The sequence below is a fragment of the Pseudomonas karstica genome, from assembly GCF_009707515.1.
Classification (GTDB): Bacteria; Pseudomonadota; Gammaproteobacteria; order Pseudomonadales; family Pseudomonadaceae; genus Aquipseudomonas; species Aquipseudomonas karstica.
The window spans coordinates 56,083-112,460 of the sequence record NZ_WLYI01000019.1; the positions used below are offsets into that span (position 1 = coordinate 56,083).

General features: G+C 59.0%; 55 protein-coding genes (2 of these 55 only partly in view). 23 read left to right on the top strand and 32 right to left on the bottom strand.

The annotated features are described in order from the left end of the window. On the top strand, positions 1-273 hold the 3' portion of the coding sequence (locus GIR22_RS14980) for a purine-cytosine permease family protein (RefSeq protein ID WP_154744090.1). The gene continues 1,239 nt to the left of window position 1, outside the view; the window shows 273 of its 1,512 coding nt (coding positions 1,240-1,512); its start codon lies off the left edge, out of view; the stop codon is at positions 271-273. A gap of 35 nt (positions 274-308) precedes the next feature. Continuing rightward, positions 309-1,691, top strand: a complete 1,383-nt coding sequence (locus GIR22_RS14985) for a sodium:solute symporter family protein (protein ID WP_154744091.1) — start codon at positions 309-311, stop codon at positions 1,689-1,691. Positions 1,692-2,303: 612 nt separating this feature from the next. On the opposite strand, the gene GIR22_RS26610 is transcribed toward GIR22_RS14985, so the two are convergent. Together GIR22_RS26610 and ptrR are read right to left on the bottom strand one after the other, a co-directional pair. After that, on the bottom strand, positions 2,304-2,426 hold the full coding sequence (locus GIR22_RS26610) for a PA1414 family protein (RefSeq protein ID WP_003210728.1): 123 nt from the start codon (positions 2,424-2,426) through the stop codon (positions 2,304-2,306). Between the two features lie 139 nt (positions 2,427-2,565). After that, positions 2,566-3,459 carry a putrescine utilization regulator PtrR gene (ptrR, locus tag GIR22_RS14990; RefSeq protein ID WP_154744092.1) on the bottom strand — a complete coding sequence of 298 codons (894 nt, stop codon included), beginning with the start codon at positions 3,457-3,459 and terminating at the stop codon, positions 2,566-2,568. A gap of 103 nt (positions 3,460-3,562) precedes the next feature. On the opposite strand from ptrR, the gene GIR22_RS14995 reads away from it, so the two are divergent. After that, positions 3,563-4,729: an MFS transporter gene (locus GIR22_RS14995; RefSeq protein ID WP_154744093.1), complete on the top strand. Its 1,167-nt coding sequence runs from the start codon at positions 3,563-3,565 to the stop codon at positions 4,727-4,729. 77 nt (positions 4,730-4,806) lie between these two features. Here GIR22_RS14995 and GIR22_RS15000 read toward each other — a convergent pair whose 3' ends face one another. Further along, positions 4,807-5,643, bottom strand: coding sequence for a CvfB family protein (locus GIR22_RS15000; RefSeq protein ID WP_154744094.1), 837 nt, complete (start codon positions 5,641-5,643; stop codon positions 4,807-4,809). 335 nt (positions 5,644-5,978) lie between these two features. On the opposite strand from GIR22_RS15000, the gene GIR22_RS15005 reads away from it, so the two are divergent. The 3 genes from GIR22_RS15005 (at position 5,979) to GIR22_RS15015 (ending at position 8,035) form a co-directional block, all read left to right on the top strand. After that, positions 5,979-6,158, top strand: a complete 180-nt coding sequence (locus GIR22_RS15005; protein ID WP_034146402.1) for a hypothetical protein — start codon at positions 5,979-5,981, stop codon at positions 6,156-6,158. Positions 6,159-6,377: 219 nt separating this feature from the next. Then, on the top strand, positions 6,378-7,103 hold the full coding sequence (locus GIR22_RS15010) for a TorF family putative porin (RefSeq protein ID WP_154744095.1): 726 nt from the start codon (positions 6,378-6,380) through the stop codon (positions 7,101-7,103). A gap of 65 nt (positions 7,104-7,168) precedes the next feature. Next, complete coding sequence (locus GIR22_RS15015; RefSeq protein WP_154744096.1) at positions 7,169-8,035, top strand: DUF6279 family lipoprotein; 867 nt, start codon at positions 7,169-7,171, stop codon at positions 8,033-8,035. Between the two features lie 77 nt (positions 8,036-8,112). On the opposite strand, the gene GIR22_RS15020 is transcribed toward GIR22_RS15015, so the two are convergent. Beyond that, positions 8,113-8,505 carry a transcriptional regulator gene (locus tag GIR22_RS15020; protein WP_154744097.1) on the bottom strand — a complete coding sequence of 131 codons (393 nt, stop codon included), beginning with the start codon at positions 8,503-8,505 and terminating at the stop codon, positions 8,113-8,115. Positions 8,506-8,660: 155 nt separating this feature from the next. Here GIR22_RS15020 and GIR22_RS15025 point away from each other — a divergent pair, with 155 nt between their 5' ends. Continuing rightward, complete coding sequence (locus tag GIR22_RS15025; protein WP_154744098.1) at positions 8,661-8,936, top strand: hypothetical protein; 276 nt, start codon at positions 8,661-8,663, stop codon at positions 8,934-8,936. Between the two features lie 45 nt (positions 8,937-8,981). Here the strand turns inward: GIR22_RS15025 and GIR22_RS15030 are convergent, their stop codons facing one another. Further along, a complete protein-coding gene (locus GIR22_RS15030) occupies positions 8,982-10,328 on the bottom strand; it encodes a DEAD/DEAH box helicase (RefSeq protein WP_178122266.1) in 1,347 nt (448 codons plus the stop codon). Between the two features lie 192 nt (positions 10,329-10,520). Between GIR22_RS15030 and GIR22_RS15035 the strand changes: the two genes are divergently transcribed. After that, on the top strand, positions 10,521-11,810 hold the full coding sequence (locus GIR22_RS15035) for a mechanosensitive ion channel family protein (protein ID WP_154744100.1): 1,290 nt from the start codon (positions 10,521-10,523) through the stop codon (positions 11,808-11,810). Between the two features lie 21 nt (positions 11,811-11,831). Here GIR22_RS15035 and GIR22_RS15040 read toward each other — a convergent pair whose 3' ends face one another. The 4 genes from GIR22_RS15040 to GIR22_RS15055 all read right to left on the bottom strand — a co-directional run bounded on the left by GIR22_RS15040 (position 11,832) and on the right by GIR22_RS15055 (position 14,573). Continuing rightward, a complete protein-coding gene (locus GIR22_RS15040; RefSeq protein ID WP_154744101.1) occupies positions 11,832-12,389 on the bottom strand; it encodes an RBBP9/YdeN family alpha/beta hydrolase in 558 nt (185 codons plus the stop codon). Continuing rightward, entirely contained in the window at positions 12,386-13,306 is a 921-nt protein-coding gene (locus GIR22_RS15045; RefSeq protein ID WP_246208367.1) for a carboxylate/amino acid/amine transporter, read from the bottom strand. The genes GIR22_RS15040 and GIR22_RS15045 overlap by 4 nt, the downstream gene beginning before the upstream one ends. Positions 13,307-13,507: 201 nt before the next feature. Beyond that, positions 13,508-14,107, bottom strand: coding sequence for an FMN-dependent NADH-azoreductase (locus GIR22_RS15050; RefSeq protein ID WP_154744102.1), 600 nt, complete (start codon positions 14,105-14,107; stop codon positions 13,508-13,510). A 151-nt stretch (positions 14,108-14,258) separates the two neighbouring features. Next, a complete protein-coding gene (locus tag GIR22_RS15055; RefSeq protein ID WP_154744103.1) occupies positions 14,259-14,573 on the bottom strand; it encodes a 3-phosphoglycerate kinase in 315 nt (104 codons plus the stop codon). Positions 14,574-14,622: 49 nt separating this feature from the next. Here GIR22_RS15055 and GIR22_RS15060 point away from each other — a divergent pair, with 49 nt between their 5' ends. From GIR22_RS15060 to aqpZ, 4 genes are all read left to right on the top strand, one after another. Further along, the gene (locus GIR22_RS15060; protein WP_154744104.1) at positions 14,623-15,546 is read left to right on the top strand and encodes a PA3225 family LysR-type transcriptional regulator; all 924 of its coding nucleotides are present in this window, start codon (positions 14,623-14,625) and stop codon (positions 15,544-15,546) included. A 145-nt stretch (positions 15,547-15,691) separates the two neighbouring features. Then, entirely contained in the window at positions 15,692-16,255 is a 564-nt protein-coding gene (locus GIR22_RS15065; RefSeq protein ID WP_154744105.1) for a peptidylprolyl isomerase, read from the top strand. An 83-nt stretch (positions 16,256-16,338) separates the two neighbouring features. Further along, positions 16,339-18,171, top strand: a complete 1,833-nt coding sequence (locus GIR22_RS15070) for an ABC transporter ATP-binding protein (protein ID WP_154744106.1) — start codon at positions 16,339-16,341, stop codon at positions 18,169-18,171. Between the two features lie 181 nt (positions 18,172-18,352). Next, positions 18,353-19,054 carry an aquaporin Z gene (gene aqpZ, locus GIR22_RS15075; RefSeq protein WP_154744107.1) on the top strand — a complete coding sequence of 234 codons (702 nt, stop codon included), beginning with the start codon at positions 18,353-18,355 and terminating at the stop codon, positions 19,052-19,054. Positions 19,055-19,066: 12 nt separating this feature from the next. Here aqpZ and GIR22_RS15080 read toward each other — a convergent pair whose 3' ends face one another. From GIR22_RS15080 to aceK, 7 genes are all read right to left on the bottom strand, one after another. Further along, positions 19,067-20,191: a GNAT family N-acetyltransferase gene (locus GIR22_RS15080; RefSeq protein WP_154744108.1), complete on the bottom strand. Its 1,125-nt coding sequence runs from the start codon at positions 20,189-20,191 to the stop codon at positions 19,067-19,069. Positions 20,192-20,415: 224 nt separating this feature from the next. After that, positions 20,416-21,750: an OprO/OprP family phosphate-selective porin gene (locus GIR22_RS15085; protein WP_154744109.1), complete on the bottom strand. Its 1,335-nt coding sequence runs from the start codon at positions 21,748-21,750 to the stop codon at positions 20,416-20,418. A 335-nt stretch (positions 21,751-22,085) separates the two neighbouring features. After that, positions 22,086-22,322 carry an anti-sigma factor family protein gene (locus GIR22_RS15090; RefSeq protein WP_154744110.1) on the bottom strand — a complete coding sequence of 79 codons (237 nt, stop codon included), beginning with the start codon at positions 22,320-22,322 and terminating at the stop codon, positions 22,086-22,088. Beyond that, a complete protein-coding gene (locus GIR22_RS15095; RefSeq protein WP_154744111.1) occupies positions 22,316-22,930 on the bottom strand; it encodes an RNA polymerase sigma factor in 615 nt (204 codons plus the stop codon). Before GIR22_RS15095 ends, GIR22_RS15090 begins: the two co-directional genes overlap by 7 nt. A gap of 72 nt (positions 22,931-23,002) precedes the next feature. Next, positions 23,003-24,124, bottom strand: coding sequence for a beta-ketoacyl-ACP synthase III (locus GIR22_RS15100; RefSeq protein WP_178122267.1), 1,122 nt, complete (start codon positions 24,122-24,124; stop codon positions 23,003-23,005). Between the two features lie 224 nt (positions 24,125-24,348). After that, a complete protein-coding gene (hrpA, locus tag GIR22_RS15105; protein WP_154744113.1) occupies positions 24,349-28,260 on the bottom strand; it encodes an ATP-dependent RNA helicase HrpA in 3,912 nt (1,303 codons plus the stop codon). A gap of 124 nt (positions 28,261-28,384) precedes the next feature. After that, on the bottom strand, positions 28,385-30,100 hold the full coding sequence (aceK, locus tag GIR22_RS15110; protein ID WP_154744114.1) for a bifunctional isocitrate dehydrogenase kinase/phosphatase: 1,716 nt from the start codon (positions 30,098-30,100) through the stop codon (positions 28,385-28,387). A 220-nt stretch (positions 30,101-30,320) separates the two neighbouring features. Between aceK and GIR22_RS15115 the strand changes: the two genes are divergently transcribed. Then, positions 30,321-31,214, top strand: a complete 894-nt coding sequence (locus GIR22_RS15115) for an EamA family transporter (RefSeq protein WP_178122268.1) — start codon at positions 30,321-30,323, stop codon at positions 31,212-31,214. A gap of 760 nt (positions 31,215-31,974) precedes the next feature. Here the strand turns inward: GIR22_RS15115 and GIR22_RS15120 are convergent. The 3 genes from GIR22_RS15120 to cysK form a co-directional block, all read right to left on the bottom strand. After that, positions 31,975-32,835, bottom strand: coding sequence for a DMT family transporter (locus GIR22_RS15120; RefSeq protein WP_154744115.1), 861 nt, complete (start codon positions 32,833-32,835; stop codon positions 31,975-31,977). A 455-nt stretch (positions 32,836-33,290) separates the two neighbouring features. After that, on the bottom strand, positions 33,291-34,229 hold the full coding sequence (locus GIR22_RS15125; RefSeq protein ID WP_154744116.1) for an aspartyl/asparaginyl beta-hydroxylase domain-containing protein: 939 nt from the start codon (positions 34,227-34,229) through the stop codon (positions 33,291-33,293). A gap of 194 nt (positions 34,230-34,423) precedes the next feature. Continuing rightward, a complete protein-coding gene (gene cysK / locus GIR22_RS15130; RefSeq protein ID WP_154744117.1) occupies positions 34,424-35,398 on the bottom strand; it encodes a cysteine synthase A in 975 nt (324 codons plus the stop codon). 123 nt (positions 35,399-35,521) lie between these two features. On the opposite strand from cysK, the gene GIR22_RS15135 reads away from it, so the two are divergent. The 3 genes from GIR22_RS15135 to GIR22_RS15145 all read left to right on the top strand — a co-directional run bounded on the left by GIR22_RS15135 (position 35,522) and on the right by GIR22_RS15145 (position 38,882). Then, a complete protein-coding gene (locus GIR22_RS15135) occupies positions 35,522-36,598 on the top strand; it encodes a DUF748 domain-containing protein (protein WP_154744118.1) in 1,077 nt (358 codons plus the stop codon). Positions 36,599-36,847: 249 nt separating this feature from the next. After that, the gene (locus GIR22_RS15140; protein WP_029292347.1) at positions 36,848-37,693 is read left to right on the top strand and encodes an AAA family ATPase; all 846 of its coding nucleotides are present in this window, start codon (positions 36,848-36,850) and stop codon (positions 37,691-37,693) included. A gap of 10 nt (positions 37,694-37,703) precedes the next feature. Then, complete coding sequence (locus GIR22_RS15145) at positions 37,704-38,882, top strand: vWA domain-containing protein (RefSeq protein ID WP_154744119.1); 1,179 nt, start codon at positions 37,704-37,706, stop codon at positions 38,880-38,882. Positions 38,883-38,919: 37 nt separating this feature from the next. Here GIR22_RS15145 and GIR22_RS15150 read toward each other — a convergent pair whose 3' ends face one another. From GIR22_RS15150 to GIR22_RS15160, 3 genes are read right to left on the bottom strand one after another with little or no spacing between them, the layout of a single operon-like run. Further along, positions 38,920-39,837 carry a 5-oxoprolinase subunit C family protein gene (locus tag GIR22_RS15150; RefSeq protein ID WP_154744120.1) on the bottom strand — a complete coding sequence of 306 codons (918 nt, stop codon included), beginning with the start codon at positions 39,835-39,837 and terminating at the stop codon, positions 38,920-38,922. Beyond that, positions 39,834-40,538, bottom strand: a complete 705-nt coding sequence (locus GIR22_RS15155; RefSeq protein WP_154744121.1) for a 5-oxoprolinase subunit B family protein — start codon at positions 40,536-40,538, stop codon at positions 39,834-39,836. The genes GIR22_RS15150 and GIR22_RS15155 overlap by 4 nt, the downstream gene beginning before the upstream one ends. Beyond that, on the bottom strand, positions 40,535-41,275 hold the full coding sequence (locus tag GIR22_RS15160; protein WP_178122269.1) for a 5-oxoprolinase subunit PxpA: 741 nt from the start codon (positions 41,273-41,275) through the stop codon (positions 40,535-40,537). Before GIR22_RS15160 ends, GIR22_RS15155 begins: the two co-directional genes overlap by 4 nt. Before the next feature lie 178 nt (positions 41,276-41,453). Between GIR22_RS15160 and GIR22_RS15165 the strand changes: the two genes are divergently transcribed. After that, positions 41,454-42,383: a LysR family transcriptional regulator gene (locus GIR22_RS15165; RefSeq protein ID WP_154744123.1), complete on the top strand. Its 930-nt coding sequence runs from the start codon at positions 41,454-41,456 to the stop codon at positions 42,381-42,383. 30 nt (positions 42,384-42,413) lie between these two features. Here GIR22_RS15165 and GIR22_RS15170 read toward each other — a convergent pair whose 3' ends face one another. From GIR22_RS15170 to GIR22_RS15180, 3 genes are read right to left on the bottom strand one after another with little or no spacing between them, the layout of a single operon-like run. After that, positions 42,414-42,956 carry a DUF2937 family protein gene (locus GIR22_RS15170; protein WP_154744124.1) on the bottom strand — a complete coding sequence of 181 codons (543 nt, stop codon included), beginning with the start codon at positions 42,954-42,956 and terminating at the stop codon, positions 42,414-42,416. Between the two features lie 11 nt (positions 42,957-42,967). Continuing rightward, complete coding sequence (locus GIR22_RS15175; RefSeq protein WP_154744125.1) at positions 42,968-43,744, bottom strand: class II glutamine amidotransferase; 777 nt, start codon at positions 43,742-43,744, stop codon at positions 42,968-42,970. Between the two features lie 30 nt (positions 43,745-43,774). Next, positions 43,775-44,236, bottom strand: a complete 462-nt coding sequence (locus tag GIR22_RS15180) for an MFS transporter (protein WP_246208370.1) — start codon at positions 44,234-44,236, stop codon at positions 43,775-43,777. 90 nt (positions 44,237-44,326) lie between these two features. Between GIR22_RS15180 and GIR22_RS15185 the strand changes: the two genes are divergently transcribed. Next, positions 44,327-46,381 carry a S9 family peptidase gene (locus GIR22_RS15185; protein WP_154744126.1) on the top strand — a complete coding sequence of 685 codons (2,055 nt, stop codon included), beginning with the start codon at positions 44,327-44,329 and terminating at the stop codon, positions 46,379-46,381. A 75-nt stretch (positions 46,382-46,456) separates the two neighbouring features. On the opposite strand, the gene GIR22_RS15190 is transcribed toward GIR22_RS15185, so the two are convergent. Further along, a complete protein-coding gene (locus GIR22_RS15190; RefSeq protein WP_154744127.1) occupies positions 46,457-46,744 on the bottom strand; it encodes a hypothetical protein in 288 nt (95 codons plus the stop codon). Between the two features lie 81 nt (positions 46,745-46,825). Here GIR22_RS15190 and GIR22_RS15195 point away from each other — a divergent pair, with 81 nt between their 5' ends. Then, positions 46,826-47,512 carry a spermidine synthase gene (locus GIR22_RS15195; protein ID WP_154744128.1) on the top strand — a complete coding sequence of 229 codons (687 nt, stop codon included), beginning with the start codon at positions 46,826-46,828 and terminating at the stop codon, positions 47,510-47,512. 33 nt (positions 47,513-47,545) lie between these two features. On the opposite strand, the gene rarD is transcribed toward GIR22_RS15195, so the two are convergent. Further along, the gene (rarD, locus tag GIR22_RS15200; RefSeq protein WP_178122270.1) at positions 47,546-48,430 is read right to left on the bottom strand and encodes an EamA family transporter RarD; all 885 of its coding nucleotides are present in this window, start codon (positions 48,428-48,430) and stop codon (positions 47,546-47,548) included. Between the two features lie 927 nt (positions 48,431-49,357). Here rarD and GIR22_RS15205 point away from each other — a divergent pair. From GIR22_RS15205 to GIR22_RS15215, 3 genes are all read left to right on the top strand, one after another. Next, positions 49,358-49,732: a YajD family HNH nuclease gene (locus tag GIR22_RS15205; RefSeq protein WP_003210675.1), complete on the top strand. Its 375-nt coding sequence runs from the start codon at positions 49,358-49,360 to the stop codon at positions 49,730-49,732. A gap of 1,108 nt (positions 49,733-50,840) precedes the next feature. Continuing rightward, positions 50,841-51,308: a TrmH family RNA methyltransferase gene (locus tag GIR22_RS15210; RefSeq protein WP_178122271.1), complete on the top strand. Its 468-nt coding sequence runs from the start codon at positions 50,841-50,843 to the stop codon at positions 51,306-51,308. Positions 51,309-51,376: 68 nt separating this feature from the next. Then, positions 51,377-51,727: a YgaP family membrane protein gene (locus GIR22_RS15215; protein WP_154744130.1), complete on the top strand. Its 351-nt coding sequence runs from the start codon at positions 51,377-51,379 to the stop codon at positions 51,725-51,727. A gap of 30 nt (positions 51,728-51,757) precedes the next feature. Here the strand turns inward: GIR22_RS15215 and GIR22_RS15220 are convergent, their stop codons facing one another. Together GIR22_RS15220 and GIR22_RS15225 are read right to left on the bottom strand one after the other, a co-directional pair. Next, on the bottom strand, positions 51,758-52,996 hold the full coding sequence (locus GIR22_RS15220) for a M61 metallopeptidase family protein (RefSeq protein ID WP_154744131.1): 1,239 nt from the start codon (positions 52,994-52,996) through the stop codon (positions 51,758-51,760). 11 nt (positions 52,997-53,007) lie between these two features. After that, positions 53,008-53,457, bottom strand: a complete 450-nt coding sequence (locus tag GIR22_RS15225; RefSeq protein ID WP_154744132.1) for a YcgN family cysteine cluster protein — start codon at positions 53,455-53,457, stop codon at positions 53,008-53,010. Between the two features lie 175 nt (positions 53,458-53,632). Between GIR22_RS15225 and GIR22_RS15230 the strand changes: the two genes are divergently transcribed. Then, entirely contained in the window at positions 53,633-54,226 is a 594-nt protein-coding gene (locus GIR22_RS15230; protein ID WP_154744133.1) for a nitroreductase family protein, read from the top strand. A gap of 32 nt (positions 54,227-54,258) precedes the next feature. Here the strand turns inward: GIR22_RS15230 and GIR22_RS15235 are convergent, their stop codons facing one another. The 3 genes from GIR22_RS15235 to rnd all read right to left on the bottom strand — a co-directional run. After that, entirely contained in the window at positions 54,259-55,191 is a 933-nt protein-coding gene (locus tag GIR22_RS15235) for a D-2-hydroxyacid dehydrogenase (protein WP_154744134.1), read from the bottom strand. Positions 55,192-55,313: 122 nt separating this feature from the next. Continuing rightward, entirely contained in the window at positions 55,314-55,607 is a 294-nt protein-coding gene (locus GIR22_RS15240) for a YcgL domain-containing protein (protein WP_154744135.1), read from the bottom strand. Further along, on the bottom strand, positions 55,604-56,378 hold the 3' portion of the coding sequence (gene rnd / locus GIR22_RS15245; RefSeq protein WP_178122272.1) for a ribonuclease D. Its footprint extends 359 nt past the window's final position; the window shows 775 of its 1,134 coding nt (coding positions 360-1,134); the start codon falls outside the window, past its right edge; it ends in the stop codon at positions 55,604-55,606. Before rnd ends, GIR22_RS15240 begins: the two co-directional genes overlap by 4 nt.

A 56,378-nucleotide genomic window follows, 5' to 3' on the forward strand; every position in this document is an offset into this window, starting at 1 on the left:
CATGGCTGGAACTGGCGCGGCCTGGGGGCCTGGATCCCGAGTGCGCTGGTGGGCCTGTGCTTCGTCAACCTGCCAGGGCAGTTCGTAGGGCCATTGGGTAACCTAGCCGATGGCATCGACATCAGCCTGCCAGTGACCCTTGGCCTCGCCTCGGTGGTGTACCTGACCCTGCTGCGCCTGTTCCCGGAACCGGCGTCGGTCTATGGGCCGAACGATCCCCGCAGCAAACGCACGGATGTGCTCGACAAACCGGCGATGCAACAAGCCGCCTGATAGCCCATAAAAAAGATAATCGGAGACTCGCCGTCATGGCTTTAGATTTATTCGTCGTCCTCATCTACGCCGCCGGCATGCTGGTGCTCGGCTATTACGGCATGCGCCGGGCCAAGACCCACGAAGACTACCTGGTGGCCGGCCGCAACCTGGGCCCGACACTGTACATGGGCACCATGGCCGCCACGGTGCTGGGCGGTGCGTCCACCGTTGGCACCGTGCGCCTGGGCTATGTCCACGGCATTTCCGGCTTCTGGCTGTGTGCCGCATTGGGTGCGGGGATCATTGCGCTGAATCTGTTTTTGGCCAAACCGCTGCTCAAGCTGAAAATTTTCACCGTGACCCAGGTGCTGGAAAAACGCTATAACCCCATGGCCCGCCAAGCCAGCGCGGTGATCATGCTGGCCTACGCATTGATGATCGGCGTGACCTCGGTCCTGGCCATCGGCACCGTGCTGCAAGTGCTGTTCGACCTGCCGTTCTGGCTTTCAGTATTGATGGGCGGCGGCGTGGTCGTGGTCTATTCAACCATTGGCGGCATGTGGTCACTGACCCTGACCGACATCGTGCAATTCGTGATCAAGACCGTCGGCCTGATGTTTGTCCTGCTGCCGATCTGCCTGTACCGCGTCGGCGGCTGGGATGAACTGGTGGCCAAGCTACCCGCGTCGAGCTTCAATTTCACGGAAATTGGCTGGGACACCATCCTCACCTACTTCATGATCTACTTCTTCGGCATCTTGATCGGCCAGGATATCTGGCAACGGGTGTTCACCGTCCGTAACGAAAAGGTCGCCAGGTACGCCGGTACCTTCGCCGGTTTCTACTGCATCCTCTACGGCCTGGCCTGTGCGCTGATCGGCATGGCCGCCCACGTACTGATCCCGGACCTGGACAACGTCAATAACGCCTTCGCCGCGATCGTCAAAGTATCGTTGCCTGACGGGATTCGTGGCCTGGTAATTGCCGCAGCACTTGCCGCGATGATGTCCACCGCCAGCGCCGGCCTGCTCGCTGCGTCCACCGTCTTGACCGAAGACCTGCTGCCACGCCTGCGCGCAGGTAAACAGTCAAGCCTGAGAGTCAACCGCCTGTTCACCCTGCTGACCGGCATCGCCGTACTGGGCATCGCCCTGCTGGTAAACGATGTGATCAGTGCGCTTACCCTGGCTTACAACCTGTTGGTGGGCGGCATGCTGATCCCGCTGATCGGGGCGATCTACTGGAAACGGGCCACCACCTCGGGCGCGATCACTTCCATGACCCTGGGGTTTGTCACTGCGCTGGTGTTCATGATCAAGGACGGACTGGACGCCAACACGCCAATCTATTACAGCCTTGGTGTGGGCCTACTGAGTTTTGTACTGGTGAGCTTGCTATCCCGTCGGCCTGAGACAGCGGCGGTTCGCTCAATCTGAAAGAGTTTCAGGGTGAGGGTTTGCCTCAGTTTCTTCAACGGGTGCGACGTCGGTTGTCGCACCTGTTTTTTTCTTGGCTGGCCTAGTGCTCGGCCCTTACAAATAAATCGTCGCATTCCCCACAAGCAAAATATTGCTCCAGCACCGGGCACTCAATCACTCCGGTGGCTCCCGCCCTCACCTGCCACGTGCACGCCTGCCCCTGATATTTCAACGTACCTTCAAGGTAACAAGGCGCCCACTCGTAGTGATCATGCAACGCACGGCTATCAATAGTTGCAGCACGTTGGAAAAAATCCCGTACATGGTTCTGATCAAGAGGAACGTCTGAAGGGCGGCAGCTTTGAGGTTCCTGGGATTGGAAGCGGGAGATGACGATGTCTTCTACGTTTTTCATGTACGTAGTGTGCGAATGCGAGCACCCAGTGAGCAGAATCAACAGGCCCAGTGGCCAAAGCCTGAAATTCATTTGCACACCGCACTACTGGATTCTTCAAGGAAGTTTTTTGCTTGCAGACGCGCCCTTAAGGGACAGGGATTGCCCCTACCTCAAGAATCACCCGACAGCGCTCGCACGATTAACCCAACCTTCGCGTGAGCGCTTTTCAGGACTTACCTTCGACGCGGCCGACGTTGCTCATCATCGGTGCGGATAGGCACCGGTTGCAGTGGTGGCTCGATCAAGCCGAGTGCGACGCCGAGGTCGTGCAGCCAGTTTTGCAGTTTCTCTTTCATGGTGCCCCCTTTGAGGGTAGTGCCGAGCGGCTGGAATTCTATGGCCGTCTCCTACAGATAATAGCTCTAAGTCTTACGTAATGCTTGCCCGAAACAACAACGAACTATTACTGAATGGATCAAAATCCTGGCGGATCGTTCAAGCAATCGCCCGGGTATCGTGAACTCGCTCCGCCGTGCCCGCTTGTTGCAGGTCAATCCATGCATTGAGGTTAGCGCCGAGCATACCCTTGCGCCACATCAGCCAGGTGGTGGCGCAGGCAAAAGGCTCCGCCAGCGGATGAACAGACACGCTGTCCTTGCCGGGCAGGCTGTCGAGCATCGATTCAGACATCAACGCCACCCCGGAACCGGCGATCACGCAGGCCAGCATGCCCTGGTAAGACTCAATCTCGATGGCCCGCCCCATGGCTACTCGGTCGTGGGAAAACCAGGCCTCCAGCCGCGCACGGTAGGAACAGCTGCGACGAAAGGTAAACACTGAGCGCCCGGCAACGTCTTGGGGGCCATGCACGGGTGGGTGGTCTGCCTCACAAATCAGCAGCAAGCGCTCTTCACACAGGGGCACGCCATCCAGGGTCGCCAAAGCCAGTGGCCCGTCCACCAGCGCTGCGTCCAGGCGCCCGGAGATCAGCCCCTCCAGCAATTCGCCACTGGGCGCCGATTGCACCTGCAGGTTCACCATCGGATAAGCCTTGTGGTAGCGAGCCAACAACTTCGGCAAATGAATCGCCGCCGTGCTGTACATGCTGCCCAGGACAAAATCCCCGGCCGGCTGCCCACCCTGCACGGCACCATGGGCCTCGTCGTGCAAGGCCAGTAGCCGTGCGCTGTAATCGAGCAAGACTTTGCCGGCCGGGGACAATTGCAAGCGCTGGCGCTCACGGACGAACAACTCGACACCCAGTTGTTCTTCCATTTGCTTGAGCCGGGTCGACAAGTTTGACGGCACCCGATGCAGGCGTTCAGCAGCGCGGGTGATGGAGCCTTCCTCGGCCACTGCCTGGAAGATCCGCAATTGACTGAACTCCATACCTTTCTCCAAAACAGAACAAGTTACTCACTATTATTCATTTTTAAAGAAAGTCAATCCATCCTAGCCTAACGGTCACTCGCTACTCGCAGGAAAATTGTCCATGTCACCGCTGATCCGCTTACTCGCCAGCTTTATTGCCTTGATGATGGCGATGGGCATTGGCCGCTTCGCCCTTACCCCACAAATGCCCCATCTTCTCAGTGAAGGACAGATCGACTTGACCGGCGCCGGCCTGATCGCGGCGGCCAATTACCTGGGCTATTTCGTCGGGGCAGTGGATTCGATGTTTGCCCGCAGCCATCACCATGTACGTGGGCGACTGCTCGGGGGGTTGTGGCTGTGTGTGCTACTGACCCTGGCTTCGTTCTGGGCCAATGGATTTTGGTCGCACCTGTTGCTGCGCTTTGGCACTGGCGTCGCCAGTGCCTGGGTATTGGTGATGATCACCAGCTTGAGCCAACCACTGGCCATTGCCGCCGGCCGCCCGCGGTTGGGTGCGCTGGTATTTGCCGGACCGGGACTGGGGATTTTATTGACCGGGCTACTGGCCCTGGGCTCCAACGTACTGGGGCAAGACTCCGCAACCTTGTGGCTGGTATATGGGGTGGTCGCGTTGATGATGCTATTGGCGATCCTGCCGTTTCTGCCGCAGCCGATCCCCAGCAACGTTCCGCCAGCTACAACCCGCGGCGGTACTAATGGCAGCATCACGCACCTGTGTTGGATCTACGTCCTGTATGGCCTGGGCTACATCATTCCAGCAACCTTTCTGTCGCAGATGGCCAGCACACAGTTCAAGGGTGCCTGGCAGGCCGATCTGTTCTGGCCGTGTTTTGGCCTGGCCGCTGCAGTCGGTGTATGGCTGGTAAGCCTGCGTCGCAAGAACCCCAGCACCACGGGCTACTGGTTGATGGCGACATTATGGCTGCAAGCGGCCGGTGTCTTCGCCTGCCTGCTGGGGAATGGTTGGGGCTTGGCGCTGGGTGTCTTGTTATGTGGAACGCCATTTTTGGCCTGCATGCTGTTGGTGATGCAGCGTTTACGCGAAGTCGCGCCCCATGACTACCAACGCAATACAGGATTGCTGACCGCCAGTTTTGCAGTGGGTCAACTGAGCGGTCCGCTGATGGCATCGGTGAGCAACCATCTCAGCGCAAGCCTGCACCCCGCATTGGTGCTGGCGGGCAGCGGCCTGGTATTGGCGGGCGGCCTGTTATTGCGCCGTGCCCGCACTCCCACAGCGTGCTGCTCGCCCGTCAGCCAGTAGCCAGAGTGCCGACAGGCGTACATGCCCACAGCACGCCAGGATCAGGAAACTGGCCGCGAGTGATCAGTAAATCACGCTCAACTCAGTTCAATGCGATCGGCATGGATCACGATTTGACCCTGTTTATAGAGCGCACCAATGGCCTTCTTGAAGTTGCCTTTGCTGACGCCAAACAAACTGCTGATCAACGCCGGATCACTCTTGTCGCTGACCGGCAGGGTGCCGTTATTGTCACGCAACTTGGCCAGGATCTTCGAGTTCAGGCTGGAAGCAGCTTCTTCCCCCACCGGCTGCAGGCTCAGGCTGATATTGCCGTCGGCGCGGATCTCCTTGATAAAGCCTTTCTCTTCCTTGCCCGGACGCAGGAACTTGAACACTTCGTTCTTGTGGATCAGCCCCCAATGCTTGTTGTTGATGATTGCCTTGAAGCCCATGTCGGTGGCTTCGGCAACCAGCAGATCAACTTCCTGGCCGACCTTGTAGTTGGCCGCAGTCTTGTCCAGGTAACGGTCAAGGCGCGCCGTGGCGGTGATACGCTTGGTGTGTTTGTCGAGGTAGACGTGGACCACGCAGTATTCACCGGCAGTCATCTGGCGCTTTTCTTCGGAATACGGCAGCAACAGGTCCTTGGGCAGGCCCCAGTCCAGAAATACGCCAATGCTGTTGACTTCAACCACTTTCAGACTGGCAAATTCACCCACCTGTACTTTTGGTTTTTCGGTGGTGGCAATAAGTTTGTCATCGCTGTCCAGATAAATAAAAACGTTAAGCCAGTCTTCATCTTCACTGGGAATATCTTTGGGGATATAACGATTGGGCAAAAGGATTTCGCCCTCTTGTTCACCATCCAGGTACAAACCAAAGTTAGTGTGTTTAACCACTTGCAAGCTGTTGTAGCGTCCGACTAAAGCCATTTCCAATACCCTCATTGCGTGGCGGCATTCTACCCGAGTTTGGCCGCCGCGCAGCCCCGGCCCCCGCCATCGCCCGGAAAAATCATGGGGTGAGTTGGTCTTTTCCCATCATGCCTCCGCTCGTCTGGTCAGCACGACACATTTCGCCAATGACCCAAGCAGCTTTTCTGCCACCGGTTTCGAGTTAAAACAGCAGGTTAGACGTATATTTCAAACATGAACTTCGGCTTTTCAAAAGAGCGCCACTTATTTCAGAAAGATATTTGCCAAGCAATTGTCAAGCTTTTCATGTACGATGCTTGGCCAAGTTAATTTTCTACAGGTTAGTGGCCGCCATGCGTGTAAAAGCATCCAACAGCAAAGCAAAGCCAGCTCCGGCCGTTGAAACCAGCGAATCGATCAACAGCCAGATTGCTGCTTTCCTCAAGTCCGGTGGCGAAATCCAGCAGATTGCCAAAGGTGTGAGCGGCCAGACTTTCGGCCCGTCCAAGCAGATCACCCTGGGCAAAAAGTAGGCTTGAGCAGCACAGCCTGCGCCTGACACCTGGTCCCTACGCGCTTTGCCTTCCAAGGCGCGAGGACTAGAGCCCGAAACACCTTCTTATCCCCCAAAATTACGCTAATCGACGAACGGGCCTCATCGCCAGGCTTTCGCCGGTATGCTTGCACACGTCTAGATCGGCCCTTTGCCTGATATTTCCCGTTCCTGCTCCTCGCTTTCCACGGAGGGAAGCATGCTCAAGTCCTGCATTTTCCTGGCATGCGCCCTGTCGGCCAGCCCCCTCGCCGAAGCGCAGGTTTTCCAGCGTGAGTTGGGGGACTTTGACCTCAAGCTGGGTACCACCCCCAGCCGCAGCATGGCCCAGGGCCTGGTCAAGCCCACGTCGCCGGGAAGCGGTTCTTTCCATGGTGGCCTGGACCTGACCCACGACAGCGGCCTGTACTTCGGCCAGTGGTCGCCCAGCATGGGGCTTTCATCGACCAGCAACCTTGAAATCGACTCCTATATGGGCCTCAAGCGTTCTTTCGACCAGACCCTGGGTTACGAGTTGGGAATGATTCACTACAGCTATCCGAAGCTGAGCCCCCTCGATAGCCAGGAGCTCTATGGCGGCTTGACCTTGCTGGGCAATCGTTTCGGCGCCGCCTTCAGCAACGACCCGGACCGCCGTAACAGCACCTTGTTTGCCGACCTGGGCGGTACTCAGCCCTTTGGTATCGGCCTCAGCATCAAATACACCACCCATCAATTGGGCAGCCCGGTGACGGTGACCGATGGTGGCTCGATTTCCAGCTTCAGCGATTGGTCGGTGAGATTCTCCCGGCCTTTCAGGGGCATCGACCTGAACCTGATCTACAGCGACTCCAACCTCAGTGGCGAGGATTGCTCGGCGTATTCCGGACACAATTCGCAATGTGATGGCCTGTTGACCTTGAAGGCCGAGCGGTCGTTTTATTGATGGGCTGAACTGTCATCTCCGTGACGGGTTCAAATGATCGACCCCATCTGCGCAAGGACTCGCCCATGCTGCGTCGGCTAAAACTCCTGGTGATCCTGCTGTCCCTGAGCCTGGTGCTTGCCGGCTGCAATCGGGTGGGCCTGGCTTATCGCAACCTCGACGTGATCATCCCCTGGACCCTCAACGACTACCTGGACATGAATGCCGGGCAAAAGAGCTGGTTCAACGACACCCTCAAGGAACACCTGGCCTGGCACTGCACCACCCAACTGCCGGGCTACCTGGATTGGCTCGATCGCCTGCAACAGATGGTCGACAACAATCAGGTGACCGATGACGCCTTGCAAAACCGCACCGTAGAAGCCAGGCAAGCCATCGCCGAAGTGTCCCGGCAAATCACCCCGTCGGCAATCGAGTTGCTGCGCGAATTGGACGATCAGCAGGTCAACGACATGAAGCAGGCACTGGCCAAAGACCTGCGCAAACGCCAGAACGAATACCTCAAGCCACCGTTGCAACAACAGATCAAGGAACGCGGCGAACGCATGATCAAACGCCTGAACACCTGGCTCGGCCCACTGAGCAGCAGCCAACAGAGTCGGGTAATGGCCTGGTCGACTGCCTTGGGCGAGCAGAACCAGCAGTGGATCGGCAACCGAGCTCATTGGCAAGCGCAGTTCATTGCGGCTGTGGAGCAACGCCGAAGCAGCGACTTCCCGCAGCAAATACAGCAACTACTGGTGGATCGTGAAAACCTGTGGACTCCGAACTATAGACAGGCCTACGCCCAGACGGAAACGGCAGCCCGCAGCCTGATCGTCGACCTGATGGCCGAAAGCACCGTACAACAACGGCAGAAACTGGCCAGTAAGATCGACAAGGTACGCAGCGACTTCAAGGCCCTGAAATGCTTGAACAGCACCACGACTTAACCATCCACCCTCGGGCCCGAAGTGCGCCTGCTATCAGCCAGCCGAGCAGCAGACCGTTTCACGACGGGAAGTGGCGCTCAGGCGATCTGCGCCTTGGACGCCACTTCATCGAACGTTGTCGGATCCAGTGCATCTGACTGCTCATCCAGCATCTGGCGCGGGTGATCATTGCCAGGAATGCAGCTGTCAATCAGGCTCAGTAATTGGGAGCCTCGAGCGGTCAGGACGAAATTTTCACCATTGCCACCCTCCTCTTCGGGCCGCGACTCGATAAAGCCACGGTCCAGCAACAGCTTTTCGTATTCGGTGGCGGTGACTTTCAGCTCGTCGAGGTTGCCAGTGGGTTCGCCCGCCGCGGCCTTTTCGGCGGCATGCTGCTCAGCATATTTACGGGGAGCGAAACTGTCACCCGCGCTGTTTTGCACTTCATGCAGCAGACGTTCGATCAAATCCCAATTGTAAGTTGTCATCCTGATTCCTCCTGCAGACGCACGGATAGATGCCCTTCATAGGGTGTGACACGCCGCGTCAGCAGCGGTTCAGCCTTGCGGACAGGCGTCATTACTCTGAACTTTTGCATTGCCCGCGCCCTCAACTGAACATCCCCGCCATGGAGGTCCGAACAATGAAAACCCTGTTAAATATGGCCATCGCCGCCGCCTTGCTTGCCGCCCTGCCCGCCTGGGCGTGCACGCCGGAAGAAGCCACGCAAAAGCGTGAGCAATTGGCCAAGGAAGTGACCAGGCTTACCGAGCAGAACCCAACCAAGGCCAAGGAAATGAACGATGAGTTGCAGAAAATGGACCTGGACACCGAGAGCGCGGAGTTTCCAGACAAATGCCAGTTGATCGATGCCCGGCTCAAGGAACTGAAAGACGCTGCAGCCAACACCCAAAACTAAAATAAAAAAACCGGACAGCGTCCGGTTTTTTTATTGGCTCAAGCCTTACTCAGCCGCAGGAGCTTCTGGCTTGCGACGCTTGAGCGGGGCCATGCCGTCCTTACTGACCAACGACAGGTTGTCGGTCTTCGGCCGGTTGGCGATCTTGCGCTTGGTCGGCGACTTGGCGCCGGTTTTCTTCTTCTCACCCTTGGCGTCGACCTTTTTCTTCTTCACGCCAACCGCCTTGCCCGAAGCCTTGACCTTTTTCGGTCCGCCGTAGGTGCCTTTGACTTCCTTGATGGTACGGCGCTCAAACGATTGCTTCAGGTAGCGCTCGATGCTCGACATCAGGTTCCAGTCACCGTGGCAGATCAGCGAGATCGCCAGGCCATCGTTGCCGGCGCGACCGGTACGACCGATACGGTGCACGTATTCGTCGCCGCTGCGGGGCATGTCGAAGTTGATCACCATGTCCAGGCCATCCACGTCCAGGCCGCGAGCGGCGACGTCGGTGGCGACCAGGATCTTCACGCCCCCTTGCTTGAGACGGTCGATGGCCAGCTTGCGGTCCTTCTGGTCTTTCTCACCGTGCAAGACAAATGCCTTGTACTCCTGCGCCACCAGGCGGCCGTAGATACGGTCGGCCATGGCCCGGGTGTTGGTGAAGACGATGGCCTTCTGATAGGTCTCGTTGGCCAGCAACCAGTTGAGGATCTGCTCTTTATGCACGTTGTGGTCAGCGGTGATGATTTGCTGACGAGTGGTCGAGTTCAGGTCGCTGACGTTGTTGACCTGCAGGTGCTCAGGGTTGTTCAGGACCTTGGCGACCATCTCACGCAGGGTCGAACCACCGGTAGTGGCGGAGAACAGCATGGTCTGCTGGCGATTGGTGCACTCTTCCACCAGGCGCTGAACGTCGTCGGAAAAGCCCATATCGAGCATGCGGTCGGCTTCGTCGAGGACCAGGACTTCAACTTCCTTGAGGTCCAGGTTGCCGGCGTTCAGTTGCTCGATCATCCGGCCTGGGGTACCGATCAGAATGTCTGGCACCTTGCGCAGCATGGCGGCCTGGACCTTGAAGTCTTCACCGCCGGTGATCAGGCCGGACTTGATGAAGGTGAACTGCGCGAAGCGTTCAACTTCCTTCAGGGTCTGCTGGGCCAGCTCGCGGGTTGGCAACAGGATCAGGGTCTTGATGCTGACACGGACTTTCGCCGGGCCAATCAGACGGTTGAGGATCGGCAGGACGAAAGCGGCGGTCTTGCCACTCCCGGTTTGAGCCGTCACCCGCAGGTCACGCCCTTCGAGCGCGAGCGGGATAGCCGCTGCTTGCACAGGCGTTGGCTCGACAAATTTAAGCTCGGCCACGGCTTTGAGCAGGCGTTCGTGCAGGGCGAATTGGGAAAACACGGGTGCTACCTCGAAGAAATACAAAAAAACAGCTGCATAGGGTAACGGTTTCGGGCGCCCAGGCCGAGTTTCTTTACGCGATCACGGCTAATCAGGTGTTTTTTTGTCAGCAGTTTTGTCTAGATGACCAACTTTTGAGTACTTAAATGCTCTAATCGCCCCGTCAGCCCTACAGAAGAATCGTTTTAGCCCATGGATATCAAACAGCTCTGGCTCAATGCCCAAGACCTTTGGGGCACCCTCGATGACCACCCGCTGCTGCATTCAAGCCTGGCGCTGGTGGTGTTGCTGGTGGTGGCCCTGCTGCTCGGGCGGGTAGCACGTTATCTCATCCTCCATGCCGTCAAACTGCTGGGGCGGCAACCGTCGCTGCACTGGCTCAACGACCTGCGGCACAACAAAGTATTCCATCGCCTGGCACAGATGACGCCGCCCCTGGTGATTCAGTTCGGCCTGCACCTGGTACCGAACCTGAACAAGACCAGCACCCTGTTCATCGGTAACGTTGCCCTGGCGTTCACCATTCTGTTCCAGGTCCTGGCCTTGAGCGCCCTGCTCAATGCCCTGCTGGATATCTATGCCCGTACCGAGCACGCCCGTACCCGCTCCATCAAAGGTTATGTGCAACTGGCAAAAATGGTGCTGTTCGTGTTTGGCGCCATCATCATCATTGCCACCCTGATCGACCGCTCGCCGCTGCTGCTGCTCTCAGGCCTGGGCGCCATGTCGGCGGTAATCCTGTTGGTCTACAAGGACACCCTGTTGTCGTTCGTCGCCAGCGTACAGTTGACCAGCAACGACATGCTGCGGGTCGGCGACTGGATCGAAATGCCCCAGGTCGGCGCCAGCGGCGACGTGGTGGACATCACCTTGCACACGGTCAAGGTGCAGAACTTCGACAAGACCATCGTCTCCATTCCCACCTGGCGACTGATGTCCGAGTCGTTCAAGAACTGGCGCGGCATGCAAGCCTCTGGCGGCCGGCGGATCAAGCGCAGTTTGTTCATCGATGCCAACGCCGTACGATTCCTGCGCGACGATGAAGAAGTGCGCATGACCCAGGTCCACCTGCTGACCGACTACATCGGCCGCAAGCAGGCGGAATTGAAAGCCTGGAACGAAGCCCAGGGCCACAGCGCGCAATTGAGCACCAACCGTCGGCGGATGACCAACCTGGGGACCTTCCGTGCCTATGCCCTGGCCTACCTGAAAAGCCACCCGGACATCCAGCCGAACATGACCTGCATGGTCCGCCAGATGCAGGCCACCGCCCAAGGCGTGCCCCTGGAAATTTATTGTTTCACTCGCACCACGGTGTGGGTCGACTATGAGCGGATCCAGGGGGACATCTTCGATTACTTACTGGCGGTGCTGCCAGAGTTTGGCTTGAGCCTGTATCAGCAGCCCAGCGGCAATGACTTGCGGGCCAGCCTGTTTCCGGCGAAGCAGGATTCCAGGGCGGTGGAATTCCTGGAAAACTGATATTGACCGCTGCAAGGCAGGCTATTTGAGCAAAAACTGCGGGTCATCCGTCAGTTTGAACAGCAAGGCGGCCCCCTCGGGCCAGGCGCCATAGCCGGTCTGGCCGTTGATATGACCGGCACTTTGCAACCAGACCAATTCACTGCCCCAGGCCTGACTGAAGGCCTGGGCTCTTTCTTGGGTGACATACGGATCATCGCTGCTCGCCACCACGATTGAGGGGAAAGCCAAGCGTTGCATAGACATCGGTACAAACCCCGTGGTGCCCGATGGATAACTGTCCGCTTCGGTATCGCTCGGCGCCACCAACAACGCGCCCCGCACCTTGTGCGCCTGGGTATATTGCTGTGCCCAACGGGTGACCAAGGTACAGGCCAGGCTATGAGCTACCAGCACCACCTCCCCGTCGACCGCCGCCACTTCCTGATTCAAGCGTTCAACCCAGTCTGTCGCGACCGGTGTTTCCCAGTCCTGTTGCTCCACCCGGTGCAGGCCTGAAAACTGCCGCTCCCACTGTGACTGCCAATGTATTTCCCCCGAATTGAACAGGCCCGGCAAGATCAAAACCCTGACTGTCATTTTTCCACTTCCTTTGAAAAGCTATTGGGCCGCGAAGAACGTAGGTGTGCCGACTTTACGCCAGCCCCGGATTTCATGCCCAACCGGCTGACCCACACCGCCCCCAGAATCACCGAGCCACCCAGGAACAGCCTTCCAAGTGGCTCATGCTGGTTCCAGATCAGCAAGTTGAGCAGCAAGCCCACCGGCACATGCAGATTGTTCATTACCGCCAGGGTGCCACCGTTGACCAGGCATGCGCCTTTATTCCACCAGTACAACCCCAATGCAGTGCTGACCAGGCCAAGAAACACCAGCACGCCCCACTGCAACGGCGCCTCCGGCAAAAAGTTGGCCTTGCCGAACAACAGGAACGTCGGCAACGCTACCGCCAACGCCCCCAAGTAGAAGTAACCAAACCGCCGATAATGCGGCAGATCGCTGGGATGACGCGCCACCAAATGTTTGTAAAGCACCTGCCCGGCGGCATAGGTGAAGTTGGCCAGTTGCAGCAGCAGGAACCCCATGAAGAAATTCGGGGTGATCTGGTCAAAACGGATCACCGCCGCACCTGCTACCGCCACCAGGGCAGCAACTAACGCCCAGGGATTGAAGCGCCGGTTCATGGCATCCTCGATCAGGGTCACATGCAAGGGTGTCAGGATGGTGAACAGCAACACTTCCGGCACTGTCAACACGCGAAAGCTCAGGTACAGGCAGACATAAGTCACGCCAAACTGCAGGGCGCCGATCAACAACATCCCGCGCATGAACGCAGGCTCCACAGAACGCCAGCGGGTCAGCGGGATAAATACCAGCCCCGCCAGGAGCACACGCACCAACACCGCAAAGTAGCTATCAACGTGACCGGCCAGGTATTCGCCGATCAAACTGAAGGAGAATGCCTGGATCAGGGTGACAACCAGTAGATAGCCCATGTTCGCCTCATATCGAATGGGCGGGACCTTAGCGGTTTTCGATCACTTGTGAAACTCAAGGCAAAAAAAACCCGATCTCGCTAAAGCGTCAATCGGGCAGGTGCACTCAGGAGCAAAAAGTGCAAAGGGAGGTTCGATACACGCACTTGAAGGGTTGCGTGGCCTTATATAAACAACGGGCGATTATCTGGCGATTAACAATCAGGCAACCTGTGCCAGCAACGCCTTGGCCTGGTTCAGGCCTTTTTCCTGGAAGTCACCGCCCAGATTCACGCCTTCGGCGTGAATGAAGGTGACATCGTGAATACCGATAAAGCCCATGACCTGGCGCAGGTAAGGTTCCTGATGATCACTGGCGCCGCCGGCATGAATGCCGCCGCGGGCGGTCAGGACAAAAGCACGCTTGTCATTGAGCAGCCCCTGGGGACCAGTGGCGGTGTACTTGAAGGTCACGCCGGCGCGCAGCACATGGTCGAGCCAGGCCTTGAGGGTGCTGGGAATGGCGAAGTTATACATAGGCGCGGCCATCACCAGTACGTCGGCCGCCAGCAGTTCGTCAGTCAATTCATTGGAGCGATCCAGGGATGCCTGCTCGATATCGTTGCGTTGCTCGGCCGGCTTCATCCAGCCTCCCAGCAGATTGGCGTCCAGGTGCGGCACCGGATTAATGGCCACGTCACGCACAGTGATCACGTCGGCCGGATGGGCAACCTGCCATTGGCTGATGAACTGCTGGGTCAGTTGGCGGGAGATTGATTCCTGCTGGCGGGCACTGCTTTCGATGATCAGAACACGGGACATGGCTATGTAGCCTCCATCGGTAAATGCTGTAAGTCGATGGAGTAGAGGTTAAACAGAGCCAATTCGATAAAAAAGCGTAAAAAACTGCTGCAACCCATCTAGAAATTTGTTTATAAGCGGAGTATTGCTATAGCGGTACTCCGCTTTTTTCTTATTTGGGCGCGCACGCCAGGGCTATGCGCATCTTGATAATCGAACGGGTGAACTTAACCGTGGTGTTGGTGCTTTTGCCCGCCGGTACCGTAACAGTACGTCGACGTGGGGATTCCGGGCCATTGGTGAAGACTACCCTGCACACCGCGTCGTTGGTGCCGTAGTTATTGAGTTGGATCGAACTGATGTCGCTGTCCACATCAGAGGCGGTGTAATCCACGCTCACGCCATCGATCTTTTTCGTCACGTCGATCGGATAGGCAAACGCACTCAGCGGCAGCATCGCCAGCAGCACACAACAGAATTTTCTCATTCGGCAGTCTCCAATAAGGACTGTCAGCTTAGGACAAGAGGAGCTCATCTTGAAAGCGCCCCGCGTTACCCTTGATCAATGGCGCACGCTGCAAGCCGTGGTCGACCACGGCGGCTTTGCCCAGGCGGCCGAAGTGCTGCACCGTTCACAGTCTTCGGTGAGCTACACCGTGGCCCGTATGCAAGACCAATTGGGCGTGCCGTTACTGCGCATCGACGGGCGCAAGGCGGTGCTGACCGAAGCCGGCGAAGTGCTGCTGCGGCGCTCTCGGCAACTGGTGAAAAACGCCAGCCAACTGGAAGACCTCGCCCACCACATGGAACAGGGCTGGGAAGCCGAAGTACGGCTGGTGGTCGATGCCGCCTACCCCAATGCACGCCTGGTCCGTGCCCTGACCGCCTTTATGCCACAAAGCCGTGGCTGCCGCGTACGCCTGCGCGAAGAGGTACTGTCCGGCGTCGAGGAACTGCTGATCGATGGCATGGCCGACCTGGCTATCAGCAGCTTCATCATTCCTGGCTACCTGGGCACCGAAATGAGCGAGGTGGAATTTGTCGCCGTAGCCCACCCCGAGCATCCGTTGCATCGACTGAACCGTGAGTTGAGTTTCCAGGACCTGGAAAGCCAGATGCAGGTGGTGATCCGCGACTCCGGTCGCCAGCAACCGCGAGACGTCGGCTGGCTGGGCGCCGAGCAACGCTGGACCGTCGCCAGCCTGGCTACCGCCGCCACCTTCGTCAGCAGCGGCCTGGGCTTTGCCTGGTTGCCACGGCACATGATCGAACGCGAGCTCAAGGAAGGCCTGCTCAAGCAACTTCCCCTGGAGCAAGGCGCCAGCCGCAACCCGACGTTCTATCTGTATTCGAACAAGGACAAACCCCTGGGCCCGGCCACACAGATTCTCGTGGAGTTGCTGCGCACCTTTGACACCGCACCGCTGGACGCCCCCTTTGCCGCACCGCAGCAAGCCTGAGCAGGCGTTCCGCCATGGTCTATTTCAAACATGACGGCTGCCCCCCAGTGGCGCAAAAAGAAATCTATGTAAAACTGCTGCCCGACGCGCAAGCCCGCTCGACGTTCCAAAGACAGTCAAAACCACTACCCAGGATCATTGACCCATGTTGAAAAAAATCGCCTTTTTTGCCGGTTCCGTATTGTTCGCTGCCAACCTGATGGCGGCCGAACCCGCCAAGGCACCTCACGTATTGATCAGCACCACCAACGGCGACATCGAAATCGAACTGGACCCGGTCAAGGCCCCGATCAGTACCAAAAACTTCCTGGCCTATGTCGATAAGGGTTTCTACACCAACACCATTTTTCACCGGGTGATTCCGGGCTTCATGGTGCAGGGCGGCGGTTTCACCCAGCAAATGTCGCAAAAGCCAACCGAAGCACCGGTCAGGAACGAAGCCAGCAATGGCCTGCACAACGTGCGCGGCACATTGTCGATGGCACGTACCTCGAACCCGGACTCGGCCACCAGCCAGTTCTTTATCAACGTAGCCGACAACGCCTTCCTCGATCCTGGTCGTGATGCCGGCTACGCTGTATTCGCCAAAGTGGTCAAGGGCATGGACGTGGTCGACATCATCGTCAACTCGCAAACCACCACCAAGCAAGGCATGCAAAACGTGCCAGTCGATCCTGTCCTGATCAAGTCGGCCAAGCGCATCGACTGAGTTCTACAGGGAGTTTCGCGTAATGCCCACAAGGCACCGCGCGCATTTGAAAAGGAGAGCCCGCTCGGCGGGCGTCAGACCTAATGCTCTATCGTCGTTTTGAACAACTGATCGATATTTTCCGCGACGCCCCCAGCGCGGCTCCTCCCGATAAAGTCCTGCCGTTCTATCTCTATTACCTGCGCCAGGTGTGGCCATGCTTTGCCGCGCTGCTGGTGGTGGGGCTGATCGGCGCGCTGATCGAAGTAGCGCTGTTCAGCTACTTGAGCCGCATCATCGACCTGGCCCAAGGTACGCCGCCGGCCAACTTCTTTCAGATCCACGCCAACGAATTGATCTGGATGGCTGTGGTGGCCTTGTTGCTGCGCCCAATATTCGGCGCACTGCATGACCTATTGGTGCACCAGACCATCAGCCCCAGCATGACCAGCCTGATCCGCTGGCAAAACCACAGTTATGTGCTCAAGCAGAGCCTGAACTTTTTCCAGAACGATTTTGCCGGGCGTATTGCCCAGCGCATCATGCAAACCGGCAACTCCCTGCGGGACTCGGCAGTGGCTGCGGTGGATGCCATCTGGCACGTGGCGATCTACGCCGTCAGCGCCCTGGTGCTGTTCGCCGAGGCCGACTGGCGCCTGATGGTTCCGCTGCTCATCTGGATCGTCGGCTACAGCCTGGCCTTGCGTTACTTCGTGCCGCGGGTGAAGGAACGCTCGGTGATTTCCTCCGAGGCGCGCTCCAAACTGATGGGGCGGATTGTCGACGGCTACACCAACATCACCACCTTGAAGCTGTTCGCCCACACCCATTTCGAGCAGAACTACGCCAAGGAAGCCATCGTCGAGCAGACCGAAAAAACCCAGCTGGCAAGCCGCGTCGTCACCAGCATGGACGTGGTCATCACCACCATGAACGGCCTGCTGATCGTCACCACCACCGGCCTGGCGCTATGGTTGTGGACCCAGTCGATGATTTCCGTCGGCGCCATCGCCCTGGCCACCGGCCTGGTGATTCGCATCGTCAACATGTCCGGCTGGATCATGTGGGTGGTCAATGGCATTTTCGAGAACATCGGCATGGTCCAGGATGGCCTGAAAACCATCGCCCAACCGCTCGCCGTTATCGACCGTGAGAATGCCCCGCGGCTGAACGTACCCCACGGCGAAGTGCGCTTCGAACAAGTGGATTTCCACTACGGGAAAAAAAGCGGAATCATCGGCGGCCTGAACCTGGAGATCAAGGCCGGGGAAAAAATCGGCCTGATCGGCCCGTCCGGCGCGGGCAAATCGACCTTGGTCAACCTGCTGCTGCGCCTGTACGACCTGCAAGGTGGGCGGATCCTGATCGACGGCCAGAACATCGCCGAAGTGGCCCAGGAAAGCTTGCGCGAGCGCATCGGCATGATTACCCAGGACACCTCGTTGTTGCACCGTTCGATCCGCGACAATCTGCTGTACGGCAAGCCCGATGCCACCGACGAAGAGCTCTGGGCCGCAGTGCACAAAGCCCGCGCCGACGAGTTCATCCCGTTGTTGTCGGACTCCGAAGGCCGCACCGGCCTCGATGCCCACGTTGGCGAACGAGGGGTAAAACTCTCCGGCGGCCAACGCCAGCGAATTGCGATTGCCCGCGTACTGCTCAAGGACGCGCCCATCCTGATCATGGACGAAGCCACCTCGGCCCTCGACTCGGAAGTGGAGGCAGCGATCCAGGAAAGCCTGGAATCCCTGATGCAAGGCAAGACCGTGATCGCCATCGCCCACCGGCTCTCAACCATCGCCCGGATGGACCGGTTGGTGGTACTGGAAAAGGGACAGATCGCCGAAAGCGGCAGTCATGCCCAGTTGCTGACTCATCGCGGGCTGTATGCGCGGCTGTGGCAGCACCAGACAGGGGGCTTTGTAGGAATCGACTGACATAAACGCTCAACACAATGCCATCAAATCCAAACAATTCTGACAGTTTTCTCTATCACACTGGTCTTACGCCACAATTCTGCTGTACTGCATTCAGGATCCAGGAGGAGCCTGACGTAAGGTTGCAAGGAAGCATCACCGACCAGTTAATTAGATAGAGCAATCTATTAAGGACGTGTACATGTCTCTGTTCAAACGTTCCGTTACGGAAGGGTTAGGTACGTTTTGGCTGGTGTTGGGCGGCTGCGGGAGTGCGGTGTTGGCCGCAGCGTTCCCCGATGTTGGAATTGGCCTGTTGGGTGTGTCCCTGGCATTCGGGCTCACGGTCCTGACCATGGCCTTTGCTATCGGTCATATCAGCGGTTGTCACCTCAACCCCGCAGTCTCGGTGGGGCTGGTAGTGGGCGGAAGGTTTCCGGCCAAGGAGCTACCGGCATATATCGTGGCTCAGGTCCTCGGAGGCATCGTCGCTGCTGCGCTGCTGTACTTTATTGCCAGCGGCAAACCAGGCTTTGAACTGGCCTCAGGCCTTGCCTCCAATGGCTATGGCGAACATTCACCGGGTGGCTATTCGATGGCGGCCGCGCTGGTCTGTGAGCTGGTAATGACGGCTATGTTTATACTGATCATCCTCGGCGCCACCGACCGCCGTGCCCCGGCTGGACTGGCACCGATTGCCATTGGCCTGGCGTTGACGCTGATCCACCTGATCTCGATCCCTGTCACCAACACCTCGGTCAACCCGGCCCGCAGTACGGGCCCGGCGCTGATTGTCGGCGGCTGGGCGCTCCAGCAGTTGTGGTTGTTCTGGCTGGCGCCGATCCTCGGTGCCGTCATCGGCGCGGTAGTCTACCGCTGGCTGGGCAAGGAAGAGGCTGCCTGAAGCAGCCGCAGGTCAGCCCTGCCGATAAGGCAGGGCTGTTCTCGCGTCCTCGGCATACGCCAGAATACCCACCCGCTCCCTCTCCAGAAAATCAGCGACTGCCGTCTTTAACCCAGGGTGGCGCAGGTAATGCCAGGAATGGGTGATGACCGGCTCGAACCCGCGAATCAGCTTGTGCTCGCCCTGGGCACCGGCATCAAAACGTTGCAGGTCGTGGGCGATGGCGTAATCCATGCCTTGATAGAAGCACGTCTCGAAATGCAGGCGGTCGAACTCCGCCAGGCAGCCCCAGTAACGTCCATAAAAACTGTCGCCGCCGATCAGGCTGAACGCCATGGCCACCGCTCGTGAGCCTTGCTTGGCCAGCACCACGCGAATGGCTTGCGGCATGCGCTCGGCCAGCAGGCTGAAAAAATTCCGGGTCAGGTACGGAGATTGCCGACGCACAGCGTAGGTGTTGGCGTAGCAGGCATAGACAAAATCCCACTGCGCCTCGCTCAGCTCATTGCCTTGCAACCACTCAAAGTCGATGCCCTGCCCCGCCACCTGTTCACGCTCCTTGCGTATTTGCTTGCGCTTGCGCGAACTCAAGGCGTCGAGAAAATCCTGGAAGTCTCGGTAACCGCGGTTCTGCCAATGAAACTGGCAACCCAAGCGCTGTAACCATCCCGGTTGCTGAGCCAGGGCGTCGTTGGCCAGGGCATCAGTGAAGTTGATATGGGCGCTGGAAAGACCTTCGATTTCCAGGTAACCGGGCAAACTCTTGAGCAACTCGAAGCCGTCCGCGGCATTGGCTGCCAGCAGCCGTGGCCCACTGACCGGACTGAAGGGGACGGCCGTCAACAGTTTCGGGTAGTAATCGATGCCTGCACGCTCGCAAGCATCCGCCCAACCATGGTCGAACACGTATTCGCCATAGGAGTGCCATTTACGGTAACTGGGCAACGCGGCGACCAGGCGCCCGCCTTCATAGTGCAGCAGGTGTTCAGGCTGCCAACCAGACTGTGGGCCAAGGCTGGCGCTGTCCTCCAGGGCGCTGAGGAAGGCGTGGCGTAGAAAAGGCTGATCGAGAGGGACCAGGGCGTTCCACTCATCGGCGGCAATTTCGGACAGGTTATTCAAACGTTGTAACGGCATCCGCTTCCCCGACGATGACCACTGATGCAGGAGCGAGCTTGCTCCGGGCGACGTTGCCACGATAGTGGTGGACGATAACGTTCGTATTCTGCCAGAACGCGCGGCCTCAGGTTTCGCCACACTTTGCGCAACCCAAAAAAAAACCCGCCAAACGGCGGGGCAAGTGAACGAGGGGCGCTTTAACGGATGAACGAAGAGCGCTTTGAAGCGGCCTTGCAGGTTGCTTAGAACACGTATTGCACGCGAGCTACAAAGTTGTCACCGCTGTCATCGCCATTGGCGTTCTTGACCTTGTCAGTGCTGACCTTGACGTAGTTGGCCGAAACCCGGACGGACTCGTTGGCGTACCAGTTGACACCGATGGTGTTCAGGCTGGCCTCGGCGTCGCCGGTTTCGCGGGTAGCGCTGTTGCGAACGACGTTCTTGTCGTCAACGCTGATGTTGTCGTAGCGATAGAACACTTCCCACGCGCCGAACTGCTTGTTCTCGGGCTTGATGGTGTCAAACTTGGCACCGTCGAGTTTGTAGACGCGGGACTCGCCGGTCAGGGTGTAAGCCACTTGGCCATAGTAACCAGTGGCTTTCACGTCTTGGTAGGCGCTGCTGTCAGCCTTCATCTTGCGGCTCAGGTATTCAGCCTGCAGGGACAGCGGACCGGTGGCAAAGGCGAATTCGCCGCCGAATACGGTATCGGTGTCGTAAGCGTCGGTGCTGGTCAGGTTGCTGGAATCCAGGCCCACGCCGCCGCCGAAGGTGGCACGGTTGCCATTGGAGCCGGCGTCATTACCGCCCGCAGTCGATACGCCACGAGCGCCGAGGCGAGGACGGATGCGAGAGTCGAAGGCAGTGTCTTTCAGGTCACGTACTGCAACATCCAGACCCACGTGCAAGACGTTGCCGGTTTCATGCATCGGCGCGAAAACGGCACGGCCGTTGAATTGCTTCACGCCTTTGCCGTCCTTGTCGTTGATGTCCTTGGAGGCAACGCTGGCGGACAAGTAAGCCATGTCAGCCACTACCGAGCTGACCTGGATGCCCATACCGTTTTCGTGGGAGTTGGCCCAGTCGGCCAGTTCGTAAGCCGAGTTACGCTCGATGGCAGTGACCCACTTGGAGCTGGTGGCTTTTTCCAGGCCGAAGTCCGCATCGAAACGGCCGACACGGATGGTGACCGGCTTGAAGCCCACATAGGACATGGACGCTTCATCGAAGTAGCCGTCGTCGGAGTTACCGGAGTTGTGAGCGAAATCGTAGCTGAGCTGGTATTTGAAATCCTTGTACAGGGTGCCGCCCAGTTCCAGGTAAGCGCGACGGAAGTAAGTGGCGTCGGCCGACTCACCGTTCTTGGTGTAGAACCCGTCAAATGTGCCGTAATCGGCCTGCAAGCGACCACCCAGCTTAAAGCTGAAGTTTTGGTCGGTAGTAGCAACCTCAAGGCCGCCCTTGGTTTTGACTACGATATCGGCGCCGTCAGTAGTGACAGTACCTGCGAAAGCCTGGGCGGTAACAGCCAGGGCCAGAGCGCTGGCCGCGAAACCGGCGAAGTGCTTACGGATCATCGAAGAATTCCCCTAATTGATGGTCTTGTATATTGGCAAAACACACGGATCATGCCCGCTGGTGTTGGGTGGGGATCTTGGAGATCAGATATTTCAGCCGGGTTGCTGCAATATAAAGATTTTGTTACACGGGAACTTTCTTATAGCGACTGGAAATAAGCTCCACGCCACGCCCCGTAAGCGTCTCACCCAAAAAATCGCTAAAAATGGCAGGTGAAATAAAGTGTAAAAACCCTGTCAGAACTGAAATACTTTTTGCTTAACCGATTTTTTGGCAAAAAAAAGCCCACATCTGCAATCAGCGCGGGCTTGGGTAACATTGTGAAAATTGCCAGTTATGAGGAAGCTCGGAAGCGCTCCGTGGCCAAGCGTTCAGCCAACTCGTCGACACCCGGCACAGGCGGTTCGGGCATGATCCGCAAGGTGGCTTGCAGCAAGCGCATCTGGCGGATAAAGCGCCGGCACCTGGGGCAGAACATCAAGTGATGACGCATCAGCAGACGCTCGCGAAAGGTCAATTGCCCATCGAGATAGTCACTGGAACGTGCCACTTGTTCTTTACAGGTCAACATTCGCCGGTCTCCTCAAAATGCTCAACTGTGGCGAAGACTTTAAGCCGTGCCCGATGTAACAGCACACGAACATTGGAGAGCGAAAGCGTCAGAAGATTACAGATTTCTTCCAATTCCAGTCCCTGGCGTTCGCGCAGCAGCAACACGCTGCTTTGCAACTCGGACAGGCTCAACAACGTGTGCTCCAGGCACTCGCGCAATTCATTCTCGGTAAGCAACGCCTCAGGCGTGTCCTGGTGCCAGGCAAAGGGTGCGATCAGCCAATGGCCATCATCCGGCACAAAACGATCATCACCGATGGTTCCATGGGGTGCCGGCAAGTCATCCAGCAGGACTTCCCGCCGATTCTGCTTGTAACGGCCCTTTGCAGCGTTGGCCGTGATGGTCAGCAGCCAGGTCTTGAGGCTGGAACGCCCCTCGAATTTCCCCAGGCTGCGCACCACCGAGAGCCACGCATCCTGCACCACTTCATCGACGTGGCGCTGGCCAACAATGGCATAAGCGACAGCGCGCATGGCGCTCTGGTAGGTGTTGACCAATTCCTTGTAGGCCATCTGCTCACCCTTGAGCAGTCGTTCAAGCAGGTACGAGTCGTCCGCTGCTGCCATTCAAGACCTCGGTAATAACACTTACATATCAAGATAGGAACAGGCTCAATAAACCATCGCCAGCCAGTTCAATCAGCGCTTGCGCAAAATCACGCTACCAATCGAATAGCCCGCACCAAACGAGCTGAGCACTGCCACGGCACCGCCGGGCAAGTCATCCTGGTAGGTGTGAAACGCAATCACCGATCCGGCCGAACTGGTATTGGCGTAAGTATCGAGAATCACCGGTGCTTCTTCCTCCGTGGCCTCGCGGCCCAGCAGTTTCTTGACGATCAGGTGGTTCATGCTCAGGTTGGCCTGGTGCAGCCAGAAACGTTTTACGTCGGCCACATTCAACTGATTTTCCGCCAGGTGCACACCGATCAATTCGGCGACCATCGGGCAGACATCACGGAAGACTTTGCGGCCCTCTTGCACGAACAACTTGTCCGGCGCACCGACTCCCTCTTGCGCCGCACGGTTGAGGAAACCGAAATTGTTGCGGATGTTATTGGAGAACGTGGTCAGCAACTTGGTGCTGACCACGTCGAACTGATACTTGGAGGTGGCCAGGTCGGCCCGCTCAAGCACCACCGCCGTGGCCGCATCACCGAAGATGAAGTGGCTGTCACGGTCGCGGAAGTTCAGGTGACCGGTACAGACTTCCGGGCTGACCACCAGGATCGCCCGGGCCTGGCCCAGCTGGATGCTGTTGCAGGCGGCCTGGATGCCGAAGGTCGCCGAGGAACAGGCCACGTTCATGTCGAAGCCAAAACCCTGGATGCCCAATGCTTCCTGGACTTCGATGGCAATGGCCGGATAGGCCCGTTGCAGGTTGGAGCAGGCAACGATCACCGCGTCGATGTCGGCGGCAGTCTTGCCGGCACGCTGCAAGGCTTGCTCGGCGGCACCGGCAGCCATCTGGCAGAGGATCGACCACTCGTCGTTGGAACGCTCGGGCAGGCGCGGCGTCATGCGCTGGGGGTCAAGAATGCCAGCCTTGTCCATGACAAACCGGCTCTTGATACCCGAGGCCTTTTCGATAAAAGCGGCGCTGGATTCAGTCAGTGCCTGCACCTCACCGCGCTCGATGGCTGCGGCGTTGTCCAGGTTGAACTGTTGCACGTAAGTATTGAAAGACTGCACCAGCTCTTCGTTGGAGATGCTGTTGGCCGGGGTGTACAGGCCTGTGCCGCTGATGACGACGTTATGCACGGTCGTTCCTCTAAATCTGTTCAGACAGATGGCATTGGTACCGTCGTACCAAGCCGTAAGTAGTTTAACTCCGTCCGGCGGATATCAAACTGGAAACGCTTTATTCCATCGCGCCGTGGCTGCACAGCCTTATGTCGACGATCCCGGCATTTATAAGCGCGAAGTTTGCCATAAAGCCGGGGTTTTAGCGCCATTTGCAAAGCGTCTCCATCCCCGGAGTGTGGTCACGCCTCCACCTGGCTCCACTGCTTGCTTAAACGCTTGTCGGAAATCGGCACCTTGGTACCCAATTGCTGAGCAAACAATGACACTCGGTACTCCTCCAACCACCAGCGATAGAGTTCAAGCTGAGGGTCGCGCTTGCCTTCCTGGGCGTGCTTGTTCAGGCGAGCCTGGTACTGGCTCCATAGCCCGCCCAACTCGGTACTCCAGACTCGGTCCTTCTGTACCTGGCTCGGCAGTTTCTCCAGGCGCAACTCGATGGCCTTGAGAAAACGCGGCAACTCCTTGAACCACTGGGCTGGAGTCTCGCGCACAAAGCCCGGGTACACCAGGTTGCTCAGTTGCTGCTTGATATCATTGAGCGCCACAGCCTGGGCCAGGTCAATCTTGCCTTTGAAGCGTTTTTGCAGACCGTGCCACAGTTTCAGCACCTCAAGGGTCAAACGCGCCAGGCGTTCGGCGTGTTCGGTCCAACTGCCCCGCTTGCGCTCGGCCAGGGCAGCCAGGCCGGCACCATCCCGAGGCAGGCTGTCTTCACCTTCCAGGACACAGCTGTCGAGACTGGCCAACAGAATATCTTCCACCAGAGCATCGATACGCCCCAGCTCGCGGTACATCAGCCCCAACTCGGTCAGGCCCGGCAACTTGCTCCGCAGGAACTTTGCCGGCTCGGCCAGTTGTTGCATCAGCAACCGTTGCAAGGCTCGGCGGTGCTGGAACTCGGCTTCGGCGGCGGTGGAGAAACGCCCTTCCTTGACCGTGCCGTTTTCTTCCACTAACGCCGGGTAGACCGTCATCGATAACCCGGCAATCTTCTGTTGGGTTTTCTCGGCCACGGCGGCGAAAACCTTGGCCTCCACCGGCTGCTGGCTTTTCGCGGTCTGCGGCACGGCCAAAGCCGCCTGGCTGGCTTCGGCAAAACGCGCCGTCAACTCGGCCAGGTCACGGCCCTCACCCAGGAACTTGCCCTGGCCATCGACCACTTCGAGATTCATCTTCAGGTGGTTTTCCACCTGTTGGGCAGCTTCGGCCCAGGCTTCATCACTGACCCGCGCTCCGGTCATGCGCAACAACTCGCGCCCCAGCGCCTGAGGCAACGAGCCCTCGGCGAACTCGATACGCTGCAGCGCCGCCTTGACGAAGTCCGGTACCGGTACGAAGTTCTTGCGCAGGGCCTTGGGCAAGTTGCGCACCAGGGCAATGCACTTCGCCTCGATCACCCCCGGTACCAGCCACTCCAGGCGTTCGGCAGGCAATGCCGGTAACAGCGGTGCCGGCACGCGCAAGGTCACGCCATCGCGGGGGTGGTTGGGTTCGAAGTGATAACTCAAGGCCAGGGCCAGATCGCCCAGGTGCAAGGTGTCCGGGTAATGCGCGGCGGTGACTTCACTGGCTTCGCGGGCCAGCACGTCTTCCTCTCGCATGATCAACAATTGCGGATCTTTCTGGCTGTTGATCTTGTACCAGCTGTCGAAAGTCGCCGTCTGATGAATCTCCGCCGGCAGGCGCGCGTCGTAGAAGGCGAACAACGTTTCTTCGTCCGCCAGGATGTCGCGCCGGCGCGCCTTGGCTTCCAGTTCGTCGAGCTGCTCCAGCAGCAGCGTATTAGCCGCCAGGCACTTGGCCCGGGACTGAATTTCGCCCCGCACCAGGCCTTCACGGATAAATAGCTCGCGGGAGGTGACCGGATCAATCGGCCCATAATGCACTGGCCGGCGACCAACAATGATTAACCCGAACAGCGTGATCTGTTCAAAGGCAACGACCTGGCCGCGCTTCTTCTCCCAATGAGGCTCGAAGTGGTTTTTCTTGATCAGGTGCCCAGCCAACGGCTCGATCCAGTCGGCGTCGATCTTGGCCACCATCCGCGCGTAGAGCTTGGTGGTTTCCACCAGTTCGGCGGCCATCAACCATTGCGGGCGCTTCTTGCCGATGCCCGACGAAGGGTGAATCCAGAAGCGCCGCTGACGCGCGCCCAGGTAGTCACCGTCTTCGGTCTTCTGGCCGATCTGGCTCAACAAGCCGGACAGCACCGCTTTGTGCAGTTTTGGGAAGTCCGCCGGTTCTTTGTTGACGGTCAACTGCATGTCACGGCAGATCAGGCTCAACTGGCGATGGGAGTCGCGCCACTCGCGCAGGCGCAGGTAGTTGAGGAAGTTCTTGCGGCACCAGTTGCGTAGTGGGCTGGCGGTCAATGCCTGGCGCTGTTCTTCAAAACCACGCCATAGATTCACCAACCCGGCGAAGTCCGAGTCTGGGTCTTTCCATTGCGCATGAGCCTGGTCAGCGGCTTGCTGGCGCTCCGGCGGGCGCTCGCGCGGGTCCTGGATCGACATGGCGCTGGCCACAATCAACACTTCCTGCAAGCTGCCGAGCTTGGCCGCTTCCAGCAGCATGCGGCCCATGCGCGGGTCCACCGGCAAACGCGCCAGTTGCCGGCCCAATGGGGTCAACTGGCTGTTACGGTCCACTGCCGACAGCTCTTGCAGCAGGTTGAAACCATCACTGATGGCCTTGCCGTCCGGCGGTTCGATAAACGGGAAATCGGTGATTTCGCCCAGGCGCAGGTGCAGCATCTGCAGGATCACAGCGGCAAGGTTGGTGCGCAGGATTTCCGGGTCGGTAAATTCCGGGCGCCCGATAAAATCCTCTTCGCTGAACAGCCGCACGCAGATGCCCGGCTCGACCCGCCCGCAACGGCCTTTACGCTGGTTGGCGCTGGCCTGGGAGATCGCTTCGATCGGCAAGCGCTGGACCTTGGCGCGATAGCTATAGCGGCTGATACGCGCGGTGCCGCTGTCGATCACGTAGCGAATGCCCGGCACCGTCAGCGACGTTTCCGCAACGTTGGTCGCCAGTACCACGCGCCTGCCTGGGTGCGACTGGAAAATCCGCTGCTGTTCGGCCGGCGACAACCGTGCGTACAGCGGCAGGATTTCAGTGTGCTTGAGCTGGGCCTTGCGCAACATATCGGCAGCGTCGCGAATCTCCCGCTCACCGGGTAGAAACACCAGCACATCCCCGGGGCTGCGACGTTCGCTGCGCTCAAACGCGGCGATTTCATCGAGGGTGGCGAGGATCGCCTGGTCCACGGTCAAGTCGTCCTCAACGCGGTTGCCCTCCTCATCCTGCTCCAGGGTCAGCGGGCGGTACCAGGTTTCCACCGGGAAGGTCCGACCGGACACCTCGACAATCGGCGCATCGTTGAAGTGCTTGGAAAACCGCTCCAGGTCGATAGTGGCCGAGGTAATGATGACTTTCAGGTCCGGACGACGTGGCAGCAGGGTTTTCAGGTAGCCCAGCAGGAAGTCGATATTAAGGCTGCGTTCGTGGGCTTCGTCGACGATGATCGTGTCGTAGCGCTCGAGGTAGCGGTCATTCTGGGTTTCTGCCAGCAGGATGCCGTCAGTCATCAGTTTTATCAGGGTGTTGGAATCGCTCTGATCCTCGAACCGCACCTGATAGCCCACCAGCGCCCCCAGCGGCGTGGCCAATTCCTCCGCGACCCGGCTCGCCACACTGCGTGCGGCAATCCGCCGTGGCTGGGTATGACCGATCAGGCCGTATTGGCCACGACCAATTTCCAGGCAGATTTTCGGCAACTGGGTGGTTTTGCCCGACCCGGTCTCACCGGCAATGATCAACACCTGATGCTTGAGCAGTGCGTCCTTGATCTCATCACGCTTGGCCGCAATCGGCAGGCTGTCGTCGTAACGAATCAGTGGCAGGCTGGCACGCCGCGCCGTGACCTGGGCGCAGGAAGCCTGCATGCGTGCCACCCACTGCGCCAGCTTGTCTTCATCGGGCTTCTTGCGCAGCTCAAGCAACTGCCGACGCAACCGGTGGCGGTCGGCGAGCATGGCGTGATCGAGGTTTTTCAGCAGTTGGTCGATAGCGGGCGCTTGGTCAGTCATCAGGTACGTAAAGGTCGTCTATTTATGCAGGGGGGCGATTGTGGCAGAAAAGCAGCGGCAAGCGGCAAGCTTCAAGCGGCAAGTAAACGCGGATTGGCTTTTGGCTTGAGGCGTGAAGCTTCAGCTATAGCTGCACTTTACGCCGATACGGGAATACATCGATCACCTTCCCTGCCCGAATCGCTTCTTGCAGGCCTTTCCAGTAGTCGGCGTTGTACAACTCGCCGTGCAACTGATCAAACAATCGGCGCTGGGCGGCGTCGGCAAACAGGAACGGTGGAAACTCTTCGGGGAACACATCCAATGGCCCGATGGAATACCAGGGCTCCGAGGCCATTTCATCTTCCGGGGTGCGCGGGAGCGGGATGTGACGGAAGTTGGCTTCGGTCAGGAAACAGATTTCGTCGTAGTCATAAAACACCACGCGCCCGTGACGGGTGACGCCGAAGTTCTTCAGCAGCATGTCGCCAGGGAAGATGTTAGCCGCTGCCAATTGCTTGATTGCCAGGCCGTAGTCTTCCAGGGCTTCGCGTACCTGAGCCTCATTGGCGTTTTCCAGATAAAGGTTGAGCGGGGTCATCCGCCGCTCGGTCCAGCAGTGGCGGATCAGTACGCTATCGCCTTCGACTTCGACGGTGCCGGCCGCCACTTCGAGCAGTTCGGCCAGGCATTCCGGCTCGAACTTGCTCAAGGGGAAGCGGAAGTCGGCGAACTCCTGGGTATCGGCCATGCGCCCGACGCGGTCGACGCTTTTCACCAGGCGGTACTTCTCGATCACCGTGGCGCGGCTGACGTTTTTCGACGGAGAGAAACGGTCCTTGATGATCTTGAACACGGTATTGAAGCCCGGCAGGGTAAACACGCTCATGACCATGCCACGCACGCCCGGCGCCATGATGAACTGGTCGTCGGTGGTGGCCAGGTGGTTGATCAGGGCACGGTAGAACTCGGACTTGCCGTGTTTGTAGAAGCCGATGGAGGTATAGAGCTCAGCAATGTGCTTGCCCGGCAGAATACGTTTGAGGAAGCCGATAAATTCCGCGGGTACCGGCACGTCCACCATGAAATAAGAGCGCGTGAACGAGAAGATGATCGACACATCGGCTTCGTCGGTGATCAGGGCGTCGATCTGGATACCCCGCCCCTCGAGGTGTAACAACGGAATCACCAGCGGCCACTGCTCGTCCCGCGTGTAGATGCGCCCGACCAGGTACGCCCCTTTGTTGCGATAAAGCACCGAGGAAAACAGCTCGACGTTAAGTTCCGGGTCCTTGCACACCCAGTCCGGCAGGTTCTCGCGCAACTGCGTTTCCAGGCGACGCAGGTCCGCCGGCAAATCGGCATAGGGTTCACTGAAGCTGTAATCGGCAAACACCTGCTCAAGCATGCCGGGCAATTTGCCTTGGGGCTTGTAGGTGCGGGTTTGCGCGGCTCGGGCTCGACGCAGGCTCGGCCGGGTGGTGTGGATGAACATGCAGCCGTCGCTGATCAGGTCATGGCTGAACAGCCCGCAAAAGGTCGAGTTGTACCAGGTCTCGGACAGCTCATCATCAAAGCGCAGGTCGATCAGGCTGATGTAGGCGTTTTTCACCAACGGCCACGCGGCGATGTCGAGCAGTGACGCCTCCTCGAAGCTGGCCCGCAGACGTGCGATAACCTCGCTGACTTTTTCCTCGTAGAGGTTGATACGCGCCGCCGACGCCGCCTGTCCCAACTGCCACTGGGCCTTTTCGAAACGCTCCCTGGCGCCGTCAGTGATCTGGCGGAAATGCTCGCGGTAATCGTCGAAGCCGTCGAGGATCATCTGTGCAATGTCGAGGGCGGGCGTTTGCTGCGGCATAAGGGAAACCTCTGCGGGCACTTGGAAGACCTGAGCTTAGCCAGTACAGGAGGACAGGAGAAGGTCATTTTGAAGCCGGTGTTGCTCATTCCGGGTCTGTCGCAACTGGCAGCGGCCCCACTGGCCTGGCGATCCGATTTGTTCTGTGATTAATGGATTAGCAATTGTTTCAGTCTGCTCGGTAGGCAACACTCCCATTCCGTTCAAATAGGAGTATTCCGTGAGACCTGTCGACACCTTGCACCTGCTGGTGCTGGCCGCTATCTGGGGCGCGAGCTTTCTGTTCATGCGGATCATCGCGCCTGAGATCGGCACGATCCCCACGGCATTCTTCCGGGTGTCGATTGCCGCCACCGGCCTGTTGGTGATCCTGGCGATGATGCGGATACGCTGGAACTTCCAGGGCAAGTTCAAGACCGTCCTGCTGCTGGGGGTGATCAACTCGGGGATTCCCGCGACCATGTATTCAGTGGCCGCCCAGGTATTACCGGCCGGTTATTCAGCGATATTCAATGCGACGACGCCGTTGATGGGGGTACTGATTGGCGGGCTGTTTTTCAGCGAGCGCCTGACGCCGTCCAAGGTCATCGGTGTCTGCCTGGGACTATTCGGCGTCGGCATCCTGACCCGCGCCGGCCCTATGGCGTTCGACATGCAACTGTTGATGGGAGCCCTGGCCTGCTTGCTGGCGACCACTTGCTACGGTTTCGCCGGGTTCCTGGCCAGGCGCTGGCTTGATCAACGGGGTGGCCTCGACAGTCGCCTGTCAGCCTTGGGCAGCATGCTGGGTGCCACGTTGTTCCTGTTGCCCTGGTTTGCCTGGAGCGCAATCAGCCAGCCGCCAGCCAGTTGGGGTGGTTGGCAGGTGTGGCTGTCATTGCTGGGATTGGGGCTGGTGTGCACAGCTTTTGCCTACATCCTGTACTTCCGCTTGCTGTCATCCATTGGGCCGGTGAAGTCGATGACCGTCACTTTCATGATTCCGCCGTTCGGCGTGTTGTGGGGGGCATTGCTGCTGGATGAACCGCTGTCCATGGCTCATCTGTACGGCGCAGCGTTGATTGCAGGGGCACTGTGGCTGGTGCTCAGGCCCGGAAAAACAGCCAACCCGTAGCCGCTAAGGGCCGCAGGACCTTCAGCGACTTCAAAGGCCAAACGACTGCTGCGCAGCCGATCGCAGGCTGCGCCAGCGGCTACAGGTGATCGACGTTCCCTTGTAGCCGCTGTCGAGGCACGAGGCTGCGATAAGGGCCGCAGGACCTTCAGCAATCTCAAGGCCAAACGACTGCTGCGCAGCCGATCGCAGGCTGCGCCAGCGGCTACAGGTGATCGGTGATCGACGATCCCTTGTAGCCGCTGTCGAGGTACGAGGCTGCGATAAGGGCCGCAGGACCTTCAGCGATTTCAAGGACCAGGCGACTGCTGCGCAGCCGATCGCAGGCTGCGCCAGCGGCTACAGGTGATCGGTGATCGACGTTCCCTTGTAGCAGCTGTCGAGGCACGAGGCTGCGATAAGGGCCGCAGGACCTTCAGCAATCTCAAGGCCCAGGCGACTGCTGCGCAGCCGATCGCAGGCTACGCCAGCGGCTACAGGATCAGTGATCGACGGTGCTTTGTAGCCGCTGTCGAGGCACGAGGCTGCGATAAGGGCCGAAGGACCTTCAGCGATTTCAAGGCCCAAACGACTGCTGCGCAGCCGATCGCAGGCTGCGCCAGCGGCTACAGGAGATCGGTGATCGACGTTCCCTTGTAGCCGCTGTCGAGGCACGAGGCTGCGATAAGGACCTTCAGCGACTTAAAAGGCCAAACGACTGGCTACAGGTGATCGGTGAGCGGCGGTTTCCAAGCCGCTGCCGAGGCAGCGGCTAAGGCCATCAGTTTTTACGGAATACAAAAGCCAATCCGATGATGATCAGCCCCATTCCCAGCAGGCTCAACATTGCCAGCTTATTGCCGAAGATCAGGTAATCCATCACCGCCGTCACTGCCGGCACCAGGTAAAACAGACTGGTGACATTCACCAGGTTGCCACGGGCGATCAGCCGGTACAGCAACAAGGTCGCAAGCAGTGACACCACCAACCCCATCCACAGCACCGGCAAGTAAAAGCCGCTGCTGTGCTCGAAGTGAAACGGTTGGAACGGCACGAATACCGAGCACAACAATAGGCCTGCCAAATACTGCACGGGCAACGTGCCCAGCGGGTTATCGGTGATGCGCTTCTGCATGATCGAGCCGAAGGTCATGCTGGCCAGGGCCAGCAATCCGAACAACATCCCCGCCAGGGACATGCCAGACAAACCGATGCCCTGGTACACCACCATGATCAAGCCCGCCAACCCCAGCGCCAAACCGAACATCCGGCTCCAGGAGCGCTGACGCTCTACCAACACCACGGTCAGGATCGGCTGCACCCCCATGATAGTGGCCATGACGCCGGGAGTGACGTTGAGGTTCAGGGCCAGCAGATAAAAAATCTGATAAGCCCCCAACAACACCAGGCCGGTGGCCACTGCATAGCGCATTGGTTTACCGGGGCGCGGTAATTTGAGTTTGAGGATCGGCACCAGGATCACCAACCCTGCCAGGGCAATCGCAAATCGGATCAGCAGAAAGGCAAAGGGAGAGGCGTGGGCCAGGCCCAGTTTGGAAAAAATCGCCCCGCTGCTCCACAACAGGACAAACAGGCTCGTCGAGGCCACCGCGGCCACGGATTGTTTCGAAAGAACAGACATGAATACCACCTGTAATCAGGCAAAAAGCCAACTCAGCAACGGCTGAAGTTCAGTAGTTTTTTTCAGGCAGGCACAGGGAGCAGCCATTGGCTGATCAGCCCGAAATGCCAACACCCGGCGGTGATACGACTGCGTACACCGGCGTGCTACTGACAGGTGGGGGGTAGTGACTGATCTGCGCAGGCTGCTGATTCGCGCACGGCACGACCACAGCGCTGAGCGCTGAATCGACTACCGCTATGCGCAAGGAAGCTGGCATGTGCTGATCTTTTTTGAGGGGGTAGGAAGGTGTCCTGAAACACCTGGGCCTGACTATAACCAGCCAGCGATATCATTTGCAATGACTTCGCCAAAAGGCCAGTAAGGATAATGGGAGACCCGTCACCTGGAAAATAAGCGCCCAGATAAGTTGAACGCATAAACCGCTCATCCGAGCGGTTTATGCTGCGCGTGGCTCAACCAAACAACCAGCGCCACATCACCACCAACACCAGCAGCGCCAACACTGGCCGCAGGACGCGATACGCTTTTGGATATTTGCGCTTGAACTGCTTGACCACACCGCTGACGCTGTCACTGAAGTGCTTATTCCAGGCGTAAACCTGGTTGATCCCGCCGACGCGCTCTCCATCAAGGTTCTGCGGCGCGGTAGCGCGACCGAGTTGGGTGCTGACCCAACGATTGATGCGGGTCATGATGCGGCTGCTCAGAGGCCGCTCGACATCGCAGAACAGGATGACTCGGGTCTTCTCTGTTTCGTTTTTCACCCAGTGCACGTAGGTCTCGTCGAACATCACGTCTTCACCGTCGCGCCAGGCATAGACCTGGCCGTCGACGTAGATACGGCAATCATCGGAGTTGGGTGTCGACAGCCCGAGGTGATAACGCAGGGAGCCGGCAAACGGATCGCGGTGCGGGTTAAGGTGGCTTCCGCCTGGCAACAGGGCGAACATCGCGCCCTTGACGTTGGGAATGCTGCTGAGCAGGGCCACGGTTTTCGGGCATAGCCGCTCAGCCGATGGCAGCGGCTTGTCGTACCACTTGAGGTAGAAACGCTTCCAGCCCTTCTTGAAGAACGAGCCGAAACCGGCGTCGTTGTTGTTCTCGGCGGCGCGGATGTAGCCCTCGTCAAACAGGTGCATGGCCTCGTCGCGGATCACTTCCCAGTTGTCTTTGAGCACATCCAGCTCAGGAAATCTGCTGCGGTCCAGGTAGGGCTTGGACGGCACGCTGGAGAAGATGTACATCAAGGCGTTATACGGGGCGAATAACGCCGAGTAGTTGACGAACTGGCGCAACATTGGAAGACGCGCCTTGCCACGCAAATGCACATACAGCGTGCTGCTGATAAACAACAGCAGCGCCGACAGTTTGGCGGCCAAAGAAAAGCTCATGCAGCAACTCCTGGAAATAAACATCTGGCCAACAACCTCCCGTCACCGGGAAACCAGGCACAGCAACTGGCCATTATCAACACTTCAAACCTCGGGAAAAACCCGCGCGCCCAACAATCAGTTTTAAGGAATGCGTAATAATGGGCCAAGCAAGGCGTCGTAAAACAAGAATCGTGTTCACCTCAGGCGATCGATCAAGCCTGGTTTTCCTGGTCAGTAAACAAATCACTGAACAACATGCTCGACAGGTAGCGCTCACCGGAGTCCGGTAGCACCACGACAATGGTCTTGCCCTGCATTTCCGGCTTCTGGGCCAGGCGCACCGCCACGGCCATCGCCGCGCCACAGGAAATACCGCAAAGAATGCCCTCTTCCTGCATCAGTCGCAGGGCCATGGCCTTGGACTCTTCATCGCTGACCAGCTCAACCCGATCCACCATCGACAGGTCGAGATTTTTCGGCACAAACCCGGCACCAATGCCCTGGATCTTGTGAGGGCTGGGCTTGATCTCTTCACCCGCCAGCGCCTGGGTGATCACCGGCGAGCTGATGGGCTCCACCGCCACCGAGAGAATCGGCTTGCCTGCGGTGTTCTTGATATAGCGCGAAACGCCGGTGAGGGTGCCCCCCGTGCCCACGCCCGCTACCAGCACATCCACCGCGCCATCGGTGTCGTTCCAGATTTCCGGGCCGGTGGTTTTCTCGTGGATCGCCGGGTTCGCCGGGTTGTCGAACTGGGCCGGCATAAAGTATTTCGCCGGGTCGCTGGCAAGGATTTCCCCAGCCTTTTCAATCGCGCCTTTCATGCCCTTGGCCGGCTCGGTCAATACCAGTTCGGCGCCCAAGGCCTTGAGGACCTTGCGGCGTTCGATGCTCATGGACGACGGCATGGTCAACAGCAACGTGTAGCCACGGGCGGCGGCGACAAATGCCAGGCCGATCCCGGTATTGCCCGAAGTAGGCTCGACAATCGTCATGCCAGGCTTGAGTTTGCCGCTGCTTTCAGCGTCCCAGATCATGCTCGCGCCAATCCGGCACTTCACCGAATACCCAGGGTTACGCCCTTCGATCTTGGCCAGGATGGTCACGCCACGGGGCGCAATACGGTTGATCTGAACCAGGGGCGTATTACCGATGGAGTGCGCGTTGTCTGCAAAAATGCGGCTCATGACGGATCCTTATTGCACCATTTGGGAAGCCCCAAAGGGTATGCCTCGCGCCTCCAAGCGTCCAGTCGAGCGAACGTCCACTCATCACTGTAGTCAATCGCCTACACGGATGGAGGAAACCTTATGAAACGTCGGTACCGTTGGCCGCTCTGGGGCATCGCGGGAATTGTGGTGTTGTTGGTTGCCCTGAGCCTGGCCCTGCCCTACCTGGTGCGCAATTACCTCAACGACAAGCTCGCCGACATGGGTGATTACCGCGGTCAGGTCACCGACGTTGACCTGGCCCTGTGGCGCGGCGCCTATCGGATCAACGATCTGTTGATCGTCAAGGTCGACGGCAAGGTCCCGGTACCCTTCGTCAAGGTCCCGGTGACCGACCTGTCGGTAAGCTGGCGTTCGCTCTGGTATGACCATGCCGTGGTGGCCGAGGTGCGGTTCATCAGGCCGGAACTCAACTTCGTCGATGGAGGCCCCAATACACAGGCATCCCAGACCGGCCAAGGCACCGACTGGCGCGCCCAGTTGGGCAAGCTGTTGCCGATCACCCTCAACGAAGTGCATATCAATGACGGCAAAATCGCCTTCCACAACTTCAGTTCCAAACCCCCAGTCAACATCGGCGCCACCGAGGTCAATGCCACGCTCTACAACCTGACTAACGTGGTGGACGTCCAAGGCAAGCGTGACGCACGTTTTGACGGCAAAGCCCTGCTGCTGGGCCATGCGCCACTGGAAGCTACGGCCACCTTCGATCCGCTGAGTAATTTCGAGGACTTTGAATTCCGCTTTCGCGCCCGTGATATTCAACTCAAGCGCTTGAACGACTTCGCCTCGGCCTACGGCAAGTTCGACTTCAATGCCGGTACCGGTGATGTGGTGATCGAGGCCCAAGCCGAAAAAGGCCAACTAAGCGGCTATATCAAACCCTTGCTGCGGGATGTCGAGGTATTCGACTGGCAGCAGGACGTTGAGAACAAAGACAAGGGCCTTTTCCGCTCGATCTGGGAGGCGGTGGTGGGCGCCAGCGAAACCGTGCTGAAAAACCAGCGTAAAAACCAGTTCGCCACCCGCGTGGAGCTCAGCGGCAGCGTACATCAGCAAGATGTCAGCGCGTTCCAGGCGTTTTGGCAGATTTTGCGTAATGGTTTCGTCCAGGCTTTCAACGCCCGTTATGAACAGCCCAAACCGAGTGCGGACTGACCCCTTTAGCCCTGCAGGAACAAGGGGGACGCCTGGTTCTTGCTCGCGAAGATCGTCAACGATGATGCGTACAGCCTGGATGCAGGCTAGCGTCCTCAGGCTTTTCGCGAGCAAGCTCGCTCCTACATTCAGAGACTGAATAGCCCGTCTGCGTTCACAGTCGCCAGGGCTGCGCGGTATAGTCGGCCCATTACTGATTATTCGCCCCCAGGCCCGCCGCTTGTGGGCGTCACGCTCGAGGAATGACCAATGAAGTTCGAAGGCACCCAGGCCTACGTTGCCACCGACGACCTGAAACTGGCCGTCAACGCCGCCATCACCCTGGAGCGGCCGTTGCTGGTCAAGGGCGAACCGGGCACCGGCAAGACCATGCTCGCCGAACAACTGGCCGAATCCTTTGGCGCCAGGCTGATCACCTGGCACATCAAGTCCACCACCAAGGCCCACCAGGGCTTGTATGAGTATGACGCGGTCAGCCGCCTGCGGGACTCGCAGCTGGGTGTGGACAAGGTCCACGACGTACGCAATTACCTGAAAAAGGGCAAGCTCTGGGAAGCCTTCGAGTCCGAGGAGCGGGTGATCCTGCTGATCGATGAAATCGACAAGGCCGACATCGAATTCCCCAACGACCTGCTGCAAGAACTCGACAAGATGGAGTTCTACGTCTACGAGATCGACGAGACCATCAAGGCTAAGAAGCGCCCGATCATCATCATTACCTCCAACAACGAAAAAGAGCTCCCGGATGCCTTCCTGCGCCGCTGCTTCTTCCACTACATCGCCTTCCCCGACCGCACCACGCTGCAAAAAATCGTCGACGTGCACTACCCGGACATCAAGAAAGACCTGGTCAGCGAAGCCCTGGACGTGTTCTTCGACGTGCGCAAGGTACCAGGCCTGAAGAAAAAACCGTCGACCTCCGAGCTGGTGGACTGGCTGAAACTGCTGATGGCCGACAACATTGGCGAAGCGGTACTGCGCGAACGTGACCCCACCAAGGCCATTCCGCCCCTGGCCGGTGCCCTGGTGAAGAACGAACAGGACGTGCAACTGCTCGAGCGCCTGGCGTTCATGAGCCGTCGCGGCACTCGATAAGGGTTTTGCCATGCTGCTCAACCTGTTCAATGAAATGCGTGCAGCCAAGGTGCCGGTGTCGGTGCGCGAGTTGCTCGACCTGATCAACGCCCTGAAACAGCGGGTGACTTTTGCCGACATGGACGAGTTTTATTACTTGTCCCGGGCGATCCTGGTGAAGGACGAACGGCATTTCGACAAGTTCGACCGGGCCTTCGGCGCCTATTTCAATGGCCTGGAAAAACTCGACGATCACCTGCAGGCACTGATTCCCGAAGAGTGGCTGCGCAAGGAGTTCGAACGTTCCCTGAGCGATGAGGAGCGGGCACAGATCCAGTCCCTGGGTGGCCTCGACAAGCTGATCGAAGCGTTCAAGAAGCGCCTGGAAGAGCAGAAAGAACGCCACGCTGGCGGCAACAAGTGGATCGGCACCGGCGGTACCAGCCCGTTCGGCTCCGGTGGGTTCAACCCGGAAGGCATTCGGGTCGGGGATGCCGGCAAGCGCCAGGGCAAGGCGGTCAAAGTATGGGACCAGCGCGAGTACAAGAACCTCGATGACTCAGTGGAACTGGGCACTCGCAATATCAAGATCGCCCTGCGCCGCCTGCGCAAGTTCGCCCGCCAGGGCGCAGCCGAAGAACTGGACATCGACGGCACCATCGACCATACCGCCCGCGATGCCGGATTGCTGAATATCCAGATGCGGCCAGAACGACGCAACACCATCAAGCTGCTGTTGCTGTTCGATATCGGCGGCTCGATGGACGCTCACGTAAAGATCTGCGAGGAGCTGTTTTCGGCGTGCAAGACCGAGTTCAAGCATCTGGAGTATTTCTACTTCCACAACTTCATTTATGAGTCGGTGTGGAAGAACAACATGCGCCGGGGCTCAGAACGCACGTCCACCCAGGATTTGCTGCACAAATACGGCGCCGATTACAAAGTGATCTTTATCGGTGATGCGGCCATGGCACCTTATGAAATCACCCAGGCCGGTGGCAGCGTCGAACACTGGAACGAAGAGCCGGGTTATGTGTGGATGCAGCGCTTCATGGCCAAGTACAAGAAGCTGATCTGGATTAATCCGTACCCGAAAGACACCTGGGGCTACACCTCCTCGACCAATATCGTGCGGGATTTGATCGAAGACCAGATGTATCCGTTGACCTTGCGCGGGCTTGAGGAAGGGATGCGGTTCCTCTCCAAATGAGCGTTCCCAAGCAGAGCGTGGGAACGCTCATGGACGATCATGGGAAACGACGCAAATACTCGAGTTGCTGCTGATGCGCCGTCTCTTGCAGCATCGGCGCCAGCCTCACTTTCTCCCCCGGCAAACACTGCGCCAGCCGTGCCAGTGCCAAGGGCGTCAACGCGCCCAATCGTGGGTAACCGCCAATGGTCTGCCGATCATTGAGCAACACGATTGGCTGCCCATCCGGCGGTACCTGGATCGCGCCCAACGGGATACCTTCTGAAATCAGCGACGGCCCCTGGTAGTGCAACGGCGTGCCGAGTAAACGCATGCCCATACGGTCGGCGCGGCTGTCCAGGGTCCACTCGCTATTGAAGGCATCAAACAGACTCTGCCCGCTGAACAGGCCGATCTGCGCACCGAGGATCACGTCCAGTGGAACCGTGGATTGCAGCTTCGGCAGTTGCTCGGCAGACAACACACGCATAGCACCGCCCGTGCCGGAATACACCAACCGCGCGCCTTCGGCCAAAGCACCGCCAAACCCGTCCAGCCCGCCCAACTCCTCGCGCCCAACACTGGCGCAACTGCCCAACACCTTCGGCGCATCAAAGCCCCCCGGCGCCGCCAGGTAAGCCCGGGCACCACTGAACGGCTGGGTGAAGCGCAAACGCTGGCCCTTTTGCAGAATGAAACTGCGCCCGGGACTGATCGCCCGCTCATCCACATACGCGCCCAGATCCGCGCCGGCCAGCGCCAACAAGCAATAACCCTCAGCCTGCACGGTGAACCCGCCCAGGGTGATTTCAACCACCGGAACGTCCAGGGCATTGCCCAGCAGCCAGTTGGCCCAGGACATCGACACCCAATCCAGCGCGCCGCCCTGGGTCACGCCCAAATGCCTGACACCAAAACGCCCGGCATCCTGCAACAGGCACAACGGGGTGCTGGCCTCAATCAACAAGCGGCTCATGACTGCGCCTCCAACGGCGTGTCATCGCCACCCAGATTGATGAATTCGGCATGACCAACAGCCTCGAAACGCACGGTGTCTCCCGGTTGCATCAGGCTGTAGCCATCGCGCTCGCGATCAAACAGTTTGGCCGGGGTACGGCCGATCAGGTTCCAGCCACCCGGGGAAACCGCCGGGTAGGCTGCAGTTTGCCGCTCGGCAATGCCGACGCTGCCCGCGGCCACCCGTTTGCGCGGAGTGTTGAGCCGTGGCGCGGCCAGCACCTCCTCCACCAACCCCATGAAGGCAAACCCTGGGGCAAAGCCGAGGGCAAATACCTGGTATTCGTGCTGGCTGTGACGACGCATCACCTCCTCCACCGCCAAACCACTGCGCTGGGCCAGCCATGTCAGTTCGGGGCCGACACTGACATCATACCAGACCGGCAACACATGACACCGCCCGCCCCCCTTGGGCTCGGGCTGCAACTCGGCAAGCGCCAGGCCAATCAATTCCCGAGCCTGGGCCGGGTTCAATGCAGTAAGGTCGTAATGCACCATCAAAGTGGTATAGGACGGAACCAAATCCACCAGCGCCACGCCAAAACCCTCCCGCAGACGACGGGTGGCGGCGAGCATCCAGGGCATGTTGTCCTCGGCGATCACCTCAAACAAACGCACCATCAGACAGTCGATGGCCACCACTTCAATCCGAGGCTTCATTGTAGGGTCAACGCCTCGCGGATACGTTGGACCGCCGCCACCGAACTGGCGTTGTCACCGTGTACGCACAGGGTATTGGCCTGCAAATGCAGGGCGCTGCCATCACTGGCGGTCAGGGGGCCGCCCCGGGAAATAGTCAGGGCCTGCTCGATGATTTTTTCCGCTTCATGGTGCACGGCACCCGGTAATTGCCGCGACACCAGATGACCGTTGCTGTCATAGGCACGATCGGCGAACGCTTCGAACCATAGCGTTACACCATATTCATCGCCCAAGGCCTGGGCCGCGCTGTTATCACGGGTCGCCATCAACATCAGTGGCAATTCGCCGTAAGCCGCCACGGCCTCGATCACCGCCCGCAACTGCTCGGGCTTGGCCATCATGTCGTTGTACATCGCGCCATGGGGCTTGACGTAGCTGACCCGCCCCCCTTGAGCCCGGCAAATCCCATCGAGCGCGCCGATCTGGTAGTGCAACAGGTCCTGGATTTCTTGGGGGGTGTAGGCCATGGAACGGCGACCGAACCCCGCAAGATCCTGATACGCCGGGTGCGCGCCGACCTGTACACCAAGCTGGAACGCCAGGCTGACGGTCTTGCGCATGATGCTCGGGTCGCCGGCGTGAAAGCCGCAAGCCACATTGGCGCAATCAATAAACGGCATGACCTCGGCATCCAGACCCAAGGTCCAATTGCCAAAGCTTTCGCCGATGTCGCAGTTCAATAGCAGGCGGCTCACGGTGAGGACTCCTGTAGGCTTTATTTTTTGTAGTGTGGGATCTTTTACCAAGATCTCGCAACGAATGTTGTCCTGAACCCCAACGACGCTTATCGTGAGACGGCTCGATTTTTGGCGTTTGCCAAAGGCTGCGTCCAACTAATAAAAACCGATCCTTGCATAAGAAAAAGTTGATCCCATGAATTTGAAGTTCCTTGAAACCTTCGTCTGGGTGGCCAAGCTCAAGAGTTTTCGCCTCACGGCAGAGAAACTCTTCACCACCCAGGCCTCGATCTCCAGCCGTATTGCAGTGCTGGAAAACGAGTTGGGGGTGAAGCTGTTCCTGCGTGACTCCCGTGGCGTGAGCCTGACGCCGGAAGGCTTGAAGGTGCTCGACTATGCCGAGCAAATGATGGTCACCATGCAAGGGCTCAAGCAGTCACTGGAAACCACCAGCAGCAAGGTCGGACGGATCCGCATCGGGGCGATGGACACGGTGATTCACACCTGGCTCAGCCCGTTGGTGGCGGAGTTGATGGACCGCTTTCCACTGGTGGAAATCGAACTGGTCGCCGATACCGCGCTTAACCTCTGCGATCAACTGCAAAAAGGCTTTCTCGACTTGATCCTGCAAACCGACCTGCTGCGCCAGGAAACCCTGCGCAGCCTGGAGCTGGCCAGCCACCCCATGGGCTGGATCGTCGCCAGCCAGTCGATCTATAACCGCGAGTACGCCTCCCTCGCCGAACTGGCCCAGGAGCGCATCATCACCTACTCGAAAAACTCCCATCCGCATCAGGACGTACTGAGCCTGATGCAGGCCAACGGCGTCGCCGCGCCGCGGATGAACTGCGTGAACTCGGTGTCGGCGATCACCCGTTTGCTGCGCGATGGGTTCGGGATTGGCGCGTTGCCGCCGGTGCTGGTCAGCGAAGAGCTGGCACGAGGCGAATTGGTGATGCTGCCCATGACGCAACAACCGCCGAACCTGCAAGTGGTGGTGTCCTGGCGGGTGGGGGTGGAGTTGGTGGAGGAGATTGTCGGGCTGTGCCAGAAAGTGGTGGCCCGGTATGCACAGCAAGTGGGTGAAGAATTGATGGTACTGAGCAAACCCACAAGCGGCGCATAGCTGACTGACATCCCAAGCATGGGATAACAGCTACAACCCTTTCAAATTCCGCTCTTCAATCGGCCGGCTCTGGCGCAGACGCTTGCCGCCCAGCACGACCCAGTCGATCAGGCGGAACAGGCATTCCAGGCCAAACGACAGCAACATCGCCCCACCCAGGCCCCAACCCATGGCTTCGGGGGTCAGCAGCAACTGGTAGCTATAGCCCTTCCAGGTTTCCTGGCGAATATCCGGGTCGGCGGCCACCGCTACCTGCAGGGCGCGGATGTACCAGGGGCCCTGCATCGCCTGGAACTGCTTGTCCAAGGCGACCTGGCGGTCGAGCAGCGTACCAAGGCTGTTGGCATCGCTGCGAAAGACCGGGTCATCGCTGGCCCGGTAATGGGCCACCAGGGCTTGTAAATCGCCATTGAAGAACTGCCGTGCCGTGGTATCAAAGCCACGCAAACCGGCCTGGGCCTCGATCAGATGGGCTTCGACCCGCTTGGCGTAGTCATTGATAAATCCCGGCACTTGCACACCGACCAACAAGCCAATGGCAAACAGCACCAGTCGCAAATAGCTGAGCAACATCGTCGATGTCCTTATGCGGTTATACCCTGGCTGACGCATTCGCCACGTCGCCACAGGCTCCACTGTCCCGGTTCGTAACGGGTCCAGGTTTCGTTTTCGGTCAAGGGTTCGGTCGCGATGACCGTCACCACATCATTGGGAGTGGTTTCAGCCTGAAAATCGACGATCACGTCGACATCTTTCAGGCGTGCGGGGCCAAATGGCGCACGACGGGTGATCTGCGCCAGTTTGGTCGAGCAATAGCAAAACAGCCAGTCTCCGTCGCTGAGCAGGCAGTTGAATACGCCTTTGCTGCGGTATTCACTGCAGGCGGCGATCAGGTCCGGCAGCATGTGCTCGATGTCCACCGGCTCCGGGAAAGCCTCGCGTACCCGGTTGAGCAAATCGCAGAACGCCGCTTCGCTGTCGGTATCGCCCACAGGGCGGTAGAAGGTAGCGCGAGGAGTGAAGCCCGCCAGTTGCCCGTTATGGGCAAAACACCAGTTACGGCCCCACAGCTCGCGGACGAACGGGTGGGTATTGGACAGGCATACCTTGCCTACATTGGCCTGACGGATATGGCCAATCACGACTTCGCTCTTGATGGGGTAACGCTGCACCAGCAAGGCAACTTCCGATTCGCTACTGGCGGCCGGGTCCTGGAACAGGCGCAGGCCACGCCCCTCATAGAAAGCAATGCCCCAACCGTCGCGGTGGGGGCCGGTGCGACCGCCCCGCTGCATCAGCCCGGTAAAGCTGAAGACGATATCGGTCGGTACGTTGGCACTCATGCCCAATAATTCACACATATCAGGGCTCTCGCAGCAGGGTGGACAACGTTAAAGACGCGGTTCGACCCGCAGGCTGCCGGTAGGGACAGCCGGGCGGCCAGCAAAGGGCTCGTCGTCCGGCTCTGCCGCTGCCGCGGCGATAGCGGCCTTCTGCTCACGGCGGGCCTTGGTAGCACGTTCGATGGACCAGCGGATCAGTACAAACACCAGGTACACAACGAAGGCGATGATCGTGTACATCAACAAATCGGAAATCGCCCGCCAGGCGTTGTTGCCGACCTTGAGCAACAGGTCCAGGGCGGTGATGGCCACGGCCGGCGCGAACTGGGTCTTGATCGGGTCGACAATGGTCGGACTGAACAGCAACACAGCCATCAGCAACCACAGCGGTTCGCGCAGCCAGCGCCACATCCAGCGGGTCATGGCAAACCACACCAACAGGCAGCCCAGGGCTGCAAAGGCGTAGAAACCCCAAGCGGTCAGATAGTCGTTCTCGGTCATGGTGTCCATGGCAAGGTAGGCAAACAGGTCGCTATGATAACGACTTTTCAGTGCTGAGGCTGTACTGCCTTCGGCAAACCGCCAGACCGAGAGTGATCCATGCCCCCATCGACCCACATCACTGCCGCCCCGATTGCCCGCAAAGCCACGGGCAACGACCCTTACGCCTGGCTGCAAGAACGCGACAGCAGCGAGGTGCTCGACTACCTCAAGGCGGAAAATGCCTGGCAAGAAGCACAGCTTGCCGATCAAGACGCGCTGCGCGAAAGCCTGTTCGAAGAGATCAAGGGGCGGATCCTCGAGACCGATTTATCCCTGCCCTCCCCTTGGGGGCCGTATCTGTATTACACCCGCACCACGGCGGGCGATGAATACGCCCGTCACTATCGCTGCCGTCGTCCGGCAGATGACAGCCAACAAGTGGATGAGTGCAGCGAAGCACTGCTGTTGGATCCGAACGTGCTGGCCAACGGCGGTTTTTTCGCCCTGGGTGCCTTCAGTATCAGCCCGGACCACCAGCGCCTGGCCTACAGCCTGGACACCAGCGGCGAAGAGATTTACACCCTGTACGTGAAGGAACTGGCCACCGGCAAAGTCAGTGAACTGGCATTCGAAGACTGCGACGGCAGCATGACCTGGGCCAACGACAGCCTGACGCTGTTCTTCGGCGAATTGGACGACACTCACCGTCCGCACAAGCTCTATCGCTACCGCCTGGACGGCACCACCGCCGAAGAGGTGTTCCATGAGCCGGACGGACGCTTCTTCCTGCATTGCTACCGCGCCAGCTCTGAACGGCAACTGCTGCTGTCCCTGGGCAGCAAGACCACCAGCGAAATCTGGGCCCTGGACGCCAATCAGCCACACCAGGCCTTTACCTGCCTGGCACCGAGAGTTGAAGGCCATGAATACGATGTCGACCACGGCAAGCTCGATGACCAGTGGGCCTGGTTTATCCGCAGCAACTGCGACGGTATCAACTTCGCGTTGTTCCAGGCCGTCGACAGCGGCAACGTGCCGTCCCAGGACGACTGGCAAAACCTGATCCCCCACAGCGACACCGTGATGATCGAGGGCCTGAGCCTCAATGCCCAGGCCATGACCCTGAGCCTGCGCGAAGGCGGCCTGCCGATTATCGAAGTTCACCCACAAGGCTTGCCGGCTTATCAGGTGCAACTGCCGGACGCGGCCTACAGCCTGTACGTGCAGAACAGCCTGGAGTTCGGCAGCGACAAAATCCGCCTGCGCTATGAAGCCCTGAACCGCCCGGCCCAGGTGCGTCAGTTGGCACTGGAGACGGGAGCCCAGCAAGTACTCAAGGAAACCCCGGTACTGGGCACCTTCAATGCCGACGACTACGTCAGCCAGCGGCTGTGGGCGACGTCGGTCGATGGTACCCAGGTGCCCATCAGCCTGGTGGTCCGGCGCGACCAACTGGGCCAGCCCACGCCGTTGTACCTGTACGGCTACGGCGCCTACGGCGAAAGCCTCGACCCGTGGTTTTCCCATGCCCGCCTGAGCTTGCTGGACCGTGGCGTGGCCTTTGCCATTGCTCATGTACGTGGCGGCGGTGAGCTGGGCGAAGCCTGGTACCGCGCTGGCAAACAGGAACACAAACAGAACACTTTCAGCGATTTTATCGCCTGCGCCGAGCACCTCATCGCCCAAGGCCTGACCACGTCCAAACAACTGGCTATCAGCGGCGGCAGTGCCGGCGGCCTATTGATCGGCGCAGTGCTCAATCAACGCCCTGAGCTGTTCCAGGCGGCGATTGCCGAAGTGCCGTTCGTCGATGTGCTCAATACCATGCTCGACCCGGACCTGCCCCTGACCGTCACCGAATACGACGAATGGGGCAACCCCCAGGAGCCCGAGGTGTACGAACGGATCAAGGCCTACGCCCCCTACGAAAACGTCAGCGCCCAGGCCTACCCGGCCACACTGGTGATCGCCGGCTATAACGACAGCCGCGTGCAGTATTGGGAAGCCGCGAAATGGGTGGCCAAGCTACGGACCACTTCAACCTCCGACAACCTGTTGCTGCTCAAGACCGAACTGGGGGCTGGCCATGGCGGTATGAGTGGTCGTTACCAGGGGCTACGTGACGTAGCCCTCGAATACGGATTTGTTTTCAAGGCGCTGGGGCTGGTTTAAGGCACTGGCGAAATGCTCAGCGAGGCACTCCGAGTCGCCGCCAAGATCATCCGCGCCATGGCTGTCCCGCCAGCTCTAGCTATCTGCAGCCTTGGGCTTGATGTCTTTGTGCTGCAAAGCGGGAAGCGTCTGGTCCTTGGGCGGCTTGGGCATTGCAATCGGCGGCAGCAATGGCTCGCCACCGGCGCCAGCCGCTTTAGGCGTCGGTGGCGGGGTCACTTGGGGGTAAGGTGTAGGTGTTGCAGTGCCCGGCGCACCCGGCGTGGGTGCGGGAGGGATTGGCACGGTTTGCAACTCCTGCGCGTACGCAGTGCTCAAGGTGAGCGCGCCCCATACAATGACCGTTAGAATGCTGCACTTCATCGATGGCTCCATGGCCTGACTGTAATCCAGTCCCAAGGCTACTCCCAACCGCGTAAGAATGCCCTTCCCAATGAGATTCCCATGAAACGTTTCGTTCTGCTGGACACCACCCCGATTCCCGATAACGGCGGTGCCTTGTGCCTGTTCGAATACGGCGAGGACTTTGTCATCAAGATCCAGGGCGGTGACGGTGGCCAACTGATGAACACGCGCATGCACGGCTCCGAAGACGCTTTGGCGGAAATTCCGTGCCGCAAGGTAGCCGGCCGGCCTGGTTCGCGGGTGTTAATTGGCGGACTGGGCATGGGTTTTACCCTGGCCTCGGCGCTCAAGCACCTGGGCAAGACCGCCGAAGTGGTGGTCGCCGAGTTGGTGCCTGGCGTTGTGGAGTGGAATCGCGGCCCCCTGGGAGAAAAGTCCGGGCGACCACTGCTGGACCCGCGCACGGTGATTCGCATGGAAGACGTGGCCAAGGTGCTGCAGGCCGAGCCCCAGGGTTTTGACGCTATCATGCTGGATGTCGACAACGGCCCCGAAGGCCTGACGCAGAAAGCCAACAGCTGGCTGTATTCCGCCGGCGGCCTGAGTGCCTGCGCCAAGGCCCTGCGGCCCAAGGGCGTGTTGGCGGTGTGGTCGGCCAGCGCCGATAAGCAGTTCAGCGAGAAACTGCGCAAGGCCGGCTTCAAGGCTGAGGAAGTGCAGGTCTTTGCCCATGGCAACAAGGGCACCCGGCATACCATCTGGATTGCCGAAAAACTCAAGGGCTGAAACAGCCCCTGAATTCGCTGCGCGGGTCGTGGATCAAATCGACCGGCGCAATCGATTCAAATGCCTCAAGCCTTCCAACACCAACACCAACACCGCCAGCCAGATTGGCAGATAGGTCATCCATTGGCCCGGCTTAAGGCTGTCCCCCAGCATCAACGACACCGCCACCAACAGCACAGGCTCAGCGTAACTGAGCAAACCGAACAAGCTGAACGGCAATAGGCGACTGGCCATAATGTAGGAATAACCCGCTGCCGCGCTGACCAACCCCATGAGCGGCACCAGCCAATAGAGCGCTGGGCGGTTCATCAGGATCTCGCTGATTGGTCCACCACCAAGGACGAACCATAGCGCCACAGGAATCATCAGCATCATGTCCAGCCATAGGCCTCCCAGGTTATCGGTGCCACAGCGCCGGCGCAGTACGAAATACAGCGGATAGCCGACGCACACCACCAGCGTCGTCCAGGAGAACCCACCCGTGCGGTACAACTCATTGGCTACACCCACCGCAGATAACGCGGCGGCAATCTTTTGCAAGTAGGAAAGGCGCTCGCCGTAAACGATACGACCCGTAATGACCATGGTCAGCGGCAACAAAAAATAACCCAGCGAAACATCCAGACCGTGGCCATTAAGCGGCGCCCACATGAAAATCCATAACTGGACACCGACCAACGCACTGGTCAGCACAACGAAAGGCAGCAAGGCCGGCCTATCGCGCAAGCGCTTGTAGATCATCGGGACCCACTTCCAATCTCCGGAGAGACAGAGCAGCAGTGTCATGAAGGGCAACGAAATAAGCATTCGCCAGCCAAATATTTGCTGGCCATTCAATGGTTCAAGAAGGGAGGTAAAGTAATACAGCACGCCGAACAGGAAGGAGGCGGAAACCGCCAGAACAACACCTTTAGACACAACAGCCTCTACAAACAAGCACATTTATTTAATTGAAGCAGGAAGGTTCATTCACTCAGAGTGAATGTTAGCGAGACGAACATCAGGCATTTATTAATAGACACTCACAGCGCTATAACTAACACACAGGATTAACCCTGAACTGTTCAGCAATAAGGATTTGGTGCCTCGTCTTTTTTATTGTATGCACGACGATCATCAGACACTTCAACTGGCCCGACTTCGGTCATTGGAAGCAGTACACTCTGGACGAGCGCCTCTGATTTGAAACGCCCCAACCTCACCCTCAGAGGGTTGACGCCGGGATGGGAAACCCGAATCAACGGGGACAGCCTGTTACAGGTCGGGGTGAACAGTCTTCAGGGAAGCCCTGACACGCTCACCGGCCACTCGTGTTCTTCATGACCTTGCCAGGTCATATTCTCCGAGAGACCCGTCTCGGAACGAATGAACGTTTTAACACCTGATGCCACCACAAGCCAAACTAACGGCAATGGGCCAGAAGGCGCCACATTAAAGACTTCTAGCAAGTTAGTCCAATAATTTCTGGTAATTAATTTGCTTCACCCAAAGTGAAACACTCAAGGGCATTTAATTCGATACCTGCTCAGCCATTACTGTATATTTAGCCGCTATACGCCTAGCAAATAATCGAGCAAGTTACTCTTTGCCATCGCCCAGGCCGTTGGTTTCGCAGTATTCGTCGAACGCCTGTCCGCACGCGTGTCGAAAACGCCTGAGCTTGAACAGCGCCAACAATCATGAGTGCAGGTACATGAGCGCGAATCCTTGTGAGCTCAGTATCGCCAATACTACAAACAATCTCTCCGGCAGCCCGTACCTCAGCTGAAAAAAGCCAGGGGCTTATTACCCCATGAGCAGCTAGAATCAACGCTATCCGTGATCCACTAAAAGACAGGAGCCATGATGAGCTCGACCAACCCGCCCTCCCACACCGCCAAGCTGGACCGCATCCTTGCCGATGCCCAGCGCGACCGGGAAATGGGCTACCGCGACAAAGCCTTGAAGATGTATCCCCACGTGTGCGGTCGCTGCGCCCGTGAGTTCGCCGGCAAGCGCCTGAGCGAACTGACCGTGCACCACCGCAACCATAACCATGACGACAACCCCCAGGACGGCTCCAACTGGGAGTTGCTGTGCTTGTATTGCCACGACAATGAACACTCGCGTTATACCGACCAGCAGTATTTCGGTGAGGGTTCCACCAGCAGTCCGACCATTGCCAAGGCCACGCATAATCCGTTTGCAGCGTTGGCCGGGCTGATGAAGAAAGACGACTGAACATCTGTTCCGGCCTCATCGCGGCACAGGTCTCGACAGCGGCTACAAGGACCGTCGATCACTGATCCTGTAGCCGCTGGCGCAGCCTGCGATCGGCTGTGCAGCAGTCGTTTGGCCTTGAGATTGCTGAAGGTCCTGCGGCCCTTATCGCAGCCTCGTGCCTCGACAGCGGCTACAAGGGAACGTCGATCACCTATCTCCTGTAGCCGCTGGCGCAGCCTGCGATCGGCTGCGCAGCAGTCGTGTGAGGGCCTTGAAATCGCTGAAGGTCCTGCGGCCCTTATCGCAGCCTCGTGCCTCGACAGCGGCTACAAGGGAACGTCGATCACCTATCTCCTGTAGCCGCTGGCGCAGCCTGCGATCGGCTGCGCAGCAGTCGTGTGAGGGCCTTGAAATCGCTGAAGGTCCTGCGGCCCTTATCGCAGCCTCGTGCCTCGACAGCGGCTACAAGGGAACGTCGATCACCTATCTCCTGTAGCCGCTGGCGCAGCCTGCGATCGGCTGCGCAGCAGTCGTGTGAGGGCCTTGAAATTGCTGAAGGTCCTGCGGCCCTTATCGCAGCCTCGTACCTCGACAGCGGCTACAAGGGAACGTCGATCACCTATCTCCTGTAGCCGCTGGCGCAGCCTGCGATCGGCTGCGCAGCAGTCGCCTGGGTTTTGAAATTGCTGAAGGTCCTGCGGCCCTTATCGCAGCCTCGTGCCTCGACAGCGGCTACAAAGGACCGTCGATCACCTATCTCCTGTAGCCGCTGGCGCAGCCTGCGATCGGCTGCGCAGCAGTCGTGTGAGGGCCTTGAAATTGCTGAAGGTCCTGCGGTCCTTATCGCAGCCTCGTGCCTCGACAGCGGCTACAAGGGACCGTCGATCACCGATCTCCTGTAGCCGCTGGCGCAGCCTGCGATCGGCTGCGCAGCAGTCGCTTGGGACCTTGAAATCGCTGAAGGTCCTTCGGCCCTTATCGCAGCCTCGTGCCTCGACAGCGGCTACAGAACACCGGGCAGTTGGCCTGCGATAACGACCCCCCAAACAACACATCTCTTTGATGCCCGACCGTATTTAGAGCAATCCCCGTATAATCGCGGTTTTTCTCGAAGGCCCTCCCTCCCGTGCCCAACAAACGCTACAGCTGCATCGGTCTGTATAACCCCAAATCCCCCGAGAACGTCGGTTCGGTGATGCGCGCCGCCGGTTGCTACGGTGTGGCGTCGGTGTTCTACACCGGCAAGCGGTATGAACGGGCCCGAGACTTCATTACCGACACCAAGAAGGTCCATCAGGACATTCCACTGATCGGCATCGATGACCTGAAAAAAATCCTGCCCCTGGGCTGCATCCCGGTCGCCGTGGAGCTGGTGGAAGGGGCTCGCCCTCTTCCGGAATACACTCACCCCGACCGCGCGCTGTATATCTTCGGCCCCGAGGACGGCTCCCTGGACAAGGAAATCCGCGACTGGTGTGAAGACGTGGTCTATATCCCTACCACCGGCTGCATGAACCTTGCCGCCACCGTCAATGTGGTGCTTTACGACCGCTTGGCCAAGGGCAACAACACCCGCTCGGGTCCAAAATACTGATTCTTCGGGAACATCTTCGTCCCACGTACAGTCAGTTATCTATCAATGACCCTTGTTGGAGACAGATCATGAGCGACAGCAAAACCCAGCGACCTATCATCGAGTCCACACCATTCCAGAGCCACCCCACACAGAACGTGCAGGGCTGGGAACGCATCGGTTCCCTGGCAGGTGGTGTGGTAATGATGGGTAAAGGCCTGCGCCGTGGCGGTATTTTCGGTTTGATCCAGGTGGCGATTGGCGGTGTGGCGCTGGCCCGCGGAATCAGCGGCCACAGTTCGCTCAAGGACAAGCTGGACCAGGGCCGTCAGGAAATGAACAGCATACGCACGAAGATCGAACGGGCCGGCGAGGAATTGAAAAACCTCAAGACCAAGGCTGAAGTGGCCGCCGAGAAAGCCACCAAGACCACGGGTTGATCGTTCCCATGCTCTGCGTGGGAACGATCATCAGTGCAGCAACTGGGTATCCAGCACCACCGACGGCTCACCCATGATGTTCTCGGCCAACTGCACAAACTCCTTGGTATTGATGCTGTTCATCCGCATCACCGCTTGCGCCAGATCATCCATGGAGCGCTTGTTTTGAGTTTTCAGGCGGATCTCGCGGTCCAGTTCCTGCAGCATCACCACCGCCCGTGCCACGGTTGCACCGCTGACCTGATCGCCGCGCAAGGTCTTCACCGCCTTCCCTTCCTTGTTCAACCGGGCCTGGATTGCGGTATATCGCTCGTCACTGATTCCCCCGGCCCGGCGCACCAGTTCAATCGCGTAATACTCCGCCAAGCCTTCGCTGATCCAGTCACTGGCCTGGCTGTCGTTGAAACGCGCGATAGCTTGTACCACCTCTCGAATCAGCGGGCTGCTGCCGTTTTCGCTCACCAGTGGCGTGCGGCTATTAAGGTAGAGCGAATCTCGCGCGAAGAATGCGCCGCGCCGCATCGGGTCGCTGGCCCCCACCACCAGCAACTTGGCCGGATAACGGGGCAGCGCTGCTTGCACCTGGGGCCAGACAAAGGTCAGTAGCGTCAGCACGTCCATGCGCCGCATGCCCTGGCCCTTGGGCGAGGCCACGGTGATTTCGGTTTCCCCCAGGCGCACGCGACGCGAGCCCAACGTACCAGCGAGCATCCAGCCGGTAGGCCGATCGAACAGCCGGGAGACGTTATCGATGCGGAATTTGTTCTTGCCAATACGCGGCCAGGCGGTCTCGACGCTTTTCCAGCCTGCCGGCAGTTCAAAGGTCAGCCGCGACACCAGCTCGACACCCTCTGGCAGGTCAAGACGGGCCACGGGCACCAGGTCTTCACCACGAAACAGCGCCCAGCTGGGCGTCATCCGCGCCTCATCGATGCCGGGCTTACGGGCATGCCCAAGGCGCACACGGTAGGTCAGGCTGGCCTTGGCGGCACTGGGTTGCCACAGGCCACGGCTGTCACCTGCGGTGTTGCCCGCCATGACTTGCCACTGGCCATCGGCCTTGAAGTCGCTGTAGTCGCCATCGCGGCCGAGATTGAAATTCAGGCTGCGCACGGCCGAACCCTGGGACAGGCTCAGGCGTACTTCAGCCTGATCACTCTGGGGCAATAACTTGACATGATAGTCAAGGTCGACTTTTTTCGCAGACCATGCCGGCGCACTCAACACCAGCAGTAGCAGACTTGCAACCAGCTTGTCTCCAACCCTCATACACACTCCTTTCAGCCTGCGCGGAAGATCAGGTAATCCTCCCAATCGTCCTCGGCCACGCTGCCTTCGCTGAGCATGCGCCCGGACTGGGAAATGCGTTCGTGGTGGACAGCATCGCGATCGCCGCAGACCAGATGGTGCCATAGCGGCAAGTCCTTGCGCTCGCTAACCAGCCGATAGCCACAGGTGGGCGGCAGCCATTTGAATTGGTCGGCCTGCCCCGGGGTGAGCTGGATGCAGTCAGGTACCGAGTCGCGACGGTTGGGGTAATCGGTGCACTGGCAGGTTTTCAGGTCCAGCAGTTTGCAGGCGATGCGCGTGTAGTAGACGCTGTTATCGTCTTCATCCTCAAGCTTTTGCAGGCAGCACAGGCCGCAGCCGTCGCACAACGACTCCCACTCCTGCTGGTCGAGTTGTTCGAGGGTTTTGCGGATCCAGAAAGGTTCGACTTTGGCGGCCATGGCTCTACATCAGTATCGGTCGGTTAAAAGGCCGCCAGTCTAGTGCCCAAGCCCCCTGGGGCCAAGCGCTTGCGACTGCCGGTAGAGCAAGGCTTGTCAGCCACCCGAAAGGCGAAGTAGCTTTGGGCCCTGCTTTTTTTGATCTGTACTTCGTAAACCTAATCAGGAACTGCCCATGAGCATCAACCCACGCGTTGCAGACTATGCCATCCACCCGCAGTTTACCGACCGCTGGTCACCGCGCGCCTTTACCGGCGAGAGCATTTCTGAAGAAACCTTGCTGAGCTTCTTCGAGGCGGCCCGCTGGTCGCCGTCGGCGTACAACTCGCAGCCTTGGCGTTTCCTTTATGCACGCCGCGACACGCCGAATTGGGAGCGCTTCCTGGGCCTGCTGAACGAATTCAACCGTGGTTGGGCCCAGCACGCCTCGGCCTTGGTGATCGTAATGTCGAAAACCGATTTTGCCGTGCCAGGTGCCACCGAAGAAACCCCGGCCCTGTGGCACACCTTTGACACCGGTTCCGCCTGGGGCCATCTGGCGCTGCAAGCCAGCATCAGCGGCTGGCACACCCATGGCATGGCCGGTTTCGACCAGGAACTGACCCGCAAGGAACTGAAAGTCCCTGAAGGCTATGCCCTGCATGCGGCCGTGGCCGTTGGCAAGCTGGGAGACAAGTCGACCCTGGCGGACTACCTGCAAGCCCGGGAAACCCCGAGCCCGCGCCGGCCGTTGACGGAGTTGGTCGCTGAGGGTGATTTCAGCCTGTAATACGTTACAGGAGCCGGCGTGCCGGCTCCTGTTTAATACCCGCGCTCGAAACTCACTTCTCCACGCAATACCGCTTGCGACTGATACGCCCGCAGGTTCTCGACAAACAGCTGCACCATCATTCGCGGCGAGGTCGGCGCCGAGCTGTGGCCAGTCAGCAGCAAGCCCCAGGCCGTCCAGAACGGGTGACGCTGCGGCAGCGGCTCTTGACGGCAGACGTCGATGACCGCGCCCGCCAGATGCCCTTCCTTCAAGGCCTCCACCAGGTCGGCATCCACCACCGCCACACCGCGCCCGACGTTGATAAACAAGCCAGTAGGCTTGAATTGCTTGAACAGCGCCGCGTCGTACAAGTCGTGGGTGTTGGCCGTGTTAGGCAGCAGGTTGACCACGTAGTCCACCTCTCCTACCAGCCGGCCAAGCTGGTCCAGCCCGGCCACTTCAATAAACGGCGCCTGCTCCCGGGCTTCGCTGGCAATGCCGTACAGCTCGACGCCAAAGGGCTGAAGGAACTGCGCCACACTGCAACCGATATCGCCGGTACCGACGACCAATACCTTGCGCCCCGCCAGGCTCTGGCCCAGGCGACTGTCCCATTTACGCTCCACCTGGCTGACCAGGCGTGCCAAGACTTCACGCTCGTGACCCAGCATATAAGTGAGCACATACTCGGCCATCACCTGGCCGAAGATGCCGACTGCGCGGGTCAGGCGGTAGTCCCGGGGCAAGCCCTCAGCCAGCAGCGGGGTGATTCCGGCCCAGGTCGATTGCAGCCATTGCGGGTGATGGCCTTGGCGCAGCAAGGTCGCCATCAGGTCCGGTTGGCCAAGCCATATAGGGCAATCAGCGGCCAGGTGCGACAACTCGGCCGAGTCACCGCTGGTCATCACTTCAAGGTCGGGTGCCGCTTCACGCAACAGTTGGGCGTACAGCGGATGATCGTGTTCAGCAATCAGAACGCGCATGGTTCAAACCTTTCAAAAACAGTGCGGGCGGCCGCGGGCAGCAGGTTCACTGCATCCCTCGGGGCCGCCGTCAGACAATACGACTTCAGTTATGAACGTGCCCCGCACGGGGCACTCACCGATCACATCGGGTCGTTACGGCGCAGCAGCTCTTCGGGCAAGTGCTCGATGTACTCGTCCTCGGCCGGCGGCATTTGCAGGTGATAGCCCTGCTTTTCGAGGTTTTCCAGCACCACCTCGATGTCCTCGCGGGACAGTTTGCGCTCGGGGCTCAGCACCAGGTCAAAAGCATGGTGGGGCTTGCCGAACGCCGCCAGCAGAGTTTCCGGGACGCGCTCCAGGGCATCGCTTTTCAGCACATAGAGGTACATCTCGCTTTTTTTCAGGCTGCGATAAATGGAGCAAATACGTTTCAAGGCTGTTCTCCGGCGGTGGCCAGGCTGTCCAGCAGCGCCTGGCCCATCAACTCGCGGCGCCAGCCACGCAGCGAGTCAGGCAATTGGTAAGGGCCCTCGGGATAGCCACTCTTGAGCAGGGCTTCGAGGGTTTTCTTGCGCAGCATCAGTTCTGGCGCCATGTCGAGGCGCTCCGCTTCAGCCTGGCCCAGGGCACGCAGTTGCTTGATCAATACCGCGGCGTCCACCGGCAATGGCTCGGCAACCGCCGGTGGCCATTGGTCCATCGGCACGCTGCCGGCGCGCTGGATCAGGCCCAGCAGAAACTCGCCATCCTGGCGCACGGTACGCGGGTGCATGTCTTCGATTTTTGCCAGGGCGGCGAGGTTATCCGGCTGGGATTTGGCCAGGGGCCATAACGAATGTTCGCGAATAATCCGGTTGCGCGGCAGGTCACGGGCGCGGGCTTGCTGCTCGCGCCAGGCACACAGCTCACGCAGCACGGCGAGTTGGGCCCGAGACAGCTTCCACGCCAGCTTGGCGTCGCGGTAGACCTCGTTGGGGTCGATTTCACGGCGCAGGTTGGCGACCAGTTCGGCACCGTCCTCCAGGACCCAGGCGTACTTATCGTCAGACAGCTTGGGCCGCAGGCGCGTGTAGACCTCGGCCAGGTGCACTGCATCTTCGGCGGCGTAGCTGATTTGCGTCTCGGACAATGGCCGCTGCAGCCAGTCCGAACGGGTTTCACCCTTGGGCAACTCGATACCGAGGACGGCTTGCACCAACCGTGAA

What these genes read in the sequence shown, in the direction of transcription:
- GIR22_RS14985 (WP_154744091.1), top strand. Translation starts at nt 309, where the DNA reads ATGGCTTTAGATTTATTCGTCGTCCTCATCTACGCCGCCGGCATGCTG.
- GIR22_RS26610 (WP_003210728.1), bottom strand. Translation starts at nt 2,426, where the DNA reads ATGAAAGAGAAACTGCAAAACTGGCTGCACGACCTCGGCGTCGCACTC.
- ptrR (WP_154744092.1), bottom strand. Translation starts at nt 3,459, where the DNA reads ATGGAGTTCAGTCAATTGCGGATCTTCCAGGCAGTGGCCGAGGAAGGC.
- GIR22_RS14995 (WP_154744093.1), top strand. Translation starts at nt 3,563, where the DNA reads ATGTCACCGCTGATCCGCTTACTCGCCAGCTTTATTGCCTTGATGATG.
- GIR22_RS15000 (WP_154744094.1), bottom strand. Translation starts at nt 5,643, where the DNA reads ATGGCTTTAGTCGGACGCTACAACAGCTTGCAAGTGGTTAAACACACT.
- GIR22_RS15005 (WP_034146402.1), top strand. Translation starts at nt 5,979, where the DNA reads ATGCGTGTAAAAGCATCCAACAGCAAAGCAAAGCCAGCTCCGGCCGTT.
- GIR22_RS15010 (WP_154744095.1), top strand. Translation starts at nt 6,378, where the DNA reads ATGCTCAAGTCCTGCATTTTCCTGGCATGCGCCCTGTCGGCCAGCCCC.
- GIR22_RS15015 (WP_154744096.1), top strand. Translation starts at nt 7,169, where the DNA reads ATGCTGCGTCGGCTAAAACTCCTGGTGATCCTGCTGTCCCTGAGCCTG.
- GIR22_RS15020 (WP_154744097.1), bottom strand. Translation starts at nt 8,505, where the DNA reads ATGACAACTTACAATTGGGATTTGATCGAACGTCTGCTGCATGAAGTG.
- GIR22_RS15025 (WP_154744098.1), top strand. Translation starts at nt 8,661, where the DNA reads ATGAAAACCCTGTTAAATATGGCCATCGCCGCCGCCTTGCTTGCCGCC.
- GIR22_RS15035 (WP_154744100.1), top strand. Translation starts at nt 10,521, where the DNA reads ATGGATATCAAACAGCTCTGGCTCAATGCCCAAGACCTTTGGGGCACC.
- GIR22_RS15040 (WP_154744101.1), bottom strand. Translation starts at nt 12,389, where the DNA reads ATGACAGTCAGGGTTTTGATCTTGCCGGGCCTGTTCAATTCGGGGGAA.
- GIR22_RS15045 (WP_246208367.1), bottom strand. Translation starts at nt 13,306, where the DNA reads ATGGGCTATCTACTGGTTGTCACCCTGATCCAGGCATTCTCCTTCAGT.
- GIR22_RS15050 (WP_154744102.1), bottom strand. Translation starts at nt 14,107, where the DNA reads ATGTCCCGTGTTCTGATCATCGAAAGCAGTGCCCGCCAGCAGGAATCA.
- GIR22_RS15055 (WP_154744103.1), bottom strand. Translation starts at nt 14,573, where the DNA reads ATGAGAAAATTCTGTTGTGTGCTGCTGGCGATGCTGCCGCTGAGTGCG.
- GIR22_RS15065 (WP_154744105.1), top strand. Translation starts at nt 15,692, where the DNA reads ATGTTGAAAAAAATCGCCTTTTTTGCCGGTTCCGTATTGTTCGCTGCC.
- GIR22_RS15070 (WP_154744106.1), top strand. Translation starts at nt 16,339, where the DNA reads ATGCTCTATCGTCGTTTTGAACAACTGATCGATATTTTCCGCGACGCC.
- aqpZ (WP_154744107.1), top strand. Translation starts at nt 18,353, where the DNA reads ATGTCTCTGTTCAAACGTTCCGTTACGGAAGGGTTAGGTACGTTTTGG.
- GIR22_RS15080 (WP_154744108.1), bottom strand. Translation starts at nt 20,191, where the DNA reads ATGCCGTTACAACGTTTGAATAACCTGTCCGAAATTGCCGCCGATGAG.
- GIR22_RS15085 (WP_154744109.1), bottom strand. Translation starts at nt 21,750, where the DNA reads ATGATCCGTAAGCACTTCGCCGGTTTCGCGGCCAGCGCTCTGGCCCTG.
- GIR22_RS15090 (WP_154744110.1), bottom strand. Translation starts at nt 22,322, where the DNA reads ATGTTGACCTGTAAAGAACAAGTGGCACGTTCCAGTGACTATCTCGAT.
- GIR22_RS15095 (WP_154744111.1), bottom strand. Translation starts at nt 22,930, where the DNA reads ATGGCAGCAGCGGACGACTCGTACCTGCTTGAACGACTGCTCAAGGGT.
- hrpA (WP_154744113.1), bottom strand. Translation starts at nt 28,260, where the DNA reads ATGACTGACCAAGCGCCCGCTATCGACCAACTGCTGAAAAACCTCGAT.
- aceK (WP_154744114.1), bottom strand. Translation starts at nt 30,100, where the DNA reads ATGCCGCAGCAAACGCCCGCCCTCGACATTGCACAGATGATCCTCGAC.
- GIR22_RS15120 (WP_154744115.1), bottom strand. Translation starts at nt 32,835, where the DNA reads ATGTCTGTTCTTTCGAAACAATCCGTGGCCGCGGTGGCCTCGACGAGC.
- GIR22_RS15125 (WP_154744116.1), bottom strand. Translation starts at nt 34,229, where the DNA reads ATGAGCTTTTCTTTGGCCGCCAAACTGTCGGCGCTGCTGTTGTTTATC.
- cysK (WP_154744117.1), bottom strand. Translation starts at nt 35,398, where the DNA reads ATGAGCCGCATTTTTGCAGACAACGCGCACTCCATCGGTAATACGCCC.
- GIR22_RS15135 (WP_154744118.1), top strand. Translation starts at nt 35,522, where the DNA reads ATGAAACGTCGGTACCGTTGGCCGCTCTGGGGCATCGCGGGAATTGTG.
- GIR22_RS15140 (WP_029292347.1), top strand. Translation starts at nt 36,848, where the DNA reads ATGAAGTTCGAAGGCACCCAGGCCTACGTTGCCACCGACGACCTGAAA.
- GIR22_RS15145 (WP_154744119.1), top strand. Translation starts at nt 37,704, where the DNA reads ATGCTGCTCAACCTGTTCAATGAAATGCGTGCAGCCAAGGTGCCGGTG.
- GIR22_RS15150 (WP_154744120.1), bottom strand. Translation starts at nt 39,837, where the DNA reads ATGAGCCGCTTGTTGATTGAGGCCAGCACCCCGTTGTGCCTGTTGCAG.
- GIR22_RS15155 (WP_154744121.1), bottom strand. Translation starts at nt 40,538, where the DNA reads ATGAAGCCTCGGATTGAAGTGGTGGCCATCGACTGTCTGATGGTGCGT.
- GIR22_RS15165 (WP_154744123.1), top strand. Translation starts at nt 41,454, where the DNA reads ATGAATTTGAAGTTCCTTGAAACCTTCGTCTGGGTGGCCAAGCTCAAG.
- GIR22_RS15170 (WP_154744124.1), bottom strand. Translation starts at nt 42,956, where the DNA reads ATGTTGCTCAGCTATTTGCGACTGGTGCTGTTTGCCATTGGCTTGTTG.
- GIR22_RS15175 (WP_154744125.1), bottom strand. Translation starts at nt 43,744, where the DNA reads ATGTGTGAATTATTGGGCATGAGTGCCAACGTACCGACCGATATCGTC.
- GIR22_RS15180 (WP_246208370.1), bottom strand. Translation starts at nt 44,236, where the DNA reads ATGGACACCATGACCGAGAACGACTATCTGACCGCTTGGGGTTTCTAC.
- GIR22_RS15185 (WP_154744126.1), top strand. Translation starts at nt 44,327, where the DNA reads ATGCCCCCATCGACCCACATCACTGCCGCCCCGATTGCCCGCAAAGCC.
- GIR22_RS15190 (WP_154744127.1), bottom strand. Translation starts at nt 46,744, where the DNA reads ATGAAGTGCAGCATTCTAACGGTCATTGTATGGGGCGCGCTCACCTTG.
- GIR22_RS15195 (WP_154744128.1), top strand. Translation starts at nt 46,826, where the DNA reads ATGAAACGTTTCGTTCTGCTGGACACCACCCCGATTCCCGATAACGGC.
- GIR22_RS15205 (WP_003210675.1), top strand. Translation starts at nt 49,358, where the DNA reads ATGAGCTCGACCAACCCGCCCTCCCACACCGCCAAGCTGGACCGCATC.
- GIR22_RS15215 (WP_154744130.1), top strand. Translation starts at nt 51,377, where the DNA reads ATGAGCGACAGCAAAACCCAGCGACCTATCATCGAGTCCACACCATTC.
- GIR22_RS15220 (WP_154744131.1), bottom strand. Translation starts at nt 52,996, where the DNA reads ATGAGGGTTGGAGACAAGCTGGTTGCAAGTCTGCTACTGCTGGTGTTG.
- GIR22_RS15225 (WP_154744132.1), bottom strand. Translation starts at nt 53,457, where the DNA reads ATGGCCGCCAAAGTCGAACCTTTCTGGATCCGCAAAACCCTCGAACAA.
- GIR22_RS15230 (WP_154744133.1), top strand. Translation starts at nt 53,633, where the DNA reads ATGAGCATCAACCCACGCGTTGCAGACTATGCCATCCACCCGCAGTTT.
- GIR22_RS15235 (WP_154744134.1), bottom strand. Translation starts at nt 55,191, where the DNA reads ATGCGCGTTCTGATTGCTGAACACGATCATCCGCTGTACGCCCAACTG.